Below are 54,885 nucleotides of genomic sequence, written 5' to 3'. Positions count from 1 at the left end.
TCGGATATTCAAAAATAATTAAATAAAAAAAGAACCACTATAAAAGTGGCTCTTGTTTATGGAGTTGTTGTCTGGTTTGGATATTCTCCAGTAGAGTCGCCTGGTTCTTCGAAGCCATATTGCGCAAACTCAATGATGTCTGCAGGTAAAGCGTCAAGCACACCTTTTTGAGAGTTCGCGATAACAGGTAACGTCACATTCACTTCTACGAATCCATCAGTAGGTTCGGATGATTCAATATTTTCAATGATTGTGAATGCAAATACTGCGTTATGTTTACCTAACTCATTAAGTCTTACATTCACCTTCCACACTTTAATTTGTTCTTCATTGTCATATGCATCTTCTAATGCTGTTTGTCCATTATTCCCAATTTCAGAGTAAAACGTAATTTCCATATTCTCAGACTTTGGACCATACCCGACGATACGACCGAACTTCGTTTGTTCATCAATCATGTCTTGTTCTTTTGCGTGATTACCTTCAGTTTGGTGTCCAACAGCAAGTGGTGGAGAACCTAAAGGTGCATCAACTTTTTGTACTAAATATATAACGTCTTTACCTAAAATCGGCATTAGTCATTCCTCCTAGTTGTTTTGAATCGTGTAATTCATTCTTAAAATACCGTGACGTATGCGTGGATCTGCATCCTTAAAAACACGTATCTCGTCCACATCTACTTTGATAATTTTGAAGCCTGTAAGGTTCATTCTTACAGCTAACGCATCTAAGCAAAGGTTTAATATCTTCACGGCTTCTAAATCCCCGTCATAGAGTGACCACGCGCTGATTACTACCGAAAACTCTTCACCGAACTTCGACTTTGTTGTAAATGGGACGGAAATCGGCTCTGAAATCGTCAAGTACGGATGTACCAGGTCTTCTTCTATTGAAGAATAAACGCCTGTCACCTTTGCCGAAAGTGTCGGGTCAGATGATAGGCGCGAGTACAAACCTGTATATAATTCTGCCATGGCAGTTTGAATCGTCATATCATAGACCCAACTTTCTCGTTTCCTTCTTAAAGTATTTTTGACCTACCTTAATTGCAGGGAACCAAAATGGTTGAGGCTGCATCCCTTCGGTGGTTACGAATCTGCCTAATTTATTAGAGTAATATGTCCATGGAGTTTTACGTCCATTTCCTTCAACAGCGTAAATGCCCGTGCCAAATTCAACATACACGGCATAAGATGCGGTCACTCTCACAATGGCAGTTAATCCACCGTTTTTGAATTCAACCTCAATAGAATCTTTTAAATTGCCATCATCGAAAGCAGCTAACGATTTCGCATTAGCTTGAATGAGGTAAGCGGTCTGAGTAATGATGTATTTCATTTCATTCTCTATGCCTTCACCATACTGTTTCAACGCCTTTGATAACTTCCCACTGCCGAAACTGATATGTCCACTACGAGCCATGGGGAACCAACTTCAAAGCCACTTTCATGACTTCATGTTGACCGCCTTGGTCTTGTGGACGTCCAACTAATTCATAAGTGTCACCTTCACACGTGCACCGCAATTTAGGGTCAACGTCTGTTCGATAAGGGTAGTATAAGTTTCTGTCTAAAGGGTTATTTAGCTGATGAGCCTTGAATATCTCCCGGCTTGAAGGTGTGTCTAGGAATCCGTTAAACTCTAATACATTTTTCCATGCTTTTATGTGACCAGCTGCACCATCTGGAACTTTAGTGAATGTTTGAAAGACTACTACATGAGGATACTCATCTTGATCCATGGAACTTCACCTTCCGATACGGACGTAGATACGTCATGATTGATGAAGGGAATTCTAAGTCATATGAGTAAGATACGGATCCCATTGTTCTAGACTTCAAACCTGCCTTCAACTTATTGTGCTCAATTGCTTTCGCAATGAATATAAGAACACCACCAGGTAACCGTGCAGGCGGTGTCTGATTTTGTCCTAACGGATTATTGCAATATGTGGTTACATGTTCAATGAGCAATGGAATCATCGTAGCCACGTAATCATCATGCTCAGTCCATCCGTTAATGGCTTTAATTTGATCAATTACTTCTTGTGAAGGTACATTCTCCATACCGACACCTACTCTCTTAGGATTAGCTTAATTAAATCCTTTTTAATAGCTTTTGGGTCGTATTCGATTTCTTCTTTATCCAAGAAAGCTTTTAACTCATCGTTTTTGATTGTCTTAAGCTTTTCTTCGGACAAGACGAAATAATTCACTTGATCGTCATCTGCTTCGACAATTGGTGCATCGGCTAATTGATAACCTTGATTACGATATAAAATATCATAAGCACGTTGTGTAACACGTTGAGGTTTCCCTTGTGCGTCTACCACATTAATCGTACTGTTTGATGATTTTACATAGAATGTCATGCCTCTTCACCAAGAATCACGTTAATCAATTGTGGCTTCGTGAAGTTATCTTCGTAAACCAAGCTCTCTTTATCAAGGAAAGCTTTTAAGTCATCGTTCTTTACCTTGCCTAACTGTTCACGGGAAAACGTTAAGTAATCTACATCTTCTGGTTCATCGCCTGGTACGTCATCCACTTCACCAACAACACCTGATTTGAATAATGCCTCGTATTCTTCTTTAGAGACTGATAACTTAGCGTTTTCCACATAGCGCTCGTTTCCGTATTTTACATTTCGATTAAATGTTACTTTAACTTGTGGCATTTACTCGTCCTCCTTCAAAGATGGATAAGGGGAAATTAATCCCCTCTATTAGTTAACTTTTGCAGCAAAGATGTTATTCAAATTCTCGAAACTTGGTAATACAATCTCAGAAACAATTGTTTTCACATTCACTGGATCTGCTTCTTTGATAGTCGTAATAGCAATACCCGTATTTACGATGCTTACATCAGCTGTTGATTGGCCAGTCATTAAGTCGGATTCTTCAGGAGTTGTACCAAAGTACGTGTTCCCAAGACCTCCTTCTGGAATCAATGTGATGTAGTCATCCGGATAGAAGTTCTTCGACGTGCCGTCTTCAGCAGTGTATTTTTTGTTATAAACCGCAACAGATAGACCTAATTTATTAAGCAAATATTGTTTAACCATAGAGTCAGTCATGATGATGTTCTGAGAGCCTACAGGATTTAAGTCTTTTCGGATGCTATCGTGTGCTGATAAGTAACCGAATGTCTTACGAGTCAGAATAGCTCTAGTAGGACGTGAGCCTGTATTATCTTCAACAAGGTCCTGCCAAGAGATGATGTCCTGGATAGGTGTAGAAGCAGGATCGCTCCAACGCGCTGTAGTAAGTAACTCTTCTTTGTGTTCAGCCTTCATTTTGTAATCGTAATCATAGTTGATGCGATTAGCAGTGATAGCAATTTTACCCGTAGATAATAGTTGCATGATCATTCGTTCCGGTTGCACTAAAGCACCTTTAACTAAATCAGCAACATCGTCGTAGATGTTTGCAATTAGTGAATCAACCACCCCATCAAGATTAGAAGCAAGTAAACGGTTTAATTCTTGACGATCCTTTTCACCAACACGTTTGCCTTCACGGAAGAAAGGCATTTCTGTTTGAACTTTACTAAATCCAATACGATCACGAACAGTTGCTTTTGCGTCGAACTCAGAAGGCATTAACGCAACAGGAAGACCGTTTGCGCCTTTAATCCAACTAAGGTCTAAGCCTAATTGTTTCTTAGCAGGGAAAAGCGTAGCCCCTAAATATGGAATGCTGTTTGATGGGTTGTTTTGGTAGTATGTCGCAACATTTTGTGCGTTTACTAAATCAAAGATTGTTGGCATTTATCGTCATCCTCTCTTATTTCACAAATTTAATCATGTTTAATGCTGTTACTGCTGCGGCAACCGGTGCCTCTGGTAATTTATCTAAATCAACGAAACCGTGAATCATAGCAGCTCCAGAAGCAGGGCCATAAGTTACATCAGTATCGTTAAATAGAACGCCCTCTGCACCTGCACCATTCGACTTAACTGCTGGAACTGTTTCACTAGCTAAAAAGCCACCGCCCAAAATCGTTCCTGCAGGGACAATCTTTTTACCGTCTACATTGGCTACAACACCAACATCCGATACAGTCACCGCTAAATTTACGTAATGATCCGGGAATTTTACAATACTTTTTCTGTTCGTATAAGTTGTTTCAACAAATTTACTCATCCAATGTTTCCTCCTTATTCAAAATAAGATTTTTGAGCTTCTTCAAGCCCTGTATTTGTTCCTGCTGCATTAGCTGCAATCTTCTTGCCATAAGCACCTGCATCGGCTTTATTGTTGCTGCCGTCGTTGTTGAAGTTACGACCACCTTGTTTGAATTTACTTTCGACTGCTGCCTGAACAGCTTTAGTGAACGAATCTTCTAATCTGCCATAGTTAGCAGTCGAACTTTCTTCATCGTGGCTCACGAATATGTCTAAGATATCTACTGGCAACCCTTTTGCAGTCGCTTGTTTGATAGCTGTGTTCATATTCTTTTCTTTCTTCGTTGCCTTCTCTGAATCATCAAATTTCTTTTGTAATTCAGCAAGGGCGATTTCAGCAGGGGTTTTAGATGGATTCCGTTTAGCCAATTCTTGCTCCACTAAAGTAGAAATATTTTTCTCTTTCCAAGTGTTCAGACCTTTTGTAAAGTTTTGATCTAAACGAGGTTGAAGCACTTTCTTTCCTGCATCCGTGTCTAAGAAGCCTTCCACTCCCTCAACTGTTGGCGTTGAAAGTTCTCCAAGATACGTTTTTACATCGGCATTATCTTTGTTGGCTAAAAGCCAAGCTTTGATTTCTTCTAAAGTCATTACTGTTTCCTCCTTGTGCCCTTATAGTCAGTTTTAAAAAGCCTATGAGTGCAAAATAAATAAGCCTTTTAAAGTCATGCTCATGACCAGTTAGATAACGCACTAACTAAGCGAGATGGTGGAGATCACACTCTCTTTCATTTCGTATTTGTAATACAAAGCAAAATTCACCACCACCTTTACGATTCAGCTTTTTTAATCGAACATTTTCACGCTATTTTTGAATATTTGTTCAAGGTCGTCCGAGTAATTGAACCGATTTTTATTGAATTCAATCGACTTAGTAATATTTCCATCAGTATGTCTCATTGTTGCTGCTTTCCAATCACAAATCATTTCGACAATATCAGCCAAATCCATACCTCTTACACCGTTTTCGTAATGTTCGGGATGATGTGAGTTATTTTCGTAATGATGATTTAAAGCTACTCCCATGCCTTTTAAGAAGGATTTATATTCATCCGAACCGTAAGTACTATGTTTTAATTTAGGTGTGTACTCAGTAAATATTTCTACTTCTGGACTTTCCAATTTTGACTGGTCATGAACTAATGCTCGTTGAATTAATTCTTGAGCAAACATGAGTATAAATTCCCTAACTTGACCGATATGTTCCTTGGTATCGCTGATGCAATCCTCTTTTGTATAGTTCATGCTTCCACCACCTTTACAGAAATATGGTTATACGGGTTTACAGGTATTCAGAAAAAAGGGAACGAGGTGATTGTTGAATCATACGTTCCATACTTTGCTCTCTTTTCAGAGATGAAGCTACGATTAAGCCTGACTCTTTGCCGTCCACCATTACTTTAATATCTGGCTCAGTACGCCCTTGACGTTTCAATTCTTTCAAAATATCACTAAGCGTATTGTCGATGGATTTTAAATACTTTTCGTTTTTATCAATCATTGTGAAGGCTCCTTTTTATCGGATTTGAATTCAATATGTACCACGTGATTAAAATTAACCATGTGTCCAGCTGCACCGACCCACCCTAAAGGAGTTGAATGTCCAGACGTCTCAAAGTATTTTTTCACCGATTGAACTACATCGCCCTCAAATGTAAACGTTTTGTCATTGATAGTAGTAACCACCATTTTCTCCACAATTGACACTCCTATTCGTATACATAAATTATTCATCGTAGCTTCCCATAACATATCTTATGGAATACTAACTGTTTTCAAAAGGCTGTTAACTCAACGTTTTATTAGTTCCGTAAATTTAGTTGGATGTATATCAAATTCAACCACACCAAAACCCAATAATCACTCATACTTACTTTTTATAAGCGGACACTTTAAATTGTTGTAAATGTATATGATACTCACTCGTTTTTTGATGATTGGATAGTAGTGAACATTAACGTTCATACTAAATAAAACAAGAATCGAGGTGGATTTCATGTATGATACATGGATTTATAGTCACTTCATTAATACTCAGTACTTTGTTGCTTTGCTGATTGGTGGACCGATGATATTTGTAGCGATTTATAGTTATATTGTAATAAGAAAGCAAAACAAAAAGTGAATTCCTATTACACAGTTTCTGTCTACATAGTTTTACCTTTCGCCCAATCTTCATAAGACAGATAAGGAATCACACGACTAGGTGCCTGTATTTCTTTTTGTGCTTTCTTCAACGCTTGAATGTAGGTTAATCCTTCATCAAACATATATTTATCGATACGATCAGCCATTTTCTGTTGGTATTTATCATCCATGTAATCACGTTCACGACGATTCTCAGGAAGTTTCCCATTCACCTGCATAATGACTACGCATCTGCACTGGATATCCATTTCAGCTACGCCCCACAATCGAGGTGCTTTAGCTTTCCATGTCTTGTAATGAAAATATCCATCCTTATCAGCCTGTTTTGAATCAAGCACTCTATGACTACTTCTAACTCGTAAATCAAGCATCGAAGCCCATACCTTTGTCATTGTTGCGTGTCCAGCAGCTTGATCAAATACCTTCTCAGCTGCAATGCTTCGAGAACGTCCTGCCTCAGTCCTAGCAACCAATCTAGCTTTCTTCGATGCAAAGCCTAATTGATTCTCTAATCGTTTAGCGATATCAGCATAGCCTTCACCAGCAATCAATCCTTGAGCAATCTCGATGTTAATCTTTCGAACTACCTCATTACGGTGTGACTCCATAACTTTAGGCAAGGTTAGTTCAGCTATCGGATTTAAAAGAATCTGTTTGATTGTTGCAGCAGATGGGATATCGAATCCCATGTCTGGTGCAGGTGTTATGCTTTGTTCGACTATGTAAGCTGTCATTAAGTACTTCGTTACGTATTGATAACTGGCTTGCTCTTGAATGTCTTTGACAATTTTGCGGTAGTCTTTAGTCAATTCGTCGCTAACCAACTTCATTTCTTTTTGATACCTGTTGTATTTATTTAAATCGGTGAACGTTAACTCTTGACCTTTTGAATACTTACGGAACATCTCGGACACTTGGAACAGAATCGTTTTCAATCGTCTTGCGAATACAATCTCTAAAGCGCTTTCGGCTACAGCAAGTGCCTTGTCTAAGGCTTCTTCGATATCGAGGTGATTCACGACTTCCTCACGCCCTTTCCTTTACATGTCGGACATTGAATCATATCAGCTGTTTTGGTACTTTGTATTTTCCCGGTACCAGCGCATACGTTACATGGTCCAGATTCATCAGGTTTCTCAGAACCGTCTTTAGATCCATTTCCCACATTGCCAAAGTCAACCAACTCTTCATCAACTAAAGGTTCTAGGCCTGTACCGTAAAGCCAAGCGTCCTTCTGCATCTCTTCTAGTTCATACTCCACATCATCCACCTGAGAAAGCATTCCTAATCTAGTTCTTTCACTGATGTGACCTTTGAATGCTGCAGTCGTTTGTGCTTCATCTAGTAAGTTAGCAGGTAGATTACGTTTCCAACTAAAGAAGACTTTCAGATAATCATCTTTTAGGAAACCTTTACGTTTATACCAGGCACTGAAAAGCACTTTAAATTGGTACCGTAACGTCGAGGTGAACTTTCGTTCCATCGTTATACACTTGGACTCTAACGCTAATAGCTTGAAACGCATTGCAACTCCTGAAATGGTACCTGCGAAAGATTCATCTGCAAAATTCACTGATTTAGCAAAACGAAGAATGCTATCATCTAGTCGATCAAGGTGATTCTCAATCATCGTGTCATTAATTTCTTTTGTTAAATACTTCACGTCATCATGTTCTCCAAGTAATTCAAAGATACCTGACTTCTTCAGTTCTTTCAGCGTGTCCTCATCTGCGCCCATACCTTTTAAGATTAAGTAAGCTAGTCGATATTGTTCAATCTCATTAGAAGCATCTGATAACGTTCTGTCGTATGCATCGATTAATGCTAAAACCTTTTCTACATCAGCTTTTAACTCTTTGTTGTTGGCTATCCCGAAGAACGGATTATACTCGAATAAATGTGGCTGGATGTCTACCAGTTCAGCATCAACGAAAAAGTAAGTGTAAGTGTCGTCGTAAAATTCAGCATACTGCTTACCATCAGATTTGTAATAGTACAGCGAGTAATCTGGCTCATGGACTTCCTGGCCAATAAATATTGCTTCCCAAGGTTCGATGTTTTTAATACGTTCCTTGCCATCTAAATCGAAGTAAGCAAGTCGCCCGGAATACCCACAGATGGCTGCCATCTTCCCGCATTCCGAATCCGCATCCTCTGCATTATTTCGGAGTAAAAACTCTTCTATTTCTTTTTTCATCTCTTCATTGGACTTATCCACGTCATAACTGATGGGATGTCCAAACATATAGCCGACTTTCGTATCAACTATTTCTGCATCGAAAGCATTGTTCAAACGGTTATTTACCTTATCATCCAACCTTTGGACACTTTTGCTTTCGTCGAAGCCGTCAAATGCTGCAGCTCCTCTTTTAAAAATAGCAGGGCCATCTTCTTCAGCTTTGTATCGTTCATATAGTTTCGTCATACGATCTGCATCTTTTTTATGTGCTGAAATGATTTCTTGTAATATCTCTTCATCGATTCCTTTTTCATCAAGTCTTCGTTTAAATCTCAACAATCGGTTCACCTCTTTTCTTACCTAGTTTAAGGTTCTTCATTTCCACATCGTCAAGGCCATACCAGACAGCTGAGAATGTATGTGGGTCAATGTTGAATTCGTCTTCGATAATTTCACCGGCTTTATCTACTTTGAACGTTAAGTCCTTCAATTCACGTATAACGTCAGGACATTGGTCTGAACAAATGATTCGCTTAAACCTCTTAATCTTCTTGGTGTACTGAATACGTGAACCAGGGAACTTCCGAGTGGCCATCATTCGAAAACCATTCTGTCTAAAGAATTGAATCGTCTTAGGTTCCGCACTATCGGCTTTGATTAAGACTTTCTTTAATTCCTGTAGTTCTTCAGCTGTACGATCATCAGTCATATTGTTCTTGTAATACTGCCAGTAGATGTAGAGAGTCAGTGTGCTTAAATCAACAGCCATTCTCACAACTGCGTTATAGGAGTTAACAAACCCAAAGTCCATTCCGTTTTTAAGTAATGGCTTTTGAATCTTCCCTATAGCAGTCATTACCTGTTCGTGTGACTGCACTTCGAACTGAGGTAATACCAAAATACCGTTAACACCAAAACGCCCCTTACGCGCAATGCGATAGAGGTCTGGGTCATGCGTTTTTAAGTCTTCTAGCTGTTCGATATAACTTTCGGGCAAAAATAAATTATCATCAGCTGTTGAATGATGATAATACGTGTTGTTAACTATAATGGTTCTCTTTTCATACAGCTCTTCAGCATCCAGAACAAAGAATTTGGTTAATGGGTTTTTGAAGAAATGTTTGTAGCTCCAATTCCCTTCGCTAACTGGGTTTGTCGAGAGAATCATATATAGATTTAATTTCGGATGACGTAACCGGCCAATTAACTCTTTAAAACCTGCGTATTTGACTTCCGAACATTCCTCTAACCAAACAATTGAAATGTTATTAATGGACTTCAACTTCTGCGGTTTATCCATTCCTTTAAAAATAATCTTGCTGCCGTTAGGGAAACGCAATTGCATAGGAGAAGAGAGGCATTTGATTCGTCCTTCAAGGCCTAAATCATTTACTATTTCCTCTAGCAATGAAAACGTTGAATCACGGTGTGTGTCGTAAACCTCACGCACTACCAAGGCTGTTCGTTTCTCTTCTAAGAGTTTAAGAATTATTTTTAGGGCAACATGATAACTTTTACTAGATCCGTAACCACCGACTAGGAATTGAAACTTCTGATTCCAGTCAAACAAAAAATCCTCAAAATGAGGATTCACTTCTTTCTCTATTTGAGCGGAAACCATTAGCGACCACCCTTCCGGCTAATCATGATTTCTATTGGACCTTCATCGTTATTCCCATTCAACTTCTCGATTTCGGCTTTCGTCTTATCAATGCCTAAACGCATCTGTTCAATTTTCAACAGTCGCTCATCATCATCGTGAGCCATTTCATTAAACTGCTTGATGGAACTTCGAAGTTCTCCAATCGCTTTTGATTGAGCATTTAAGAAAGTTGCTTGACGATCCCAAGAGAACTGGAACTCATATTCGACTTTATCGCCAAGTTCAGAGCTCTCAACCTTTTTGATTTCCTTAATCATTTCATCCTTCGATTCAACGAACATAATTTTTTGTGCTCGTATAATTGCAGCATATTGGATTTGTATTTGAATCCACAATAAATCAGCAGGTTCACTATCCTCGACCATTCCCATGATGTCCAGTGTCTCTTGTGGCATATAGCGCGAAAACAGACCGTGCTTTAATGACCTGGTGTTCCGTTGTGAAAACTGATTCTTTGGTTTCGGGTTTCCACTTCGCTTCTTGCGAGCCACCTCTTTTTTTGAAGACTTACTTCCATCAAGTGTGTCATTATTTGCAGGTGCGCTAAGTGAGCCATTTCTTTTAGTAACGTTACCTATTTCATTAGTTACGTTACCATTCATTTGATCGTCCCACTTATCTTGATTCTTCCACTTACGAATTTGAGAATCAGAGACGTCTAATTCTGTAGCAATGTCTTTTAGTAATTTCTTGCCTTCTGACAGTTTGTAGATCTCATATGCCGTATCACGGGCTGGACTTCTCGCTCTTGCCATTTGATTATTCACCCGCCTCCTTTATGCTAATCGCTCATTTTGACATAGAAAAAGCACCCCGAAGGATGCTTAACTTAAACCAAAAACATTTTTAATTTGCATAGTTGCATACTCTTTTATTACAGCTAACGGAACAGAACCGAGTTCGAACCCTTTCTTCTTAATACCTTCTTTGGTTTTATCCCAAATGGTATCGTTTTTTATTGAATCCAAAAACTCATGCCCCTCCCACGTTAAAGAAGCGTAAATCCAAAACGGCCTGTCTCCTGCCCACTTCGTGTTGTTATTAATGTAACCAGCTTGATCCATAATTTTGAGATGGTAGGCCACATTTTCTCTATCCCACTCAACAGGAAGTTTAAGTTCTGAATTACCGTCGTTACTTTCAATAATAAGAAACAATTCTCTGACTAAGTTTAAATCTCTCTTCAATATTTGCACCCCCACTGACAATATACCTCATGTAAGTGGGAATTTCTTTATAATTCGCTCGACAAAAACCGACAGGTTTGACACCCGAACTAATCAATCTTGTATCCGGGTGTGTCGCTCGAACCACCTGCCTAGCCGACCTCCCTTCCAGTTTACACATGTGTTTTTTCTTTGTGCAAATTAGCAGTAATCTGTCGCATTTGTCTCGTTTGTCGCATCTGTCTTATAATTTCTGCCTTTTGCCTTTGAACCTGGTCCTTTGAGATATTGAGATGCAAGGCAATCTGACGGTATGTCATGTTGTCCAGTAGACAATCGTAAATGATTTTCAATATTTCACTGTCCAGTTCGTCTGCTGCTGATTCTAGAGCATAAACGTTCCACCTATAGGCTTCCAGCCGTTCGATTTGTCGAATCTCCCGGATATCCATCTTTTCCAGTTCCTTTGCACTTCGAATTGAAGAGCCTTTTGGCATGGCAGCATCTATCCCGTATTGAGCCACTCCCCACGAACCCATTGGAATATTTTTCCCGAAAAGAATTGTTTCCAACCGTAGAATTTCTTTTTTCATCCAGTAATAATCACGAATTAATTGAGTAATTTCATCCATTGTTTATCCCCCTATAATCCGTTTAATCCAGAAGGCCGCCCCTTGATAATCCCTAACTCTGCACGATCCATGATAAGTAACACGATTTCCATTTGTTTTCTTTTCATTTTCGTCGCGATATTCTCAGCGCTTATATCGCCATTCCATAGTTCAGTGAAATCATTTAATTCTTCATCGGTGAAATCAAATTTCAAGTCGAACTTTTTATCTTCAAAAACGTGATAGTTCATTTTCTTTTAACCTTAACAACTTTCACGACAGTACTAAGGACTTTGGCGACATCAGCAGCTGTTGCTTTTGGGATGTTCATTTGGTTCACTCTCCGAGTTGAATATTTTTGTCATTTTTTGTTCTTAATTGAAGGAATTACCGTATCTATGTCGAATTTATTGTTTGATGGAGGTGAAAAATATGGCAGTATATTCGGTTACTTATGATTTAAAAAAACAAGGACAAGATTATAGTGGATTAATTACTAAGCTAGAATCTCTAAATTCATTTAAATATCAACAATCAGCATGGTTGATTAAATCTACATTGACTGGTACTGGCGTTTCAGACTTACTTAAACCATTTATTGATACAAATGATTGGTTGTTAGTGATTGAAGTTATCAATAACAAAGCAGGTTGGTTACCAAAAAATAGCTGGTTAGAAATCAATAAACTATTTAACTAAATAAAAATATGGCCGTCTATTTTGGCGGCTGTCTGTCATTGATATTTTTACTACTACATTGGTCTAGCCATCCATCTGACTAATTTCCGACAGCTACTTTATACCTCGAATTCTCTACACTCATTTCTGGTAGATTCGCTCTCACCAATGCATCTGCAAATGGTGGTGGAACTGCATTCCCACATCGTGCTACTTGTTTTGCTTTTGAATAGTTTTTGCCATCTGCGTCTTGGTCAATAATGTAGTTCTCAGGAAAACCTTGAGCTGCAAATAACTCATGTGGTTGTAACATTCGCATACCAATATCAACAATTTGATAATCTTGACCTTTTATAGTTACTAGACCAAAACGGTCCCTAGTGGTCACGGTATGAAGAGGATTATCAATTGCCTGTCCTATATCAGAACCATAATATTTTGTTAAGAATGCCGTTACTAAGCTAGCTTTATTAACCGTCGTTATGGTGTTTAATGGTTTATCTAAAATGTGCCCTGTTGATGTTCCAAAGTGTTGAGCATTGAATGCCGATATGAGAGCAAAACGATTTCCACCTGCAGTAATTGTGTGAAGTGGCTCTTTAACCGTTAACCCTCTAACACCGTTTTCAGTTGTTTCCGTGTAGTAACTAGAAATAAATGGTGTAACTAGCAAATGTTCAGCCTTAGTCGTGATAGTTGTTAAAGGTTTATCCAGTTTATATTGCAATCGATCGCCACCGAAACCCGTTTGACCAATACGAACGACAAATGGATTTGGTTTTTCTATTACGAATCTTTGTATACCTCTTGCGATTCGTCTCATTGTGTTATCCGACAAGTCCTTTTTTCTCCCGAAAATTGATGGAGTACCAATTGACCAATCAATAACTTCTGATGCAGTTCTCCAAGATTTAAGCTTTCCTGCTTGTACTTCTAAACTTAAGGGATCTCCATGAGTTGATTTTGGCCATTCGATAGGTTTTCCACCACAACGTGCAACCATAAAGAATCTTTTTCGAATGGTTGGAGCCCCGTAATCACATGCCCGCAGCTCTTTGAACTCCACTTTATAACCAAGTGATTCTAATGCTTTCACGAATGAAACAAACGTTTTTCCTTTTTGAGTTATATCAGGATATCCTTCATCATTTAAAGGTCCCCAAGTTTTGAATTCTTCTACGTTTTCAAGCATGATAACCCGTGGTTTTACTGCAATAGCCCATTTAACTGCAATCCAAGCAAGACCTCTTATTTTCTTTTCAACGGGCTTCCCGCCTTTTGCTTTGCTAAAGTGCTTACAATCCGGACTAAACCAGGCTAATCCAACTTTGCGACCCTTCACTGCTTTTACTGGATCAACGTCCCAAACTGATTCGCAATAATGTTCTGTGTCAGGATGATTCACTTTGTGCATGGCTATAGCATCTGGATCATGATTAATGGCTATATCTACTGAAAGACCTGTTGCCATTTCAATTCCTGTACTTGCACCGCCGCCCCCCGCGAAGTTATCTACGATTATTTCACGAAATAAATCTAGTTGTTTCACTTTCTTCCCCCTCACTACTGGAACCGTATGGACGGACTTCAAACTAGCTATTTGTGTCAAAACTTCACACATTTTTAATTGTTATGGGATTTTTTCCTAATAAAACCTTTCTTTTTACAAATAAATATTACATAATTAAATAATAAATATGATAAAAGCACTAATTATAAGGAGATTTTACCTATGAGTCTAATCTATTATGAACTTAAACGATTAGTAGATGATTATTACAAATGTGAGAATTTTACAATTAAAGAACAGATACTTTTTGATATCAAATTCTTAACAGAAGCTTTGATTTTTAATGAACAACATAACCCTTCGATTAAAGAGTTGATAAATCCAATCTCTTAAGTTTATCCTCGTTTCTTCCAAACCTCTTCAACATGCCAACCATCACTTTTCAGCTTCTTAACCTCAGCCTTGATAAATGGCTGCACTAACCAGACAGGAGTAAATTCCTCCCTACTATAAAGATTGATTAAGAGGGTATGTGGATTTTGGTTTAGTATTTGATACAAACCACTACGCGAGGTGATAGACTGTAAAACTTCCTTACAGTTAGATCCACAACCTGGCTATCGTCTTGCCACATTATTTTGTTCAAACCATCTTTTACACCTTTTACATAGTTGTCCACATCTGGCTTACTCGTCGGTCTTAGTTCACCTGATTCAATGAGAGCTTGTTTAGGTCTCGTTTGATACTTCTTCGGGGTCGCTCGATAAACATCTACAAACAAATTAATTGGTCCAGTAATTAGTTCTTTTGGTGCGTATTGTGCAGCGACTAATTTTACATACTGTTTAAAGTCGCGTGATTTCAATGGATCGTATAAGACGGTTTTACCTGTGAATGTTTTACCAGCACGTGGTCGACCTTGCGCGACAGGTTCGCCCGTAATTTCAAATAAAATGGTCTTCATAAAATCAATCCCGTCCATAAGTCGTTTTTTTTAAAGAAAGGGCGAGAGCTTTCACTCTCAACCCTCTTTTATTAATCGATGATGACTACTTTCTTTCCTAAAATTTCATTGTGTAATTCTTTCTCTAAGTACTCCGCGATGTTCGACATGGCATTTAACTCCCATGCACCGCCATCAGCTTCAAACAATCCCACACGCCCACCCTCTTTTAGACGTAGTACAAATTCTGATTCAGGTTGTGATACTTCTGCGAATGTTCGGAATGGTTTAAGGTTCACTGGATTAGGAAGTTCTACATTTCCGACAGTCGCAATTCCTGTTTTAGCCGTTACTCGTTGGCTAATCCCATCGTCAGTAGTCGTTACACCGCTGTCTTCGACAATCGAGCTGATAACCTTAATTACAGTAGCTTTATGTTCATTTGTAACAAAGCAAGCTTGCAGCATGATTTGGAATTCTTCACGGTCGATGTATCGTTCAAATGTGATGCTAGGCAACATTGCACTAGCTTTTATATAGACACGACGATCATTCGATTCGTTTAATGCATCAAATACATTTACCTTTGTAGGCGATTCAACGTGAATCATCAAATGGCGTTCGTGGTCAAAGTTAGATTTCACATAATCCACAAGGCCAGATAAACTACGAACATTGATTGCGCCCACTTCTTGCTCTTTATCCAAACGGTATAATTGGTTTGTAGAATAAACCTTTCCAGCAGATTCGATTGTTTCCGGACGTTTTAACTCCAATAAGTACGATACGAATTCTTTTAACATGTGATTTCCTCTTTTCGGTTTTTAGTTTTGTTTGATAGATTGATAGATTTTATTTAAACTGAACGATTTTTTGATTTTTCGGTTTTTCTGCAGGAAGTGGCTTCCCTTTGTCGTCCAGTATTTCACCATCGTCACTAATGAATGCTTGTCCAGGGATACCGCTTTTTAATTCAGCACCAGTGATATCGCCTTCTGGAGTGAAATCAATGATTAATTCAGATTCGACACCAACAGCAGGGACTAGAGTGGATTTTGTATCGACAATTACATTTGCTAGGTTACGTCTTTCGTTCGCTTTTAACGTAATGCTTACAGTTACCTTTCTAGCTTTTTTGTGGTCAGTATTTGGATCCGCGATATTTTCAAGAGCTTTCTGCATTTCAATGTTTACCTTTTCCGCTAGAGCTCCGCCTGCAAATGTATTTAAATCAATGATTTTTTTCATATTATTTCCTCCTAGGTTTTTGGATGTGAACAGGAATACCGATTTTATTTACATTTGGTTGCTTATATCTCCAACCATCACGTTTGAAACTAGCAATCTCTTGCTTTGATAAATGTCCGTGAATAGTAAGTGTTTGGCGGTCCACGTCTTTGTATAGCGTTGTGATTGTCAATGCGAGTCACTTCCTAGCAACCGTAGTTTCAATCTTCTTTCTCCCCACAAATATCATTTGGCACCAGTGATATTGACCGTCCCACTGAATCTCGCCTTCTTGCTTAAAACCACTATCGATGAAACGGTCATACATGATTTTGAATGCTTTTTTCGATATTCCGAAAGCTTGTTTTCTAATAGGTCCGCCTTTTACTGACTTGTAAGCATTGAACCTCACTGGATTCATGTGACATGCCACTCTTTAAAGCAGGAATCTAGCAGACTGTTTAAATACGCTAAATCATCCACTCGTTTTTTTGCTGCTTGTACTGGTTTTGATAACCCATGATGTGTTTCGCTTAAGATTTCAACATTTCGTCTCGCTTTAATTAACGATTGTCGAATTTCGTTCCCATTGGAACATTGCTCCTTGACCGAAAGGAGAGCACCTCTCCCTCTCGATTTTGAAACGATAAACGCAAATTCATGTCTAAACCCAGTTCCTTTTCCATTAGCACTTACAGACAACGTACTGACGATATAAGCATCTCGTTCGATTTGTTCTACTGTTTTAGATCCACTGTTTTTATAATTTTCGCTATAACGACTCATAACTAGCCTCCTACTCGTAATCTCTTTTAATGCGTTCGATTGTTACTAGATTTAATACCGAATGGTAATCCAGTGAACTTAACGATTCACCGTTACGACCTTCATCAATACCGAAACTATTCAATTCTTTAATGAATGCTTGGCGCATTGCTTCTACAGACATTGGATGAGCTTTACGGTTCATGAAATTCCTCTTCTCCTTTTATTCTTTGACACCCAGCCTTTCAAGAAGTAATCGTTTTTGTTCTTCATATTCTAGGGATACGGTATCTTCAACTACAGAATTAGCTGCACGATCTGCTTTTTGTTTAGCAACCCAATCAGGAACTTTTTCTTCCTTTATTGGCTTTCGTAGATATGGTTGTTGTTGCTGTTTACGTTTAATCTCAATGGCATTAACTTCTTCAATCGTTTTAATCTTGCGGTTTGACCAGTCTTTTAATATGGACTCAACATAATTCCATTTAAGTACGCCATTCTCAACTGCTATTTTCATTCCATGAACGATTAACTCTTCTGATAAATCATCAATCCACGAATTTACTTTTTGGCCTACATACGGAGTTAATGCTCCAAATCCATTTTTTTCATAAAAGCTAAAAGGCGAGATTTCCTCAGCAATTTGCTCTTCTTTTGTATACTGTTCTCTACTATTCTCTTCTTTACTATTCTTTACTATTCTTTGGGGATTAATGTTGTCATTAATCGAGTTAATGTTTGCATTAATACTCTTAGTTGTTAGGTTTTTGTATACATTAATGTCTTCATAGCCTAAAAGAAGGTATTCTTGCACCATTTCGACCTTTTGCCTACGTCCTACAGCTTCTAAAAACCTCTTTTGAATACCATTAGAGGTAAGCACAGCGTGGCTTTCGAATAGTTCTTTATCGAAAAGATCCCATTTTACACAGTCGTTAATGCATACATTAATCGAGTTAATGTCGACATTAACTCTCTTGGAGAAGAGTAATTGTTCAGTTTCTGTCCACTTCGAGTAATATCCGTCTTTATAAATCCGCATTAATAATTTAATTACTATCGCGAATCCAACTGGACCATGTACGGCTTCGACCAACTGGATTTTGTCATCTTGGTCGATATCTACATCAAGTGGAAAGTAATCCAGCCCCTGCTTTCTTGGTCTTGCCATTACACTTCCTCCTCATGGAATGTGAATCATTTTTCCAGTGACTTTAGCAACTTCATCTCGAATTAATTGTTCATCACTATTCGAGTCTGAAAGATGCAGCAACCAAATTTCCTGTAGTTTTGATAGATCGTTTGCTTTAAAGAAGTCCAAAACGTTTTCTAAACTGAAATGTGACTTCATGACACGTCTTTTCATAGATTTGTGTAACCCATTTGCTACATTCCGATTTAATACGTCCGTGCAATAGTTACACTCCAACATCAGATGTGTAAGCCCTTGGAATCGATACTTGATGTAGTAAGTGTCTGTTGCGAATAAGAGCTTTTCGTTACCACTGACTAGCAAGAAACCGAATGGTTCTGAAACATCATGTTGAACATCAAACGGTAATATGGTCCAGGTTCCGATTTTGAATTGTTGTTTAACGGTAACGCCATGTACACGATGATGAGTAATGCCGATAGCTTCTTTTGTTCCTGGTGACATATAGCAATCGATACCGGCTTTTAGTACTTCATTTATTCCATTACAGTGATCCTTGTGTTCATGTGTGATTAAACAAGCAGCAATATCTGTTGTTTTGAAATTCAGTTTGCGTTGAATATCTTTGAACCGTATACCGCATTCAAGCAGCAAAGGCGTGTGACCATCTGTAATGTAATAACAGTTACCTTTGCTACCAGTAGCGAGTGTTTGAATCGTAATCATTACCAACCTGGACCATTATTATCGGCAGGTTCAGTTGTCTCTTCTTTTTGCTCAGGAGGGTTTTCTCCCCCTAGAATTTCACCTGTTTCTTCAACCACCTCAACGCCTTCGACATCAATAATTTCTTGATTCGCGTTACCTTGAATTTCTTCTGCAAGTTGAGCTTCTTCAAATGCTTCATCACTTGCATGGATGTGCTTCATAACTAGTGAGTTATCGTCAGATGCATTCAATAATTTCTTGCAAGCACGATTGATTACTGTGCGTTTTGCCATCTCTTGTGGAAATTTCTTGTGTGTTGAGCTCTCGCCTTTTGGATTCATTTTCGACTGTCCCCAAGCTTTTTCTATTTCGGCTATTGTCATCAATTCGATGTAAATTGAGCCATCTTTTTCTATGATGGTGCAATAAGCACCGATAATCGGCTTGTCTTGATTACCGAATTTTTGTTTATGTTTTAAATCTGTGACTCGACCGTTCATCATTTCATAATCAACGTCATCACCTTCATAAATAACTGCAGCATCGATGGACTTCGCGCCAGTTGTTCTTAATGTGACAGCCATCGTCCCGAAGTAAGAACGTTGGAATGATAACGTTTTTCCGTATGCAATAAAGTAACCTTGTTTCTTCGCTGGGTTCAAACCTTGAACCACCATGTCGAGAAGACTGTTTGCAATACTATCTTTAGAGCAAGCTTGTAATGCTGGTGTGTTACTTTTATCTTTTACATCCTGTAGTAACAACCAAGCTGATTTCATAGCATTTTCAGGGCTGTAGTTAGCAGGAAAATGAAGTTCTCCACTTTCTTGAAATTGCTTTACTTTATTTGCTACGATGTCCACCGTATCTTTCTTGATCATTGCTAATTGGTTTTGATTACTCATTATTATTTCCTCCTTCGATTTCCACTCGTAATGCTTTATCTTTCTCCGAAACTACTAAACTAATTAACTGTGAATCTGAATCAATCAATTTCGTAACTGCTTCGGCATTATCGACGAATATTGGTGCTCTTATCCCGTAATGTTTTGATAACGTGTTGATAATATCGATTCCAGTGTTGATTCGAGCTGCATTGTTAAGTGAACTGAATGGAACTCCTTTGTAAGTCGTATCGCATACTTCCTGAAGGCCACCATTGATTTGTTCAGCGAACATTTTGAAACGCGCAAATTCGAATTTAGCGTTAATTCGCTCTTCTAGTAGCTCCACTTTTGCTCGAATAAATTGTTCTGTTAGATACAACTGGTGCTCGAGTTTTTCAAACTCACCTGCAAGCAAACTCTCTTGATCCGTTAATTCCGTAATTCGATTATTAAGAGAATCAACATTCGCAAAACGAGCAAGTTCCACTTGAATAGTTGTTTTTTGAGCTTTTAAATCGTTTAATTCTTGTTCGACCGAACGGGTGGATTCTAGCGCTCGTTCTTTTAACTCTTGAATCTCTGAAACTACTTTTTGTTTTTCAACAAGTTTCGCTTGATAGTCTGCACTCTCAGAAACATCTTTTATAGATCCTTCTTGCTTTTTTAATTGCTCCGCTATCTTTGATACCAATTGCTCTTTTTCACTCGCTTGTGCAGTGAACTTACCAAGCTCCGGTTGATGCTTATCAATGTCGTTTTGAATACTGATTTTCTTTTCCTTGATGCCCTTACCTTGTGTGTCGATTGTTAGTAGCTTTTCAGATTTGTCTTTATTGAATTGTTCAAGTGCTTTTGTTCTAACTGCATTTACCTGTTCTTCTGGTAATGCTTGTCCACAAGCTGGGCATTCACATTTGTCTTGATGAGTAAATGACAAAGCATTTAGTCGGTTCCATTCTTCCAATAAACGAGAACGGTCTTTGTCATGCGCTGCCATGCTATTATTTGCGTAATCAATTGCTTGTTTGTGTTCGCTTGCTTTTCGTTTAAAATGTTGAGCATTCGATTGTTCTTCTTGGAGTTTCGCTCTCAATTGATAAACCTTTTCTTTTGAATCCGATTCGTATGCACGTTGCAGGTTCAAAAGATCGTTCTCCACTTGTTGGAGATCTCTTTCTTTTTCAAGAAGCGATTTACCGTTTTTAATATTGGAAATGAGCGTTACGTTTGAATCAATGGATTCATCTATCTTGGCCACTTGATTTTTCAACGACTCCACATCTATGTCCATCTCAGGAATAGACTTCTGAATTTCATCAATCCTTACTGGAATGCGTTCTAATTCGTCGTTAATTTCTTTGCGACGAGCTGCAATGATTTTTCGGTAATCTTCAATTTTTTTGCCTTTTAAAATGAGTGGTAAGGCCTTTAATTCATCTTTTTGTTGAAACACTTCATCATCGGAAATGTCACCGCATATTTGAAGTAACGTAGCTCGACGGTCCTGCCATTTCATTTGTTCATTAAAGAATGTTGGGGAAGTCAAAAGCTTGAACACATCTTCCTGGACAATTGAATCAACATGGTCTGTGTACTCTTTTTTCTTGCTAGGCACACCATCAACAAAGTAATCAGTTTCATGTCCAGTGAATTCTTGTGCTGCTGATCCACGCTTACGAGTCCATTTTTCCTTGTAGACTTTTCGTAATGTCACCGATGATCCATCAATTAAAAATGATGCTTCCACTTCGTGATTTAAGTTGTTAACTTCCTTGCCTTTAATAAGCGTTTTTAAAGAAAAATCCGTCTTATTTTGGCTATCTTTATTGAATAAAAGCCATATAAAGCCATCAAACAGTGAGGTCTTTCCAGTCTCGTTATCCCCGAATACCCGAACATTATTGCCACCGGGTTCGAACGTGAAATTCTTGATACCTTTAAAGTTTGTAAGTGTTAATGAGAGTAATTTTACTTCTTTCATGATTTGCCTCCTCTTGATTTTTTGGAGTGTTCTGGATTACACTGTAGGTAGAATCTGTGTAAGAACCTCGAAAGTCCGTTGCTCCAACAACGGGCTTTTATTTTTGTTCTTCTTGTTTCCATGAGACCTTAAACTCCCAATTCGAATCAGAAACTTTTAGCATTCCGAACCTTGTTTTCGATTTAATTGAACTAGAATATCCAGCCAGTATTAATGCATTTACAAACACCTCATACATTCGTACTGCATCGTCGTTTCGAAGTAATTGACTTAAGTCAGTCCGACCCTTCATCGCATTTTCTTCAATTCCACTAATCAGACTCTTAAACTCAGTACTTTCAAATGCATCTTTTTCAAATTGCTTTTTTCCTTTTTCAGAAAGCTTTGCAACTTCATTTGCTTGCATGATTTCCATCTCAAATTCTTCCTCCTCGATTTTTATTACTAGCTATTTTTGTTCTACAACTTTAAAACCAGCCAAGAAACTGCATGTTCTCCCAAGCCATCCATCCACACATAGCGAATACTGCAAATATGAGTATGACTAAGCTACCTAAGATGAACGCTTCTTTCGGATTGAGCTTTTCGATGTTGAAAAAGTATTTCAGTGGTTTTTTCATTGAGCTACTAGCTTTTTCACGTTAGAAATTTCAAGATTGAGCGTAGAAAACAACGAAGTTATTGGCATTCTTCTTTCTCCCCAAATTCTCATGTATTTAATTGCCTTTGTTTCATCATGATAAGAAAGTTCGGCAATCAACCCTGGGATAGCAGCACGCTTTTCTAAAATAATTGGGTCAATAGGTAGTTTGTTCATGCCAACTTCCCACCCTTTCTCGGAATCCATGATTCTACATATTTAATTGCTAACTGAAGCTCGTGCCGCTTAACATCTTTATAGGATGCAACTCCAAATCGGTCTTTGATTTCGCGATATAATTCTGGATAAAGAAATCGTCGATGATCATCCGATTTTGCAAATTCAAACACCTTACTGCTAATCAGTTTTTGAAGGCGACGTTGTTCCCCGTGGTCTAAAGTAATTTGGTTCTCAACCATTCCTCGAATTTCAACGACCTCACCTTTCAATTCTTTTACATCCTCCGAAGTCATTAATGAGAGTTTCATGGAGGCTTCTAATTGCTCACGTCCTGTAAGAGCTCTTGGTTGATTAACCGTTTTTTCCATAACCTCAAATTGTGTTACGTAAGCTGCAGTAAAGAGAACACCCTTTTCACCAGTCATTTTGTTTGCAACCATATCGCATCCTTTTTTGGTTAATAAGAAGCAATCGTAAGTTTTGTTGTTTCCTTCCGTTTTATAAGTGTTAGGGATGAAAAAATCCTGAGAACGCAATTTTGCGTTTTCTAATGTTTCGACATAACCGCTAATTGTCCGCATTAAATCTGTATGGCGTTTTTCAACCATCTCCGCAACATCTCGACTATCTGTGATTAATTGACCGTTGATTGAAATTACTTTTAATTGATTCATTTTCTTTACCTCCACTTCTTATTGTTATCACTAACGTTAAACGGTAGTGTGTTCTAAAATTTTTTCTTCTTCGTCATACTTTCCATCATTTACATTGGATAACCGAATATAATCTGAGGGAATTTTGTATATCTTAGCTGCTTTTTGTAGCACGGGACCTGGTATTGAGGATTGCCCACGTTCATATCCACCTAAAGTTTTCTCCGAAACCCCAATTAACAACGCTGCTTGTTTTTGTCTCAAACCTACGTTTACACGAGCTGCTGCTAATGATATTTGAAGCATATTATCAACTCCTTTCAGTTGTATACACTTAATATAATACCGTTAAAAGGTACTGTCAAGGACTATTGTCGAAACTAGTACTTTTAAAAGGTATTTTGTTTGTTTACAACCATACCGAAAAACGGTATCATAATATCAGAAAGCGAGGTGATAATTATGACTAATGCTCAAGATCTTAAAAATATTATGGCAAAGAATTTAAAATACTACATTGATAAAAAAGGGTTGAATCAAACAGATATTGCTCAAATTCTGGATATTCCAGAAATGACAATGTCAAATTGGATGAAAGCGAAAACCTATCCACGTATTGATAAAATTCAATTATTAGCTGACTACTTCCATATATTAAGATCAGACCTCACAGAAGAAAAACCAACCAACTTAATAGAAGTATCTTCACAAACTAAGAGAATCCCTATTTTAGGAATAATTGCATGTGGAGACCCAATATTGGCAGAAGAGAATGTGGAAGGTTATATGTATGAATCCTCAGATAATCTACCGAGTGGAAATTTGTTCGGTTTAATTGTAAAAGGAAGCTCGATGGAACCTACTATCCCAAACGGGTCTAAAGTTTTGATTCGTGAGCAGAGTGAAGTTGAAACTGGGGAGATAGCTGCAGTGCTTGTAAACGGAAATACAGAAGCCACATTGAAGCGTATTAAAAAGCAAGGGGATTTAATCATTTTAATGCCTGACAATGCTTCACACGAGCCTTACATAGTGACTGAAAGCAACCCAGCGAGAATTATTGGAAAAGCAATAAGATTTACAAGAGATTTATAAATTAATTCCTAACGTTAGCAATTAATAGATGAAGAGCAGACTCATTCGTTTGCTCTTTTCTTATAGAAAGGAAAATCTTATGAAAAAGTCAGTAGGTACTATAAAAAGAGTCATCATATATATCCGTGTATCCACTAAGCTTCAAGAAACCAAATTCTCTCTTGAGGGCCAGCGTGATGATTTAACCAGATATGCGAAAGATCAAGGGTGGAAAATTGTTAATACGATACTTGATGTTGATAGTGGCGGAAAATTAGATAAACCAGGATTAAATAAACTACTTGATGATGTGGAGGAAGGTTTGACTGATATTGTGTTAGTGGTTGATCAAGACCGTCTCTCTAGATTAGATACGGTAGAGTGGGAATTATTAAAGAGCATCCTCCGTTCCAATAAAGTTAAAATTGCTGAACCCGGTAATATCGTCGACTTGGACAATGAAGATGATGAATTCATGTCTGATTTAAAAAATCTGTTAGCCAAACGCGAAAAGAAAAAAATCGTTAGAAGAATGATGCGTGGAAAGCGAAGAAGAATGCGTGAAGGAAAAGGATTCGGTAAAGCTCCTCTCGGTTATTCATTTAATAAAGAAACAAAAACATATGAAGTTGATGAGGAATGGTCATGGGTTATACCTTTCATAGATGATCTATATTTAAACAAACAGTTTGGAATGATGTCTATTGCCAAGAAGTTAAACGATATCTGTAGAACCCCTTCTGGACGTTTCTGGAATGAGCGGTTAATACAATTGCGTCTTACCTCAAAAGCTTTCCATGGAGTAATGGAAAAATCATTTGCAAACGGTGAAACGATTAGTATTGATGATATGTACCCCGCCTTACGTAACGAAGAAACCTTTAATAAAATTCAGACAGAACGACAAAAAAGAGGTAATCAATTTAACGCCTATTCCAGAGAAACAGATGATCTTCACCTGTTCCGAAGAACGCTTTTTGAATGCGGGGAATGTGGAAGAAAGATAGCCCTTACTCAACACGGTACAAAAAAGTCACCACGTTTCTATTTGAAACACAACCGTAGTAGACGTGTGTCAGACCAATACGTTTGTGATATCTCCATTAACACTGTCCGTATCGAGCCACAAGTAAGAAAAGCCCTTGCTGATATGTTGAAAGGTAAGCATTTCGCAGAACAATACGTGACATTAGATTTGCATGCAAATGACTTAATAGAGCATGAGAAAACAATTAAATCATTAGAAAAAAAGATTAATGATCTTGAAATGAAAAAGGGTCGTCTTTTAGATTTGTTTTTAGATGGAAATTTCGATAAGACGATGTTAACAAAAAAACAAGATGAAATCGATGTTTCATTAAAACAATTAATGAACCAAAAAATTGAATTATCATCGAAAATAAAACTTCTACAATCTAATTCATGGGGATACAAGAAAATATATGAATACTTGCAAGTCGTGGATAGATTTGAAGAAGAATTAAGTCCTCTTGAGCAAGCTCAAATGTTTGGAGAACTTTTTCCAACCGGAAAGTTATTTCGAGATAAATTAGTTCTCTACACTATGATTGAAGGCGTACTTATTGATTTTTCGGTCCCAATCAGCGAAGACCCAAACCCCAATCATTCCTCTAAAAATAGAGGGTAATACCCCCTCTTCATTTCGATTAAAGTAAATCCTTTTTGGCACGTGATTTTTTTCAAATTCAACTTCCTCCTTTAATTTGAATAGGTTATTAAATAAAATCAATCATTCCATAAACCGGCAATAAAATGGAAAGGTAAGCAGCTAAAATACAAATGGCTAGAATCGCAAATAGTATTGGTTGAACAAAAGATAACCACTTTGTTAAAGAATTTTCAGTTTGCTCATTTAATAAATCACCGTATATTAATAGTTCCTTGGCTAAGTGACCACTACTTTCCCCATGTGAAATATAAGTAGGAAAATCGTCTATAAAACATTCAGATAACTGTACCGCTTTTTTTAAAGATTCACCCAATAATACTGAGGAGTAAATATTCTCTGAAATCACTTTTAAATATGGTTGGAAATTTTGTTCTCTTAGTACATTTAGCGAAAGTTGTAAAGATAATCCACTCACAAGTAGCGTTCCTAATTCTTGTGAAAAACTTTTTGTCCAAAACAATTTCATCCAATTAGACAATAGTGGAATCTTTTGCAACTTGATAACTTGTTGCTCAAATGAATAGCGTCGAATATTCCAGCGGAAAGCAACAGCTACGAAAATGAAAAATAAACATATGCTTAATAAAACATCTGGTAAATGAAGTAAAACACTCGTTACACTCATGGAGTCGGTAGAAGAAATCCCTTGCCTAGATGAAGCAAGTAACTTCATATTAGGTAAGAAATAGGTACGAAAAGCAACAAACAGACCAGCAAGCATCGTAAATAGAAATAATGGATACATCAAAACTTTTTTTAAACTAGCTTTTGCTCGTTCCACCATGGCGACATGTGAATGAAGGACAAGTAGTGCTTGATGCAACTTCCCATGTGCTTCAGCCATTTGAATGGACAATAAATAACTTCTTGGAATGCCTAAAGACTGCAAAACGGAAGTCACTCCATCCCCATTCTTCATTTGTATTGACAGATTGTCCTGTGCATCGGCACTCCTTTTCACGTGATGAGGCAGCAACATAATGAGTGATGCATAAAAGGTATATCCTTCCTGTATCAAGGATGAAAGTCGCTTCAAAAACTGTGCTTGTTTTTTCTTAGGTATTTGATAATCCTTATGATCAATACGTGGTTGGAGATACTTGAATAGCACCCATCTCAACCCCTCTTTCATATTGATTGTAAAGTGTAGATTCAATCGGCATATTAAACGTTGTACCTGCTTTAATCGCTTCAAATGCTTCTTCAAGTGTGTTTCCGTATAAAATTTCGTATAAAGATGATCGATTTGGACTGAGTCGATCTTCTTCTCGATCAAAAGACGTGATGACTAATTGTTGACTCGTTATTCCAAGAATGGCTTGTTTTAAATCATCTATCGGAATCCCCAAGTCCATTAATCGGTATAAACACCCTACTGGATTTTTAGCATGCACAGTTGTAATTACTAAATGTCCTGTTAAAGAAGCTTGAACTGCTGCTTGCGCAGTTTCTAAATCACGAATTTCACCAATCATTATGACATCTGGAGAATGACGTAAAATAGCTTTTAGGCCTGATGCATACGTTATCCCTGAACGTTCATTCACTTGAATTTGAAGTAAATGAGATTGGCTGTTTTCTACTGGATCTTCTAATGAAATAACATGTCGATTTAATTGATGCGCACTGTAACTCGTCAAGGAATACATAGTGGTTGTCTTACCGCAACCAGTGGGTCCAGTTATACATAAAAGTCCTTGTCGAGCCATCATTAAATCATGTAGGACCTGAGCAGTTTCTTTGTTAAACGATAGCTCGTGTAACGGTTTGGAATCGTCATGTAACTGAACTCTAATCACAAGACTTTCTTTATTTTGGACAGAAGGTAACGTAGAAACTCTTAATGAACATGTTTGAGAATTGAAAGATTGTTGAAATGAACCGCTTTGAGGTTTTCGTTTTTCACTTATATCGAGAGAGGATAAAAATTTGAAGTATGAAATCATGCGATCCCCGATGTCCAGGTGAAGCTTACCTGCAGGGATAAGTTTAGTGTGTAGTCGAAAATAAATAGAGTAAAATTCTAAAGATGGAATTAAATGAATATCTGAGGCACGGGCCAAGACCGCTCGATTTATTAGCTCATCACTTTTTTGTTCAATGACATTCAATAAATCGTTCATGAAAATTACCATTCACCCTTTACAGGTCAGGACCGCTCTTAACCTGTAACGAATACTATAAACTTAGATTTTGTATTTGTGAATATTTTCTCTCAAAATTAAAATTTCCCACCATTTTCTGCAGGAAATTTCAATTTTGCTCCCTAAATTGCAGGGAATAATTTTCTTTTGCGGCAAAAGGAACTCAGAATTCTGGTTGGTATCCCACAACTATCTGCTTTCCATCGGTTAATATTGGTCGTCTCAATAATTTGGGATTTCCAACAATTAATTCGACTACTTTTGATAATGGCAAATCGTCAATCTCTAAATTCAAATCTTTAAATGATTGGCTACGTTGCTAATATTTCATCTAGTCCTTCTGATGTTAATGTTAATAATAATTTTAGTTCTTCTACAGTGGGTGTTTGACGGAATAGATGTCTTTCTTCAAAAATGACTTGATTATCTATTAACCATTTTTTAGTTTTACGACAAGATGTACAAGAGGGATACGTATAAAACTCTACTTTAGACATTTAAACTCCTCCGATTCTCATTGCGTTTAATTATACACATTGCACAATATTTGTATAATATTTGTCGCCTATCGTGAAAAATCTTTTTAAATAGCACTATTCCTCCCGTTTTCGGGTTAAACTTAAAGGAACAATAAATTTTTTTCTTATATTTGGACTAGAATTAAGAACTTCCACTGTTCTGTCACATTCTAAAGACATTCTAGAGTTTACATCTAGGAACCGAATCATCTATAATGAGGTAGAGATTATTGTATAGTTGTAAAAGGAGGGGACTACTCATGAACAATATGTATAAAGTGATGGGTTTCTGGACAGGCATTTTCGCAGTTATGTTTTATTTAGGTGATATGTATTCGGCATCATTATTATTTCTTGCAAACACAGGCTTATTTATTCTTTTAGGTTTCTTAAACCTTTCAGAGCGTATGTACATTTACATCTTCGGAGCATATTTAACGGTGTTTTTTGCTGGCTTCACTTACTATACGACATTTATCCAAGTACCTGGTGCAGGACACTAAAAACAATTATGAAAATAAAAAGACAGTCAATTTTACTATTGACTGTCTTTTTATATGGACTTATAAACCGTTTAGAAATGGATTGCGATCCATCTCCTCTTCTGGTGTTGTGGGTTCACCGTGACCAGGATAACAGATTGTGTGCTCCGGCAATGTAAGAAGCTTATTGTGAATGGATTGAATTAACTCTTTATGGTTACCATAAGGTAAATCTGTTCTGCCAATACTGCCTTTAAACAAAGTATCCCCAACTATCGCAAACCCATCTTCTTCAAACCAGTAGGAAATGCTCCCTGGAGAATGACCCGGTGTATGGAACATGGTACAAGTAAACGGTCCAATTTCTAACTGACCTTCTTTTTCGATCAGTACATCTGCAGCTTTACCTTCAATTAAAGGTAACTCTCGGTATCGAGCTGAACCATTTTTTGTTGAATCTGTTAACCAATTTTTTTCTGCTTGATGGATATATACAGGAACTTTAAATAATTCTCTGATGATATCAACGGCACCAATATGGTCAAAATGAGCATGTGTTAATAGTATGGCTAATGGTTTCAATTTTAATTTACGAATTTCTTTAGCTAATGCTTCCCCTTGTTCACCTGGATCGATAATCAAACATTGTTTATCTTTATTTGATATCACATAACAATTTGTTTGTAATGGTCCTAAAGGAAACGTACGTATATTCAACATGTGCTTCACCTCTAGTTTATTGTAGCAGAAAGTCAGGTGGCATACATCTCCGTTCATATATCCGACACTTTTTAATCCTCGACAAACCCCTAATATAAATTTATAATAAGGTAGAAAACTTGTATTCGATATCCCATTCAAGATATCAAAAGGAGTGTCTTTCATGAACTTATTAATGGTTATTTTTGGCCTTGTTGCAATTTTAGCAGCAATTGGTACTTATCAAGCTTTTAAAGAGAAAAACCTTTTAAGCATACTCTTTAATTTTGGTACTTTTGCTGTTTTCGGATTCTTCACAGTCATGACAATTGTGGAGCATGGCTATCCACCAAGCTTACACTAGTATTTAAAAAAGCTAATGTTCAAACTGAACATTAGCTTTTTTATTTATTCTTTTATTTCAATCCAAGGTTTCACTTCGCCACTCTCTACAATTAACATTTCCTCTAATTGCACACCTATCAAACAATGTGCTCCTGAAGGAGAACATGCAAATGCTCCGTATGGTCCTTCCCAAATTGATTGTTTAACAGTAGATTCTAAAGTAAGTTGAACGAGTTCATAATCAGTTGGGATCGAATCCATTAGTCCTGATTCTGTAGCTTGATATGTAATCATTCTTCCGTCAGCAAGCCATTCCACTTCTGGAACAAACCACTGTGAATAATTACTAACAGCCGGTACTTCATACATAGCATTCTTTCCATCCTTATTGTCGGTTAATGTATATAAAAAATTTTGCTGATTTTCAGAAATTCGAACAACCAAACTTATCTCTTTAAAAGATTCCATATATATTATGTTGGAGTCTTTAGAGTCTTCGAAAGTCTTTGTATGAATATTCATGTCACGCAATGCCCCCCCGCTTAAAGCATCATTTGGTGGCCAATTAATCGTTTGTATTGTTGAATCATGTCCCCATTTCCCGAAAGGATCCCTCGTTTCAATTCGGCTTACCTCTTTTTTTTCACTTGAATAAACAAATGAATCAAACTTCCAATCTTCGTAAAAAGCACTGAAAAACAATTGTTCGTTATGATTTGAATCCCAATCCCAATACATTTCTGATGATTCTATCATTAACTCGTCAATTTCTTCACCTATACCAGAAAATATATGTATGGTGGCACTTAATGAATTTTTTGAAGTAACAACAGCAAATCTAGTAAGATCAGGATGAATTCTAACTTCTATTATCGGATCTGAGATTTTAATGATTTCTTTACTTACACCAGTTTCTATATGATACGTAAGGAGAGAAAAATCCAAACCATGACGTGTTACATAAAGAATTTCTTCATTCGTCAACCATCCCACCACTCGCTCAAAGCTTTCATTTTGAATTGATAAACGTCTACCTTCTTCTGATTCTATCTGGTCTGGTTTCACAGTCTGAGCTTCTTTTGGTGGTTTAGATATTTCAGAGGTCATCGGTTGACAACCTGAAATGAAAATGAATATTATCAATAAGGCTGTAAACCCACGTGTCATTCCGATCCCCTTCTTTCTATACTTAGTAGTACGTTTAATTCACCATTGTGTTTCATAAAAACAAAAAAATCGTCTAAAAGTGAATGAACACTTTTAGACGATTAGTTTTCATGACAATTACTTTTTATCTTTGGCTTGATCAATTAAGAGATTTCCTGTTTTTTCATCATAAAAACGAAGTAAATCTCCATTTATGATTTTATCAGAATACCCCAGTTCTTCAGCTGCACGTTCAATATAAGGAGCACATGCTGCGGCTTCTGTTTCTTCACCAGTTTCCTTGTCATAACAAACATTTCCTGCGTAAACCACTTTATCGGTTACAAAACGTCCATCACGGAAAATGACAAACTCTTCATGATCTTTAGAGAAAACATCAGCACCTAATTGCATATCCTTACTTGTCTCAACACCAAGTAAATGTAGTAACGTTGGACGAATATCAATTTGTCCAGATACTTCTTCCACTACTTCACCTTGATCTGAACCAGGCATATGAATAAACAATGGTACACGTTGTAATTGAGCACTTTCAAACGGCGTAATTTCTTTTCCTAAATACTGCGACATTGCTTCATTATGATTTTCTGAAATACCATAATGATCACCATACATCACAATAATAGAATCTTCATATAACCCTTTTGCTTTTAATTCATCAAACAAAATTTTAACTGATTCATCCATGTAACGAGCCGTTTGGAAGTAACGATTCAATGTACCAGAATTTGAATCATATTCAGAAATAAATTGATCTTCTTTTTCCAAATGGAATGGATAGTGATTTGTTAAAGTAATTAAACGAGAATAGAATGGTTGTTGCATTTCTGTCATGTGATTAACTGATTGTTTAAAGAATGGTATATCTTTTAATCCCCAGTTAACTGCATCGCCTTCTGCAACTTCATAACTATCTACGTCATAAAATTTATCTACATCTAACGCATCATACATAATGTCACGGTTCCAGAAACTCTTGTTATTTGAGTGCATAACATTTGTAAAATAACCTTTTTCATTTAACTTTTCAGACATTGAATTGTAAGTGTTTCCGCTGTTTGTGAAGAACACAGCTCCTCCACCTAAAGGATATAATCCGTTTTCCACAATAAACTCAGAGTCAGAAGTTTTACCTAGACCTGTTTGATGGTAGAGATTAGGGAAATAGTAGGTATCTTTATCTTTAGTTAAGCTATTCAAGAATGGTGTAACCACTTGGCCGTTCATTTCCTCATTTACTACAAACGTTTGAAGTGACTCTAAAGAAACGACTATCACATTTTTACCTTCTGCAGTTCCAAACACTTCATAATTTGGTTCTGCTTGGTTTGAACGAACATAGTTATTAACTTCAACTAATTCACTGCCATCAGCTAATGCGCGTTGTGCATGTGATTTAGATTGAATGTAAATATCGTAAATATGATAGTTATATGTTCCGATATTTTTCACTAGTAATTCACGATCAAAGCTGCGTGTAAGAAGCTGTGGACGTTCCGTTTCAGCAAGTCCTAAATTTAAGAACAGAACAGCTGCAGAAATCACAAAATACGCTCGACGAATTGCTGGTTTAACAATTGTCGCCTCTTTTGCGTTTGGCAACCATTTGATAGCTGCAAATAATAAAAGAACATCAATAAAGTAAAACACGTCTGACACGTAAATAGTTTCTGCTGCCGAAGCACCTAAATCACTAAAGTTGCTCGTTTGGAACAACACAGGCAATGTAATGAAATCACTAAAGAAGCGATAAAATGCAACGTTTGCATATAAAATTATGGCTAATATTGAACTCGTAATTAATAAATATCGATTTCTAGCTTTAGCGGATTTGAAGAATAATGAAATACCATATACAGCAAGCAAAAAGCTTAATGGGTTAATAAACAAGATAAACTGTTGCATGACATTTTCAATTTTCATATCAAAACTCGTATGGTATACCACATATGTTTTAATCCATGTTAGCAAAATGGCTACCGCCAAAATCGAATGTTTAGGGTAATTTGTTTTCTTCATTCCTAACATCCTCCTCATCACTTTCAAACTCCGAATTTTTCTCCGCAAAAAGCAATCATACAATCTCTGATGTCACAGAGTCAAACGACAGCTTTCTGTCTGAATGTTACCTTCTATAATAAAGCAATGCTAAACACCTTATTGGCTTGAGCAACATTTTATTCAGCGAAAGAAAGAAACATTAGTATATCTTAATCCTTTTTTAACAATGACGCAACTTTAGCTTAATAAATTCCAAGTATAATTGAATACTGTTGCCTCTTCATTACTCACCCCATATAAGACGAGTGAAAACAATATAAGTTTCACTTTTTCAAAAAAAAATTAATAGAGACTTCTTCCACTATTTGAAATTCCAAATAAAAAACAACCTAAACCTCCTTTCGGCTTAGGTTACCACGGGAAAATTTATTTTATTTTTTTATCAATTAAACGTGACATTTCCTGCCTTAGTAAAAGAATAGCCATTTGATAATCTTGTATATCCATTATCTGTGATTTATAGAGCTCCCTTATTTCATCTTCCATTAACAGGATATCTGCCTGGCGTTCCGTTGTATAAATGTATGTTCCATTTCTTTTTAAATATTGCATGACATCATATAGCGATTTCATCTATTCACTCCACTTTCGAACTCCGGATTCGTTGCGTCTCGGTTATAATGCATTGTACTGGTAAATCAAATCGCTCAATCGGTATTTCATTCACGATTTGGCTATCAAATGCAAGCGCGAACGTGGCTCCATTATAGCCACTTAAAAACCGGTCATAATAACCTCCACCATAGCCTATTCGATATCCTTGCTTATTAAAGACTACACCAGGCACAATCAACACGTCAATTTGAGTCGGCTCTAACCTTTTTGTCAAAGAAGGAATGGGTTCTTTTAATTTCATATATACCACTTCAAGTTGATCAAAAGAGTTAATTTCATAAAAAGTCATTCCTCGTGTCGCAGGTTCGCACTTAGGAACGGCAACTTGCTTTCCCATTGCCCAAAGTTTCTTAATTAAGTGCCATGTATCAACTTCGGGAAAGGATGATAACGTAATGCCTATCACTTGAGCATTCTGTATTTTCTCTTCAACTAATACTTTCTTATGTATATGATTAGAAAACCCATTGTGCACATTTACATCTAAATTATTTAACTTGTGTAATATGCTTTTCCGTAACGTGGACTTATCCATTTCAATTCCTCCATGAAAAAAACCAAAACCTCGTAAGGTTTTGGTTAAATGGTATTATTTTGTTTCACGGTGTGTAGTCATTTTCTTTTCACGTGAGCAATATTTTTTCATTTCAAGACGTTCCGGGTTGTTACGCTTGTTTTTCTTAGAAATGTAGTTGCGCTCGCCGCAATCTGTGCAAGCTAGTGTGATGTTAACGCGCATCTTTATCCCTCCCACTTTATCAGGATTCAAGTTTAATTATTGAGCATAATTTATACGACTAACTTATTATAGCATAAGCCATAGAAAAATCTACTATTAAGTTGCAAATATTTATCTACATAGAAAGAGATATATTTCTCTTCCAAATAAAATCTACTTATTTAATTCGGCATGACGCCCTTTAACCAAATAAAATAATTGTTCCGCAATATTTGTTGCATGGTCAGCAGATCGTTCTAAATATCTACAGACAAAAGATAATTGTGTTACTTGGCTTAATAATTTCGGGTTTTCAGATCCTACTAATAAAAGCTGTTGAATGGTTTGACCATACAAATTATCCACTTTATCATCTAGTTCTGCAATTTTACGTGCCTCTTCAATGTTTTCATCAATAAAGGCCTTCATCACATCAGTTAACATACCGATAGTTATTGTACGCATTTCTTCAATATTTTTTATTGTTGGAACAAACTCTGCTTTTCCAATACGAATGGCCTCTTTTGCAATGTTTACTGCATAGTCGCCAACTCGTTCCATATCATGTGCTGCTTTAATTAAAACGATTAACCTTCTTAAATCAGTAGCAACCGGTTGTTGTTTCGCTAATAATAATATGACACGATCGTTAATTTCTTCTTCCAACCGATTAATATGAATGTCGTTTTCAATAATTGATAATGCAATGTCCACGTCTTGATTTAACAACGCATCAATCGATTTATTCAATGTAGAAATTGATAAATTACTAAGCAATAAAAATTGTTCATGAACACCATTAAGCTCCAGTTCAAATTTTTCTCTAACTACCATCTTTGTTTACCCCCTTCTTTATCAACCAAAGCGTCCTGAAATGTAATCTTCTGTTCGTTTGTCAGAAGGTGTAGAAAAAATGGTATCCGTTTTATCATATTCCACAACTTCTCCATTTAAGAAGAATGCCGTTCGATCAGAAATACGTGCTGCTTGTTGCATATTATGAGTCACAATGATGATTGAGTAATTTTGTTTTAGCTCTTGAACTAATTCCTCAACTTTTAGTGTCGAAATAGGATCAAGTGCAGATGTAGGTTCGTCCATTAATATAACGTCAGGCTCGATTGCAAGTGCACGTGCAATACAAATACGTTGTTGCTGTCCACCTGACAGACTGTAGGCATTCTCATTTAAACGATCTTTAACTTCATCCCAGATAGCTGCTCCACGTAAGCTTTGTTCAACAATTCCATCTAATATCTTCTTGTTTTTAATCCCATGAATACGGGGACCATAAGCAATATTGTCGTAAATTGATTTTGGGAATGGATTTGGTTTTTGGAAAACCATGCCCACTTTCGTACGCAATTCTTCTACACCATAACTTGCATCTAAAATATTGCGATCACGATATATAATTTGTCCCGATGTTTTGACAGATGGTACTAACTCCACCATCCGATTTAAGGTTTTAATATATGTCGATTTCCCACAACCCGAAGGTCCAATAATTGCGGTCACTTCATTTTCTTTAATAGCTAAATCAATATTCTTTAACGCATGGTGGTTGCCATACCATAAATTTAATTGACGTGTATCATACACAATCTTGTTTTCAGTTGACTCTTGATTGCTTTTAAACGGTGCTAATGGAGATGCTGTTTGTTTGTTTACTTTCAGTTGAACCATTTTGAAACCCTCCCATGCCACATTGGCTTAATAACGTCTTTGGAACTTATTTCGAATGAACACTGCAATTGAATTCATCAACAACAAGAACATCATCAAAACGATGATTCCAGCTGCTGCTACACTCTGAAACGCTTCCTGTGGCCGTTTTGCCCAGTCAAAAATCTGCATTGGCATGGCAGTAAATTGACTAAGTAAATTTTCCGGTAAAAATTGTATAATAACTGGAATTCCAATTACAACAAGTGGTGCTGTTTCTCCTATTGCTCGAGAAAGGGCTAAAATTCCGCCTGTTAAAATCCCAGGTATTGCTGAAGGCAATACGACTCTTGCAATAGTCTGCCACTTGGTAGCACCCATCCCATAAGATGCTTCACGTAAATCTTTAGGGACAGCGCGAATTGCTTCTTGAGAAGAAACGATGATAACGGGCAATATTAACAAACTCATTGTAAATCCTGCCGCTAAAATACTATTACCTAGTGCTAGTGCTCTTACAAAAATCGTTAAACCGAGTAAACCAAACACAACTGAAGGAACACCGGCTAAATTAGAGATATTCATACGAATGAAATCATTAATTTTACCTTTCTTGGCATATTCCTCAAGATAAATTGCAGATCCTACACCTAATATTAATGAGACTGGTGCCACAACGGCCATCATCCATAGCGACCCAATAAGGGCGGCCTTAATCCCTGCTTTTTCAGGGAAACGTGATCCGAAATTTGAAAAGAAGTCGAGCGATAAGTAACCGATACCTTGGATGAAAATTCGATAAAACAACAAACCTAAAGCTAATAATGCAAATAATGTAGCCAAGAAGAATAACGCTTTAAAGATTTTATTTACAATCATTCTACTGCCCATTCGTTTGACAACAGATGCATGATCGACATATTTCATTTTAATATTCCTCCCTAAAACGTTTTGAAATCACATGAGCTAATAAGTTCATGAGAAGCGTAAAGAGGAATAACGTAAATCCGACCGAATAAATCGAATAATAGATAGTTGTGCCGTAACCAGCATCTCCTGTTGAAACTTGAACAATATAAGCAGTCATGGTTTGAATTGAATCCGTCATATCTAAATCAAATCGAGGCGTGGAACCACCTGCGAGTGACACAATCATTGTCTCTCCAATTGCACGTGAAACCGCAAGAACGATTGAAGCCATAATCCCAGATAATGCTGCTGGTAACACAACTTTAACGGCCACTTCCAGTTTGGTTGCACCTAAGGCTAGTGCACCATCCCGAATTGAATTTGGAACCGATGACATCGCATCTTCTGACAAGGAAGCAATCATGGGTAATATCATAATCCCTACCACTATACCCGGGCTTAATGCATTAAAAATCTTTAACTCCGGAATAAATTGTTGTAATAATGGTGTCACAAATGTTAATGCAAAAAAACCGTAAACTATTGTAGGTACACCCGCTAATACTTCGAGAACAGGTTTAATGACACGTCGCATATTATCACTTGCATATTCACTTAAGTAAACTGCTGATGCTAATCCAAATGGTACCGCAACCACGACTGCAATCAACGTTACTTTAAATGTACCCGCAATTAAAGGCAATATGCCAAAGAGCGGTTCATTATTTGAAAATGGTAACCACTCTGTACCGAGTAAAAAATCAAAAAACGGTACACGCTGGAAAAACTCAAATGTTTCAAAAATTAATGTAAAAACAATCCCGAAAGTTGTTAATACTGATATGGACGCAATAATGAAAAGAATGACTGGAATTGATTTTTCAATTCGCTTTTTGCCCTTCTTTCCTTTCTGCTTCGCAATCATGTCTTGAACGGACACGTTTGCTTGATGGTCATTTGAAGCCAAGTGAAATCCCCCTTTACCTAAAAAGAGAAGAGAGTAGCACCGCTGCTACTCACCTCTCAAGCCGCATTTAATTTGGTTAATTTATTTCAAACCTTCTAATGCGTCAAGATCTTCTGTATATTTTTCTTCCGGCAAGCTTACATAGCCAACTGCTTCAGCCATTTCACCAGCATTCTCAAGTGAATATTTCATGAAGTCATAAACCGCTTCATTTTCATTGACTGAAGAATTTTTCACGTATACGAATAGTGAACGTGATAGTGGTGTATATTCACCAGATTCGATCGTTTCGTTTGTTGGTTCTACACCATCAATTTTGACATCATTTAATGAATCTTTATTAGCTAAATAGTATGCATAACCGAAATATCCGATTGCGTTTTTGTCGCCTTGTACACCTTGTACTAATACGTTGTCATCTTCAGAGAGAGTCGCAGATTTCACGATATCTTCATCTTCAAGAACGACTTCATTAAAGTAGTCAAAAGTACCTGAATCTGTACCTGGTGAGTAGAATACAACTTCTTCATCCGGCCATTCCGGATTAATATCAGACCATTTTTTTGTTGTACCATCTTCTACCCATAATTTCTTAAGATCTTCTATAGTTAAATCCTTTGCCCAATCGTTTTCAGAGTTCACAACAATTGTAAGTCCGTCTTTAGCAATTTCTAATTCGGTATAATCAATGCCTTCTTCTTTTAGTTTAGAGGCTTCTTCATCTTTAATTGGACGGGAGGCATTCGAGAAATCAGTTTCACCCGCGATAAATTTTTCAAAACCACCACCGGTTCCAGATGCTCCGGCTGTCACTTTTACATCTGGTTGAACTTGTTGGTATTCTTCAACTAATGCTTCCGTAATAGGAGCAACTGTAGATGAACCATCACCTGATACTGAGCCAGATAAAGTTTTTGTAGCTTCTTCGTTTCCATTACCTGCTTTATCTCCATTACCACAAGCACCTAATACTAGTGCTGAGCCTATCATGGTTGACAACATAAAGAATTTAACTTTTTTCATCTGTGTAGTTCCCCCTAAGGTTGGTTGTTTTTGCCTTACAAACATTACTATATAGCTTTATTGTTAAGTCCATATAAACGGCATGTAAAGAGATTGTAAATACAGAAAAGCCATGATATGTATTTATATCATGGCTTGTTATTGAAAAATTATTCATTTGTCGCTTCTTCTGTATCTTCTTCAATCAACGTTTCCGAAAACGCTGGTTTAATCGTTTGTAAAGTTGAAGACTCTGATTCTTCTGCTTTTTTCTTGTTTTTGATTTCATAGTAAGCATCGACTACTTCACGAGCAAGTATTGTACCAGTGCTTTCATATTGACCATTATAAAATGGTGCCCATGGCATGATTACAGCATAAGCAATTTCTGGTTTATCAAATGGAGCAAAGCCAATATGTGTGGAGTTGATTGTTTGATCTCCCCAGTTTTCTTTTTTCGTATCATAATAAACCACTTGGGCTGTTCCAGTTTTTCCGGCTGCTTGATAAGGTGCATCACCAAAATACGATCTTGCTGACCCATTACTACCGTAATAAACGCGAGACATTCCTTTTTTAATTTGATCTATTTGTTCTTGTGTATTATGGATTCGATTTAATACAGTCGGCCCAATTTCAGTAACTAAGGGACCCATTGTTGTTCCATCTGTGGAAGGCTCTCTAATTTCTTTCACCACGTGTGGCTGAATTCGACTCCCACCATTTGCGATGGTTGCTACATATTGCGCCATTTGAAGTGGTGTATAAGTATCAAATTGTCCTATCGTTAAATCCAATAGTTTTTCAGTTGCCATTCCACCATTAATCCCTGAGGTTTCACCTGGTAAATCGATTCCTGTTGGCACTCCTAATCCAAATTGTGCATATGAATTACGTAATATTCCAAAAGCATCATCATCTAAGTCTATTGACTCGTCGAATTTATATACTGCATTGGCTAATCTGAAACCAATTTTAAACATATATACGTTGGAAGATCGTTCAATCGCTTCTAAGTCACTCAATAGAATCTTGGAAGAGCGGTTAAAAACCGAACTTTTAACTTTAGATCCTTTGATTTTTATCGGTTCATCAATCATTCTTTCATTTAATTGAATTACGCCTTGATCATAACCTGTCAAAACTGTTGCTGGTTTAATGGTAGATCCTATTTCGTAGGCAGAAGTAAAAGTTCCATAAGCATAGTCTTGAACAATTCGTTTATTAGTCTCTTTATCTATCGCTAATTTTTTCCCTACCATAGAAACAATTTCACCTGAATTTGGATCCATTATAACTACAAATGCACGATCTAATAAATGTGAACCGTTCTTTTGTTTCATTGCAAGAAGTTTTGCTTCGACTAGACTTTCAATTTTGGCATTAATCTCGCTGTCAATTGTTAACACCAAATCTTTACCTGGCTGACCTTCAAAGACTGTTTCAGTCTCTGTCACCGTACCTTTGCCATCGGTAATATTCTTAACTACACTTTTTTGACCTTGAAGTACTTCTTCATATTGCAGTTCAAGATAACTTCTTCCCACACGATCATTTCGAGTGTAGTCACGAGACATATAGTAGTCAAGACTAGATTTTGGTATGCCTTCTTTTGGTGAAGTGGTTCTCCCTAATATTGAGAGTGTAGACTTAGGTACTCGAACCCAGTCTGTCGTAGTGTTAACGCCTTTCATTTCAGTTAAACGTTCAGAAACACGAGCAAATTCTTCAGGTGTTACTTCATTACTTTTAATGATTTGAGGCGATAAGGCATAACCAGAAGACATTTCTCGATAAATCGCAAGTACTTCCAGATCTTCATCTGTAAGGCTTGCAAGATCTTGTTCTGTTATTCTTTCTCTTACTAATTTATCAATCTGTTGTTGCATATCTGTTGTCGTAAGTGTTTCATCAGACAACATTTTAGCTTCTTCTTTTTTTGTTACTCTCTCATAAGCTTTGTCTCTATTTAACATAATCCAATAATCCTGCTTGTCTCGCAAGGTTACGTCATCTGTTTCCTTTTTAATGATTGACGCTAACATTTCTGCGATTTTCAGCATTTCTTCTTGAGTGGTCGTTTGTAACTTCGTATAAGTTATCGCATTTTGAGGTTCATTATCTACCAAAATCCGACCTTCACTATCATAAATACGTCCTCTTGGAACACTTGTATTTATTGGTACTTCTTCCGTTCTTTCCAATTCACGAACAAATTCTTCCCCCTGAACAATCTGTAAAAACCCGAGGCGAAAAATGAGGATTGAGAATAACAAAAAAATGGAGAAAAAGAGGATATTCATACGAAAAGTGATGTTTGCGCGCTGTTTAGCTTTAGCACTCGCAGCTCTTTTTTTAGATATTTTGCGCATGGCAACAGTCCTCCTTCTAGCTTTCTATCTGTAAAGTATTATATCATTTCGCACAAAAAAAACACACACTCAATTAACGAAATGAGTGTGTGATTTGTTTCGTCATGTAAATGATTTGTCTACCTTCAAACGCCAGATCGATCCTCCGCTTCAGAAACTCGGAATCGAGCTAGAGTGGCGCTTTAAGCTTTTCTTCATTATTTTGCAGTTTCGAAACGTTTTGTAACTGCATCCCAGTTTACTACATTCCAGAAAGCAGCGATGTAGTCAGGACGACGGTTTTGATAGTTTAAATAATAAGCATGCTCCCAAACGTCTAAACCAAGTAAAGGAGTGTTACCTTCCATAATTGGTGAGTCTTGATTTGGAGTTGAAGTTAATTCTAATTCACCATTTTTAAGTGATAACCAAGCCCAGCCTGATCCAAAGCGTGTTGTTGCAGCTTTAGCAAACTCTTCTTTGAAAGCATCAAAGCTTCCAAATTTAGCATCAATTGCTTCAGCTAATGCACCTGAAGGATTTCCGCCACCATTTGCAGATAATAATTCCCAGAATAATGAATGGTTGGCATGACCGCCACCGTTGTTGCGAACTGCTGGACGAGCAGATTCTGGAACTGCGTCTAAGTTTGCAATTAACTCTTCAACTGATTTACTTAAAAGATCGTCATAACCTGCAAGTGCGTTATTCAAGTTCGTTACATAAGCATTGTGATGTTTTGTGTGATGGATGTTCATTGTTTCTTTGTCAATGTGTGGTTCTAGTGCGTCATACGCGTATGGTAATTGTGGTAATTCATAAGCCATGTGTCATTTCCTCCTAAAGGATCTTATTATTAGATTTACAATTAATAGCGTAACAAACTTAGTTCTTTCATTCAAATATTAACAACGCAATTTTATGAATTCAGTCTTTTGCCCGAAAGCTAGACTACTAGTACGAAAATCACAATCATGACAATTTGAACAATTCCTTTTGTAAGGACTGAAGTTAAAAAGCCGATTACTGAGCCAACACCCGTTTTAAATGCTTGTTTAATCGATGTTCGTTCAAATATTAATTCAGCAAGAATGGCACCTAAAAACGGCCCAAGAATGATACCTGCAAAAGGTAATACAATAGGACCTATTAACAAGCCAATTGTACTTCCCCAAATCCCCGCTTTACTCCCACCGTATTTTTTTACACCAAAGGCATTTGCCATCATATCCGCACCAAACAGTAAGACGACAAATAAAACTTCAATTAACCAGAACCACCAAGGCAGTTCTGCAAAAGAGAAAAACACTCCGTATAACAAGAAGCCCCCTAATATAAAGATAACGGACGGAATGATTGGGTAGACGAGTCCGATGAATCCAATGATAAAGCACACCACAATTAAACTCCAACCAATAATTTCCATGGTACACCTCCAAAAAAAAATCTCCTCTTTATCGTGCCTTACATCCATTAAGATGTAAAGCGCCAGAGGAGAAGATTGTTATGCTCTTTTTCCTAATACTGCTTCAGCTATATTAACCGCGTGATCACCGATACGTTCTAAGTTACTGACGATATCAACAAAAACAATACCTGCTTGAGGAGAACATGAGCCTTCAGTAAGTCGCAAAATGTGTTTCTTACGGAATTTACGTTCCATTTTATCGATTAAATCTTCTTGTTGTGCTACTTCATGTGCTAGTACTTGACTACTTATGTCTAAAGACTCTAAAGCTTTTTGCACAGTTTCAATTGTTAATGTAAACATATCTGTTAAATCATCCATGGCATCATTGGTTAATTTAAGACGGTTTACAAGTTGGTAGTCAATAAGTTCTATGATATTTTCGAAGTGGTCTCCTACACGCTCGATATCGCGAACTGTTTCCATTAACATAATGTGACGAGTTGAATCTGCTTTAGAAATTGATTCAGCAGCTATTTTAACTAAATAATCTGTGATTTTATTGTCTAAATTATTAATTGCATCTTCTATTTGATAACCTGTTTCTGCGTGTTTTTTATTATGTGTTTTCAAATATTCAAATGTCTCTTGCAATCCTTGTACACTAAAGCGACCCATTCGTAGAATTTCTTCTTTTGCTTGTCCAATCGCAATCGAAGGAGCTGTGTCAATGAAATGAATATCTAAATGTTTCGGTTTATATTCAATGGTTACTTCTTCACCTGGGATTAATTTCGTAACCACATATGCCCAAGCACCGATTAGTGGAAATTGAATAATCGCATTAGTCACATTGAATGTCCCATGAGCAAATGCAATTTGCATTTTGGGTTCTAAACCTAAAACTCCGGATAACCATTCCACATACATCGTGAATGGTTCTAAAATAATCATAAATAGTAAGGTTCCAACCACATTAAATAGAACATGTGTTGCAGCAGCACGGCGAGCTGCAACAGATGCCCCGATTGAGGCAAGAACTGCTGTAATGGTTGTACCAATATTATCGCCGAAAAGAACTGGCAATGCAGCCTTTAGGTTCAAAATATCTTCAGCATATAGTCCTTGAAGTATCCCAACCGTTGCACTTGAGCTTTGTACAATTAGCGTAAATACCGTACCGACCACTACACCGAATAAAGAATGGTCACTCATACTTACAGTTAAATCAATAAAAGACGGTAAGTCTCGGAGTGGTTTCATACCACCACTCATTAATTCCATTCCTAAGAATAAACCACCAAAACCGAAGATTACTTCTCCTAGGTTTTGAATTTGATTTTTCTTAAAAAAGAAAATCAAGAAAGCACCAACAGCCATTACCGGCAATGCATATTCACCTACATCAAACCCAATGATGAATGCTGTAACGGTGGTCCCAATATTAGCTCCCATTATTACACCAATAGCTTGTCTTAAAGTCATAAATCCTGCACTAACAAGTCCTACGGTAATAACGGTGGTTCCTGAACTAGATTGAATAAGAACCGTGACGGCAATACCTACTAGCACGCCCATAAACGGATTTGTTGTAAAACGATCTAAAATATCTCGTAAACGATCACCCGCTGCTTTTTGCAGACCGTCACCCATATATTTAATGGCGAACAAGAAGATTCCTAGACCCCCAAGGAATTGAAACAGCATTTCCTGCCAATTAAGTTCCACGATTCATTTTTCAACTCCTAATTCGACACTATTCAACAGTCCTAATTATGAATAGTTCGATACACTGATGTAAACAGCCTTTATATAAACTTTACAATAACTTAACAATCGGTAAGCTTTGTACTAATTTCGCCCAATATTCCTTAAACCTCTCCTTGAATTAATAGTATGATAAAGATATAAGGAGTGATTTCATGTCTATAAGTCAATTATTACTTGCTTCTATTTCCAATCCTAAAAAAATAGCAGCTTTTCGTCTTTTACCAATTGGCAAAGTCATTCAATATGTCTTTTTCTTTGTAGTCATTTTATCTCTGCTCTCATTCGTCCACTTTATAACTGGGTTCAAAACTGATTCCACTTCTATTGATGGCTTGCTTGATTATGTTGAAAATATGGAATGGATCTTATATCCTTTCGCCTTTATCATTCAATTTATTATGACCACTCTATTACTATTTGTCCGAATAAGCTTAATGGCTTTTGGTGGAATGCTGATATTAAAGCTCCTTAAGCGTCGTGGCGATTACAGACATGTTTGGCGGACTACTGCATTTGCCTATACTTCACCAACAATCCTATCTATTTTCCTCTTATATATAGGAGTTAGTGATGGATGGATTTTTATTGTGACAACCGTTATATGTATGATCTATTTGGCTCTTGCTCTAAAATATTATCCTCAGAAAAAGGCATAGTCTCTCTTTTTTCAGCATATGTTGAAAAAAGGGAGGTTTTTTTATGCGCATAATTGGACTAGCAGTCTTCATTTTAATTATTTCTTATATCATTAAAATCGATTTACTTGATGGCACAATCTCTCTTGCGGCATTCTCTAAAACTGAAACGGAGTGTGTAGAACAAGTACAATATGAAATATTCCCTGTTCAAACTGTTGAAGGTGATACTTTGTTATCCTTGTTTGGGGTGTATCCATCAGAAGTATGGATTAGCTTCCCTGAACGATTAGAAACTTTTTATAAAGAGAACCCGCATCTACGTAATCAAAATATTCAACCAGGTGAATTTGTGAAGATTCCTATATATAAAGATACAAATTTATCGTGTTCTTAAACAAAAGTAACGTTTCTTCCTTGGCATTTCCTTTTCATCACTGCTAAAATAAAGAGTAGTGAAGGCTATGAGCCCGAAAAAGGAGAGAATTTTCATGAGTGAAATTATTCACCGTTCCAAAACTCGTCCGGTTCGTGTCGGCGATTTAACTATAGGTGGTAGCAATGAATTATTCATACAAAGCATGACCACAACAAAAACACATGATGTTGAAGCAACTGTCGCAGAAATTTTGCGTTTAGAAGAAGCAGGTTGTCAAATTGTTCGTGTTGCTTGCCCAGATGATCGAGCAGCTGACGCAATCGCTGAAATAAAAAAACGTATTAATATCCCATTAGTTGTGGATATTCACTTTGATTATAAGTTGGCTTTGAAAGCCATCGAAAATGGTGCAGATAAAATACGTATTAATCCCGGTAACATTGGTCGCCGTGAAAAAGTAGAAGCTGTTGTCAACGCTGCAAAAGCAAAAGGTATTCCGATTCGCATTGGAGTAAATGCAGGTTCACTTGAACGTAAAATCATCGAAAAATATGGATATCCTACTGCAGATGGGATGGTCGAAAGTGCATTACATCATATTAAAATACTAGAAGATTTAGATTTTCACGATATCATCGTATCTTTAAAAGCCTCTGATGTTAGTTTGGCTATCGAAGCATACGTAAAAGCGTCTCAAGCATTCGATTACCCACTTCACCTTGGAATAACCGAGTCTGGTACCTTGGTAAACGGCTCAATAAAAAGTGCTGCAGGACTTGGTGCTTTGTTAAGTCATGGTATTGGTAACACCCTTCGCGTGTCGTTGAGTGCAGACCCAGTTGAAGAAGTGAAAGTTGCAAGAGAAATGTTGAAAGTATTCGGGCTATCGTCAAATGCAGCTACTTTAATTTCTTGTCCAACATGCGGACGTATTGAAATTGATTTAATTACGATTGCAAACGAAGTGGAAGACTACATTTCAACGATTAAAGCACCGATTAAAGTTGCTGTTCTTGGTTGTGCAGTAAACGGCCCTGGCGAAGCACGTGAAGCCGATATTGGTATTGCTGGTGCTCGCGGAGAAGGACTGCTCTTTATGAAAGGGAAAACCGTTCGTAAAGTCCCTGAAGCAACAATGGTTCAAGAACTGAAGATTGAAATTGATAAAATTGCTCAAGAATACTATGATAAACAAGAATTAGAAAAACAAAACTCTTAAGGGGCTGTTCATTTGTCAAACTACCGATTCGGAATTGATATTGATGGTACAGTCACTTGCCCTACTTCGTTACTGCCACATATCAATAAGGCTTTTTCGTGTAACTTAGTACTAGATGATATTAAAGAATATGATTTAACAAAAGCATTCCCAGTGTCATCTGAAGATTTTTACAAATGGTTTAAACAAGCAGAACCAGAAATTTACGCTACTTCCCCTATCCAAGTTAATGCGCATGCGATATTGACTGAATGGAAAAAGGAACATGAGTTATACTTCATTTCAGCTCGTGGCACAAATGTCCGTGATGTAACGTTGCAATGGTTTGTTGAACAAAATCTTGCATACGATCACATTGAATTAATTGGTACCCATAATAAAATTCAAACTGTTAAAAACCATGCAATTGATGTGTTTTTTGAAGACAAGCACGATAATGCAGTTGGCATTGCCGAAGATTGTAATATTCCAGTGTTGTTATTTAATACTCCCTATAACCAACAAGCTGTCCCAGATGGCGTTATACGTGTGAATAACTGGCTTGAAGCAGATGCATGGATACAACATTCATTTCTAACACAAAAAGCGTGAGGCATATGCCTCACGCTTTTCTTTTGGTTCCTATTAGAAGTTCATTTCACTCATTTAAAGACACTTCGGACATTTGCCGTAAATTTCAAACTTATGACTATCAATTTGATATGTTGGTAACTTTTCCTCAAGCATATCCATTGGGCATAAATGAATTTCTTTAATTTTCCCACAATCCATACAAATGAAGTGATGATGGTGATGATCCGCTTCACATTGCATTCGGAAATGGCGTTCTCCTGATAACTCAGTCTCTTCTAATATGCCAATTTCAACAAACGTACTTAAGTTGCGATATATCGTGTCATAACTCATTCCAGGATAGTCTTTTTTCATTACATTAAGTAAATCTCGAGCCGTTATATAACGTTCATTATCCTCAAACAAATCTAGAATTTGTTGTCTTTTATCCGTTTTTTTGTAGCCTTTTTCTTTTAAAAGGTCCCAAGCCTTCGAGATATTCATGCAAGACGTCCCCTTTCATCACGTGTTACGAACGTTAACCAAATCTTTTTCCCAAATATCACGAGTAATAATATGATGATTGAAGTTACAACGATTGTCCCTCCGGGTGCAATATTTAAATAAAATGCACACACAAGACCAATTATCACTGCAGCTTCTCCAAATATTACCGCATAGAGAATCGCTTGTTTAAAGCCCTTAGCCATGCGCATGCTAGCTGCTACGGGTAATGTCATTAATGAAGAAACAAGGAGTATCCCCACGATTCGCATACTTGCAGCTATTACAAGTGCCGTTACGATCATAAATAAAAGGTGTATCCATCTCGATGGAAGTCCAGACGCTTTAGAGTACTCCTCGTCGAAAGACATGAGGAATAGTTCTTTATAAAACAATCCTAAAAAGATAACAACAATACATGCAATCGAAAGGACAATCCATAAATCTTGTCTACTGACTGCTGATACAGAACCAAATAAGTAACCAAATAAATCTGAGCTAAATCCATTAGCCAATGAAATAAATATGGCACTAAATCCAATTCCTGCAGACATTATGATAGGAATAGCTAGCTCTTCATAATGTTTATATAAACGTCGTAATCGCTCAATAAGCACCGAGCCAGTAACGGCTGCTACAATTCCTAAATATAAAGGATTTAACAGTGCAAATACTGCTGTAGTTTGACTTAAATATAAACTCCCTGCAATCCCCGCTAAAGTAACGTGACTCAAAGCATCTGCAATAAGAGAAAGTCTCCTAACAACAATAAATACTCCTAATAGTGGAGCTATCAGACCAATAATAATACCAGAAGCAAAAGCATTTTGTAAAAACTCATAGTTTAATAACGCTTCAATCATCGCGTTCCCCCACTTTTAGCATGGTGAATTTTACGAACGGAATGACCATACCATGCTTGACGATCTACATCACTTAATTGATTAAATTCATTTTTAAAACCATGGAAATGGATGGTTTGATTCAAACATGCGACATGACTGATTTTACTGGATACAGTATCAACATCATGCGTGACGAGAATCAGCGTAAGATTCTGTTCACGATTTAACTCAGCGAGCATATTATAAAACGATTGTACGTGCTGATGATCAATTCCGACAGTAGGTTCATCTAATATTAAACACTTCGGTTCAGCTACAAGTGCACGAGCAATAAATACACGTTGTTGTTGACCTCCTGACAGTTCTCCAATTGATTGGTTCATAAAATCAATCATTCCTACAGAGTTCAATGCCTTCTCAACACGTTGATGTGAATCATTTGGATAGTTTTTAAATAATCCTGTTTTTTTCACAAGACCGCTTTGAACGACTTCATACACGGTTGCGGGAAAACCCGTATTGAACGCATTGGACTTTTGCGAGACATAGCCTAGCCATTCTCTTTTTTTGAAATCTCGACTTTTTTCACCGAATAACTCAATGGTTCCTGAAGTTGGTTTTAACAATCCCAATATTATTTTTAATAAAGTGGACTTCCCTGAACCATTAGGACCTAAAACTGCCAAGAAATCCCCTTGTTTTACTTGTAGCGAAATATTTTTTAATACGACGTTGTGGTCGTATTGGAATGACACATTGTTAAGTTCAATATCATATGGCGTTTTCATCAAGCTCGCCTCTTTCTAATTCATAATCATTACGATTTACAATTAGTTAGTATAACGGAGAAATTGTAAGAAGTAAACTCTATAATCTTGAAAGGATGAAGTTTTGGATATTTGGGAACTAGTTCAAGCAACGAAAGAAAAATCAGATGATGAAATTGCAAAAATGACAAGTTCGCTTCCCGTTCAATTATCTCCCCAGGAAGTAAAATTAGTTCGACCTATTTTCGATAAAGCTTCCATTCAATGGATATTGTTTGGCCCTCCAGCACACATTCAAAAACAAATTGCTGAGATTTTAGGAAAAAATCGCACCAAAAAGCTATTTGAGTATTTTAATCTATAAAAAAAAGACTCAAACAGGTAACTGCTTGAGTCTCTTGAAGTTTATGAACGTAAATTGTCAATGCTTTCCGGCATAAATGTTTGTGCTTTAAACATTTCAATTTCATAAAAATAGGGTGGCTTTTTATTTTTTGCATCTAGTCCTACATAAGGTGTTTCTAAGATTTTAGGAACATTTACTAGTTGTGGATGATGCACGATTTGATTAAGTGTTCTAAAACCAATCTCACCAAAACCAATATTTTCATGACGATCTTTACCAGCGCCACGAATATTTTTGCTGTCATTTATATGTAGCACTTTTAAACGATCGACGCCAATCAATTGATTAAATTGATTAAGTACATTGTCAAAATCATCGACGATATTATAACCTGCATCATGAACATGACATGTATCTAAACAAACAGAAAGTCGTTCATTATGCGTCACGCCATTTATTATTTGTGCAAGTTCTTCAAATGAGCGACCGCATTCAGTCCCTTTACCTGCCATTGTTTCCAAAGCAATTTGTACGGGAAAGTCTTGCGATAAAACTTCATTTAAGCCTTCGATTATTTTTTCAATGCCTTTATCCGTCCCAGCACCAACATGAGCACCAGGGTGTAAAACGATTTGTTTTGCACCTAATGCTGCAGTTCGTTCAATTTCTTTTTGTAAGAATTCGACTCCGAGTGCAAATGTTTCAGGTTTGAGTGAATTACCGATGTTAATTATATATGGAGCATGAACAACGATATTCGACATTCCATGCGTATTCATATGTGCTTGTCCTGCTTCAATGTTCAACTCTTCAATCGGTTTACGTCGTGTATTTTGTGGTGCTCCTGTATAAATCATAAAAGTAGTCGCTCCATAAGAAGCAGCTTCTTCACTCGCAGCAAGCAACATGTTTTTTCCACTCATTGAAACATGTGAACCTAATAACATATCGAAAAACCCCTTACTTTTTACGGTTTTTAATACGACGTTCTCTCTTTTTAACTTTGTCCATTTCCCAACGCATATTACGTTTATAGCCAGGTTTTACTTTTTTAGGTTTACGAACTAATGATTTTGCTTTTTGATCAATCTCACTAATTTCTGTCTTTTTACGATTTTTACGTTCGTGGCGTTCTTTTAGTTCAGACCACTCACCATCTTTAATATCTACATGAACAAAAGGAATTCCCATTTTTTCAATACGAATAATCGCGTCTTCATCGGTCGGTTCATATAATGTTATAGCTGTACCTTTTAATCCAGCACGAGCAGTACGTCCAACACGATGAATAAAGAATTCCAAGTCTTCAGGGAGCTCAAAGTTAATTACATGACTAACACCTTGGATATCAATTCCACGTGCAGCCAGATCTGTTGCTACAATATATTGATACTCAAGTTCGCGAACTTGTCTCATCATACGAGTACGTTCCCGTGGTGCTAAATCTCCATGAATACGTCCTACGCGGTAACCTGCTTCAGCTAAATAATTAGCAACATCATCAGCATTCTTACGCGTGTTCGCAAAAATAATGGCTAAGTAAGGATTTATTCCTTCCATAACTTCTACTAAACGTTTCTTTTTAGATTTACTACGAACCGGTACTAGATTGAAAACAATACCTTCCGCTGCAGGACGCTTATCTCCGATATGAATATGTGCAGGAGCTTCCATATACTTTTTCAAGAATGGTTGCAATCGTTCCGGAATAGTCGCAGAAAAGACGTACATTTCCAAACTAGCTGGCATTTTCCCTGCAAATGTATCAATATCTTCAATAAAGCCTAAGTCAAAAGCAAGATCGGCTTCATCTACTACTAATATCGGAGCAGTATGAACGAGCAATGCATTTTCTTTTACTAAGTCACGAATACGTCCAGGAGTTCCTACCACGATATGTGGTTGTGTTTTTAGTTTATCAATCGAACGTTGCTTATCAGTTCCACCAATAAACAATTTTGATTGAATTTCTGTACCTTCAGTTAACTTACTTAGTTCTTCGAAAATCTGCGAAGCAAGTTCACGTGTTGGGGATGTAATAATAGCTTGTAATTCTGTTTTGTTTGATTGAATGCGCTCAACAATCGGAATTAAAAAACTATGTGTTTTCCCTGTACCCGTATGTGCTTGGCCAATCGCACTTTTCCCTTTTAAAATCAAAGGAATTATTTCTTTTTGAATGGGTGTTGGTTCTGTGAAACCTAATTTACTAATGGCATCCTGTAAAAAAGGCTGGAAATCATAATCAGTATATTTGGACATTTTTGCCCCTCCTAACGTACTTTCATTGTAGCATGTTCTGTCGTCTGTTTTAAAGACCATCAGTTTATCATAGTTGTATTATAGCCATTGAGTCAAATAACTATTTATTTAGAAAGGAGGATTTTATGCGATATCAATCTTTTTACCCTTTTTCTCAACAACAACAACAACAACAATCCTCACCTATTCCACAGCAATTTCAACCACCACGGAATAACTTCTTAAGAGGACTTTCTCAATCATTTGGGGCTGGAAATACGGGTGCACCACAAGGACCTAATAGCTTCCCTGGTGGCGCACCTTCTCAATCACCCACTGGAATGAGTAGTGCAGGGACTCCTCAATTATCAAATCGAATGGAACAATATTTACAAACCGCTGATCAATTTTTATCCACAGCACAAAGATTAACACCTATGGTTCAGCAAGTAGCCCCTATGGTTCAAAACATTCCTGCGCTTTGGAAAATTTATCGTGGCTTCCAAAGCATGCCAGACGCTACGTCTACTGCAAGCGCAGTAACCCGCAGTGCCGGTGCTGTGGCGTCTTCTGTTCCTCGACCAACTGGATCATCTATTCCAAGAATTTTTCAACCACCTCTTTGATTTTTTGAATTAAGTACTTCTCTCCGTTATAATAGTGATTAACAACTTCTGAGAGGAGTGCTACATATGCAAGTACTCAAAATTACCCCACGTGGTTATTGTTACGGTGTAGTGGATGCAATGGTTATTGCTCGTAATGCAGCGATGGACACATCCCTACCACGTCCGATATATATATTAGGTATGATTGTGCACAACAAACACGTAACTGACGCTTTTGAGAGTGACGGAATTATTACGTTAGATGGCGAAAACAGAAAAGAAATTTTAGATAAGGTGGATGGCGGGACTGTTATTTTTACTGCTCATGGCGTGTCACCTGAAGTGCGAGAATTAGCCAAGCAAAAAGGCCTAGTGTCGATAGACGCTACATGCCCTGACGTTACAGTTACTCATGACCTTATTCGAGAAAAAACGTCCGAAGGTTATCAAATAATCTATATTGGTAAAAAGGGACACCCTGAACCTGAAGGTGCTATCGGTGTAGCTCCACACGCTGTACATCTTGTGCAAACTGTCGAAGATGTAGAGCAACTAACTATAGAGGCTGAAAAACTAATCGTGACGAACCAGACAACCATGAGTCAATGGGATGTTGCGGCATTAATGAAAAAACTAGAACAAAAGTTTCCGCATATTGAAGTGCATAAAGAAATTTGTCTAGCTACACAAGTTCGTCAAGAAGCGGTAGCTGATCAAGCTGGGGCAGCCCAGTTGTTAATTGTCGTTGGAGATCCAATGAGTAATAATTCCAATCGTCTGACTCAAGTGTCTGAAGAAATTGCTGAAACCCCTTCTTATCGTATTTCAGATTTATCTGAACTCAAATTAGAGTGGCTAGAAGGAATTGAAATAATTGCGGTAACTGCTGGTGCTTCAACTCCAACACCTATCGTAAAAGAGGTCGTTAAATTCTTAGAAAAATATGATCCACTAGATCCACAAACGCATCAACTTGTAAGAACTGTAACGATCGACAAAATTTTACCTAAAATTAAAAATCCACAACCTGTACAACGAATTGAACCCTATCCAATTTCTTAAAAAAAACAAGAGGCTATCCAGAAAATGGATAGCCTCTTTTCTATTTAACTCGGAAAGGTTCTGTGGAAATACTTGAAGGAATAAATCGACAATCGTACTTATTCTCTTCACACAACCTATTCATTTTGACTGAAACGCCGGATTTCATAATTGATTCTACATGGTGACCTGGATCGATTACAGATAAACCAAGTGTTTGTGCTTCTTGTGCCACGTGGAAATATAAATCGCCTGTAACCAAGACATCTGCACCTGCCCGTTTCGCCGTTTGAATATATTTATTACCATCCCCACCTAGCACCGCCACTTTGCGAATGCTTTTCGTAGCATCACCTACAATGCGCACAAACGGTACCTTTAACTGCTCTTTTACCTTTTCAGCAAAGGCATCTAGTGACAGTGGTTGTTGAAGCAGTCCAATTCGCCCAATTCCTTGCTGACTTGTTTTAGATTCAAGAGGCCATAAATCAAAAGCCACTTCCTCATACGGATGATTTTCATACATAGCTTTCAAGATTTTCGACTTTTTAGAAGATGCAAACACTACTTCTACTTTTTCTTCTTCGACTTGTTCTACTTTATTCAATTGGCCAATGACAGGTTTTGAACCATCTAGTGGTTGAAATCTTCCCGTTCCAAGTGAAGAAAAACTACAGCTATCATAATTACCGATTTGACCTGCACCAACGAAAGCTAATTGTTTACGCAAAACTTCCGAATGAGTAATTGGTACATATACAGCCAATTTCATTAATGATTCGGCATACGTCTCATCTAATATGCTAATTTTTTGTAACTCGAGGGCCTCGGCAAGTAAATCATTAACCCCACCCGGTGCAACATCCAAGTTTGTATGTGCTGCGTA

The 54,885-nt window shown here is 37.2% G+C and carries 73 protein-coding genes and 1 pseudogene (1 of these 74 cut by a window edge); 13 read left to right on the top strand and 61 right to left on the bottom strand.

Annotation, left to right across the window (positions count from 1 at the left end):
• Window positions 1–56: 56 nt before the first annotated feature.
• From C8K15_RS10130 to C8K15_RS10035, 20 genes are all read right to left on the bottom strand, one after another.
• On the bottom strand, window positions 57–575 hold the full coding sequence (locus tag C8K15_RS10130; RefSeq protein WP_108586288.1) for a phage major tail protein, TP901-1 family: 519 nt from the start codon (window positions 573–575) through the stop codon (window positions 57–59).
• Window positions 576–587: 12 nt separating this feature from the next.
• Window positions 588–992: a DUF3168 domain-containing protein gene (locus C8K15_RS10125; RefSeq protein ID WP_108586287.1), complete on the bottom strand. Its 405-nt coding sequence runs from the start codon at window positions 990–992 to the stop codon at window positions 588–590.
• 1 nt (window position 993) lies between these two features.
• Entirely contained in the window at window positions 994–1,422 is a 429-nt protein-coding gene (locus tag C8K15_RS10120; RefSeq protein ID WP_108586286.1) for an HK97-gp10 family putative phage morphogenesis protein, read from the bottom strand.
• Window positions 1,412–1,741: a phage head closure protein gene (locus C8K15_RS10115; RefSeq protein ID WP_108586285.1), complete on the bottom strand. Its 330-nt coding sequence runs from the start codon at window positions 1,739–1,741 to the stop codon at window positions 1,412–1,414. The genes C8K15_RS10120 and C8K15_RS10115 overlap by 11 nt, the downstream gene beginning before the upstream one ends.
• Window positions 1,728–2,066 carry a phage head-tail connector protein gene (locus tag C8K15_RS10110; protein ID WP_108586284.1) on the bottom strand — a complete coding sequence of 113 codons (339 nt, stop codon included), beginning with the start codon at window positions 2,064–2,066 and terminating at the stop codon, window positions 1,728–1,730. The genes C8K15_RS10115 and C8K15_RS10110 overlap by 14 nt, the downstream gene beginning before the upstream one ends.
• 8 nt (window positions 2,067–2,074) lie before the next feature.
• Complete coding sequence (locus tag C8K15_RS10105) at window positions 2,075–2,371, bottom strand: hypothetical protein (protein WP_108586283.1); 297 nt, start codon at window positions 2,369–2,371, stop codon at window positions 2,075–2,077.
• The gene (locus C8K15_RS10100; RefSeq protein ID WP_108586282.1) at window positions 2,368–2,676 is read right to left on the bottom strand and encodes a hypothetical protein; all 309 of its coding nucleotides are present in this window, start codon (window positions 2,674–2,676) and stop codon (window positions 2,368–2,370) included. Before C8K15_RS10100 ends, C8K15_RS10105 begins: the two co-directional genes overlap by 4 nt.
• Before the next feature lie 48 nt (window positions 2,677–2,724).
• A complete protein-coding gene (locus C8K15_RS10095) occupies window positions 2,725–3,768 on the bottom strand; it encodes a major capsid protein (protein ID WP_108586281.1) in 1,044 nt (347 codons plus the stop codon).
• 16 nt (window positions 3,769–3,784) lie between these two features.
• Complete coding sequence (locus C8K15_RS10090) at window positions 3,785–4,144, bottom strand: hypothetical protein (RefSeq protein ID WP_108586280.1); 360 nt, start codon at window positions 4,142–4,144, stop codon at window positions 3,785–3,787.
• A gap of 14 nt (window positions 4,145–4,158) precedes the next feature.
• Complete coding sequence (locus C8K15_RS10085; protein WP_108586279.1) at window positions 4,159–4,776, bottom strand: DUF4355 domain-containing protein; 618 nt, start codon at window positions 4,774–4,776, stop codon at window positions 4,159–4,161.
• A 195-nt stretch (window positions 4,777–4,971) separates the two neighbouring features.
• Entirely contained in the window at window positions 4,972–5,430 is a 459-nt protein-coding gene (locus tag C8K15_RS10080; protein WP_108586278.1) for a DUF5662 family protein, read from the bottom strand.
• Between the two features lie 37 nt (window positions 5,431–5,467).
• Window positions 5,468–5,686: a hypothetical protein gene (locus C8K15_RS10075; RefSeq protein ID WP_108586277.1), complete on the bottom strand. Its 219-nt coding sequence runs from the start codon at window positions 5,684–5,686 to the stop codon at window positions 5,468–5,470.
• Window positions 5,683–5,883, bottom strand: a complete 201-nt coding sequence (locus tag C8K15_RS10070; protein ID WP_108586276.1) for a hypothetical protein — start codon at window positions 5,881–5,883, stop codon at window positions 5,683–5,685. Before C8K15_RS10070 ends, C8K15_RS10075 begins: the two co-directional genes overlap by 4 nt.
• A gap of 449 nt (window positions 5,884–6,332) precedes the next feature.
• Entirely contained in the window at window positions 6,333–7,352 is a 1,020-nt protein-coding gene (locus C8K15_RS10065; protein ID WP_108586275.1) for a phage head morphogenesis protein, read from the bottom strand.
• Window positions 7,349–8,851: a phage portal protein gene (locus C8K15_RS10060; protein WP_108586274.1), complete on the bottom strand. Its 1,503-nt coding sequence runs from the start codon at window positions 8,849–8,851 to the stop codon at window positions 7,349–7,351. The genes C8K15_RS10065 and C8K15_RS10060 overlap by 4 nt, the downstream gene beginning before the upstream one ends.
• Window positions 8,838–10,133 carry a PBSX family phage terminase large subunit gene (locus C8K15_RS10055; RefSeq protein WP_108586273.1) on the bottom strand — a complete coding sequence of 432 codons (1,296 nt, stop codon included), beginning with the start codon at window positions 10,131–10,133 and terminating at the stop codon, window positions 8,838–8,840. Before C8K15_RS10055 ends, C8K15_RS10060 begins: the two co-directional genes overlap by 14 nt.
• Window positions 10,133–10,942, bottom strand: a complete 810-nt coding sequence (gene terS, locus C8K15_RS10050; RefSeq protein ID WP_369973723.1) for a phage terminase small subunit — start codon at window positions 10,940–10,942, stop codon at window positions 10,133–10,135. The genes C8K15_RS10055 and terS overlap by 1 nt, the downstream gene beginning before the upstream one ends.
• Window positions 10,943–10,999: 57 nt before the next feature.
• Window positions 11,000–11,362 carry a DUF2513 domain-containing protein gene (locus C8K15_RS10045; protein WP_158268286.1) on the bottom strand — a complete coding sequence of 121 codons (363 nt, stop codon included), beginning with the start codon at window positions 11,360–11,362 and terminating at the stop codon, window positions 11,000–11,002.
• Between the two features lie 152 nt (window positions 11,363–11,514).
• Window positions 11,515–11,973 (bottom strand): sigma-70 RNA polymerase sigma factor region 4 domain-containing protein, encoded by a 459-nt coding sequence (locus C8K15_RS10040; protein WP_108586270.1) that lies wholly within the window; start codon window positions 11,971–11,973, stop codon window positions 11,515–11,517.
• 11 nt (window positions 11,974–11,984) lie between these two features.
• Window positions 11,985–12,203, bottom strand: a complete 219-nt coding sequence (locus tag C8K15_RS10035; protein WP_108586269.1) for a hypothetical protein — start codon at window positions 12,201–12,203, stop codon at window positions 11,985–11,987.
• A gap of 181 nt (window positions 12,204–12,384) precedes the next feature.
• On the opposite strand from C8K15_RS10035, the gene C8K15_RS10030 reads away from it, so the two are divergent.
• Complete coding sequence (locus tag C8K15_RS10030) at window positions 12,385–12,651, top strand: hypothetical protein (protein ID WP_108586268.1); 267 nt, start codon at window positions 12,385–12,387, stop codon at window positions 12,649–12,651.
• 79 nt (window positions 12,652–12,730) lie between these two features.
• Here the strand turns inward: C8K15_RS10030 and C8K15_RS10025 are convergent, their stop codons facing one another.
• Window positions 12,731–14,179 (bottom strand): DNA cytosine methyltransferase, encoded by a 1,449-nt coding sequence (locus C8K15_RS10025; protein ID WP_233260432.1) that lies wholly within the window; start codon window positions 14,177–14,179, stop codon window positions 12,731–12,733.
• Between the two features lie 183 nt (window positions 14,180–14,362).
• On the opposite strand from C8K15_RS10025, the gene C8K15_RS20595 reads away from it, so the two are divergent.
• Window positions 14,363–14,533 (top strand): hypothetical protein, encoded by a 171-nt coding sequence (locus C8K15_RS20595; RefSeq protein ID WP_199224093.1) that lies wholly within the window; start codon window positions 14,363–14,365, stop codon window positions 14,531–14,533.
• Window positions 14,534–14,684: 151 nt separating this feature from the next.
• Here the strand turns inward: C8K15_RS20595 and C8K15_RS10020 are convergent, their stop codons facing one another.
• From C8K15_RS10020 to C8K15_RS09960, 16 genes are all read right to left on the bottom strand, one after another.
• Entirely contained in the window at window positions 14,685–15,104 is a 420-nt protein-coding gene (locus C8K15_RS10020) for a RusA family crossover junction endodeoxyribonuclease (RefSeq protein ID WP_108586266.1), read from the bottom strand.
• Window positions 15,105–15,175: 71 nt separating this feature from the next.
• Entirely contained in the window at window positions 15,176–15,886 is a 711-nt protein-coding gene (locus tag C8K15_RS10015; protein ID WP_108586265.1) for a hypothetical protein, read from the bottom strand.
• A 49-nt stretch (window positions 15,887–15,935) separates the two neighbouring features.
• Window positions 15,936–16,331, bottom strand: a complete 396-nt coding sequence (locus tag C8K15_RS10010; protein WP_108586264.1) for a replication terminator protein — start codon at window positions 16,329–16,331, stop codon at window positions 15,936–15,938.
• Window position 16,332: 1 nt separating this feature from the next.
• On the bottom strand, window positions 16,333–16,503 hold the full coding sequence (locus C8K15_RS20275) for a hypothetical protein (RefSeq protein WP_158268285.1): 171 nt from the start codon (window positions 16,501–16,503) through the stop codon (window positions 16,333–16,335).
• Between the two features lie 6 nt (window positions 16,504–16,509).
• Complete coding sequence (locus C8K15_RS10005; protein WP_108586263.1) at window positions 16,510–16,731, bottom strand: hypothetical protein; 222 nt, start codon at window positions 16,729–16,731, stop codon at window positions 16,510–16,512.
• Entirely contained in the window at window positions 16,728–17,096 is a 369-nt protein-coding gene (locus C8K15_RS10000) for a hypothetical protein (RefSeq protein ID WP_108586262.1), read from the bottom strand. The genes C8K15_RS10005 and C8K15_RS10000 overlap by 4 nt, the downstream gene beginning before the upstream one ends.
• 10 nt (window positions 17,097–17,106) lie before the next feature.
• The gene (locus C8K15_RS20270) at window positions 17,107–17,280 is read right to left on the bottom strand and encodes a hypothetical protein (RefSeq protein ID WP_158268284.1); all 174 of its coding nucleotides are present in this window, start codon (window positions 17,278–17,280) and stop codon (window positions 17,107–17,109) included.
• Between the two features lie 18 nt (window positions 17,281–17,298).
• Complete coding sequence (locus C8K15_RS20590) at window positions 17,299–18,246, bottom strand: Lin1244/Lin1753 domain-containing protein (RefSeq protein WP_199224092.1); 948 nt, start codon at window positions 18,244–18,246, stop codon at window positions 17,299–17,301.
• A gap of 12 nt (window positions 18,247–18,258) precedes the next feature.
• The gene (locus tag C8K15_RS09990) at window positions 18,259–18,954 is read right to left on the bottom strand and encodes an MBL fold metallo-hydrolase (protein ID WP_108586261.1); all 696 of its coding nucleotides are present in this window, start codon (window positions 18,952–18,954) and stop codon (window positions 18,259–18,261) included.
• On the bottom strand, window positions 18,954–19,841 hold the full coding sequence (locus C8K15_RS09985; RefSeq protein ID WP_108586260.1) for a recombinase RecT: 888 nt from the start codon (window positions 19,839–19,841) through the stop codon (window positions 18,954–18,956). Before C8K15_RS09985 ends, C8K15_RS09990 begins: the two co-directional genes overlap by 1 nt.
• Window positions 19,834–21,804: an ATP-binding protein gene (locus tag C8K15_RS09980; protein WP_108586259.1), complete on the bottom strand. Its 1,971-nt coding sequence runs from the start codon at window positions 21,802–21,804 to the stop codon at window positions 19,834–19,836. Before C8K15_RS09980 ends, C8K15_RS09985 begins: the two co-directional genes overlap by 8 nt.
• Before the next feature lie 97 nt (window positions 21,805–21,901).
• A complete protein-coding gene (locus C8K15_RS09975) occupies window positions 21,902–22,219 on the bottom strand; it encodes a hypothetical protein (protein WP_108586258.1) in 318 nt (105 codons plus the stop codon).
• A 52-nt stretch (window positions 22,220–22,271) separates the two neighbouring features.
• Window positions 22,272–22,424, bottom strand: coding sequence for a hypothetical protein (locus tag C8K15_RS20765; protein ID WP_233260431.1), 153 nt, complete (start codon window positions 22,422–22,424; stop codon window positions 22,272–22,274).
• Complete coding sequence (locus C8K15_RS09970) at window positions 22,421–22,621, bottom strand: hypothetical protein (RefSeq protein WP_108586257.1); 201 nt, start codon at window positions 22,619–22,621, stop codon at window positions 22,421–22,423. The genes C8K15_RS20765 and C8K15_RS09970 overlap by 4 nt, the downstream gene beginning before the upstream one ends.
• Window positions 22,618–23,298, bottom strand: coding sequence for a Rha family transcriptional regulator (locus C8K15_RS09965; RefSeq protein ID WP_108586256.1), 681 nt, complete (start codon window positions 23,296–23,298; stop codon window positions 22,618–22,620). Before C8K15_RS09965 ends, C8K15_RS09970 begins: the two co-directional genes overlap by 4 nt.
• A gap of 36 nt (window positions 23,299–23,334) precedes the next feature.
• The gene (locus C8K15_RS09960; RefSeq protein ID WP_108586255.1) at window positions 23,335–23,583 is read right to left on the bottom strand and encodes a helix-turn-helix domain-containing protein; all 249 of its coding nucleotides are present in this window, start codon (window positions 23,581–23,583) and stop codon (window positions 23,335–23,337) included.
• Between the two features lie 156 nt (window positions 23,584–23,739).
• Here C8K15_RS09960 and C8K15_RS09955 point away from each other — a divergent pair, with 156 nt between their 5' ends.
• Window positions 23,740–24,372 (top strand): LexA family protein, encoded by a 633-nt coding sequence (locus C8K15_RS09955; RefSeq protein WP_108586254.1) that lies wholly within the window; start codon window positions 23,740–23,742, stop codon window positions 24,370–24,372.
• Window positions 24,373–24,451: 79 nt separating this feature from the next.
• Window positions 24,452–25,999, top strand: a complete 1,548-nt coding sequence (locus C8K15_RS09950; RefSeq protein ID WP_158268283.1) for a recombinase family protein — start codon at window positions 24,452–24,454, stop codon at window positions 25,997–25,999.
• 88 nt (window positions 26,000–26,087) lie between these two features.
• Here C8K15_RS09950 and comGB read toward each other — a convergent pair whose 3' ends face one another.
• The 3 genes and pseudogenes from comGB to C8K15_RS09935 form a co-directional block, all read right to left on the bottom strand.
• Window positions 26,088–27,152 (bottom strand): competence type IV pilus assembly protein ComGB, encoded by a 1,065-nt coding sequence (gene comGB / locus C8K15_RS09945; protein WP_108586252.1) that lies wholly within the window; start codon window positions 27,150–27,152, stop codon window positions 26,088–26,090.
• Entirely contained in the window at window positions 27,121–28,164 is a 1,044-nt protein-coding gene (gene comGA / locus C8K15_RS09940; protein ID WP_233260430.1) for a competence type IV pilus ATPase ComGA, read from the bottom strand. The genes comGB and comGA overlap by 32 nt, the downstream gene beginning before the upstream one ends.
• Before the next feature lie 184 nt (window positions 28,165–28,348).
• Window positions 28,349–28,682, bottom strand: a pseudogene (locus C8K15_RS09935) (Spx/MgsR family RNA polymerase-binding regulatory protein).
• Window positions 28,683–28,963: 281 nt separating this feature from the next.
• Here C8K15_RS09935 and C8K15_RS09930 point away from each other — a divergent pair.
• Complete coding sequence (locus C8K15_RS09930) at window positions 28,964–29,206, top strand: DUF2626 domain-containing protein (RefSeq protein WP_108586250.1); 243 nt, start codon at window positions 28,964–28,966, stop codon at window positions 29,204–29,206.
• A gap of 60 nt (window positions 29,207–29,266) precedes the next feature.
• Here the strand turns inward: C8K15_RS09930 and C8K15_RS09925 are convergent, their stop codons facing one another.
• Window positions 29,267–29,905 carry an MBL fold metallo-hydrolase gene (locus tag C8K15_RS09925; protein ID WP_108586249.1) on the bottom strand — a complete coding sequence of 213 codons (639 nt, stop codon included), beginning with the start codon at window positions 29,903–29,905 and terminating at the stop codon, window positions 29,267–29,269.
• Window positions 29,906–30,068: 163 nt separating this feature from the next.
• Between C8K15_RS09925 and C8K15_RS09920 the strand changes: the two genes are divergently transcribed.
• Window positions 30,069–30,248 carry a DUF2759 domain-containing protein gene (locus C8K15_RS09920; protein WP_108586248.1) on the top strand — a complete coding sequence of 60 codons (180 nt, stop codon included), beginning with the start codon at window positions 30,069–30,071 and terminating at the stop codon, window positions 30,246–30,248.
• Window positions 30,249–30,292: 44 nt separating this feature from the next.
• On the opposite strand, the gene C8K15_RS09915 is transcribed toward C8K15_RS09920, so the two are convergent.
• The 14 genes from C8K15_RS09915 to C8K15_RS09850 all read right to left on the bottom strand — a co-directional run bounded on the left by C8K15_RS09915 (window position 30,293) and on the right by C8K15_RS09850 (window position 44,820).
• Window positions 30,293–31,396 (bottom strand): YqgU-like beta propeller domain-containing protein, encoded by a 1,104-nt coding sequence (locus tag C8K15_RS09915; protein ID WP_108586247.1) that lies wholly within the window; start codon window positions 31,394–31,396, stop codon window positions 30,293–30,295.
• A gap of 117 nt (window positions 31,397–31,513) precedes the next feature.
• Window positions 31,514–33,415, bottom strand: coding sequence for an LTA synthase family protein (locus C8K15_RS09910; RefSeq protein ID WP_108586246.1), 1,902 nt, complete (start codon window positions 33,413–33,415; stop codon window positions 31,514–31,516).
• 408 nt (window positions 33,416–33,823) lie between these two features.
• A complete protein-coding gene (locus tag C8K15_RS09905; protein WP_108586245.1) occupies window positions 33,824–34,030 on the bottom strand; it encodes a YqgQ family protein in 207 nt (68 codons plus the stop codon).
• Between the two features lie 4 nt (window positions 34,031–34,034).
• On the bottom strand, window positions 34,035–34,607 hold the full coding sequence (locus C8K15_RS09900; protein ID WP_108586244.1) for a 5-formyltetrahydrofolate cyclo-ligase: 573 nt from the start codon (window positions 34,605–34,607) through the stop codon (window positions 34,035–34,037).
• A 54-nt stretch (window positions 34,608–34,661) separates the two neighbouring features.
• A complete protein-coding gene (gene rpmG, locus C8K15_RS09895) occupies window positions 34,662–34,811 on the bottom strand; it encodes a 50S ribosomal protein L33 (RefSeq protein WP_017380101.1) in 150 nt (49 codons plus the stop codon).
• Window positions 34,812–34,964: 153 nt separating this feature from the next.
• The gene (gene phoU, locus C8K15_RS09890; RefSeq protein ID WP_108586243.1) at window positions 34,965–35,624 is read right to left on the bottom strand and encodes a phosphate signaling complex protein PhoU; all 660 of its coding nucleotides are present in this window, start codon (window positions 35,622–35,624) and stop codon (window positions 34,965–34,967) included.
• A 21-nt stretch (window positions 35,625–35,645) separates the two neighbouring features.
• Window positions 35,646–36,476 carry a phosphate ABC transporter ATP-binding protein PstB gene (gene pstB, locus C8K15_RS09885; RefSeq protein WP_108586242.1) on the bottom strand — a complete coding sequence of 277 codons (831 nt, stop codon included), beginning with the start codon at window positions 36,474–36,476 and terminating at the stop codon, window positions 35,646–35,648.
• Window positions 36,477–36,503: 27 nt separating this feature from the next.
• A complete protein-coding gene (gene pstA / locus C8K15_RS09880) occupies window positions 36,504–37,382 on the bottom strand; it encodes a phosphate ABC transporter permease PstA (RefSeq protein ID WP_108586241.1) in 879 nt (292 codons plus the stop codon).
• Window position 37,383: 1 nt separating this feature from the next.
• Window positions 37,384–38,289 (bottom strand): phosphate ABC transporter permease subunit PstC, encoded by a 906-nt coding sequence (gene pstC, locus C8K15_RS09875; protein WP_108586328.1) that lies wholly within the window; start codon window positions 38,287–38,289, stop codon window positions 37,384–37,386.
• 123 nt (window positions 38,290–38,412) lie between these two features.
• On the bottom strand, window positions 38,413–39,354 hold the full coding sequence (locus C8K15_RS09870; RefSeq protein ID WP_108586240.1) for a PstS family phosphate ABC transporter substrate-binding protein: 942 nt from the start codon (window positions 39,352–39,354) through the stop codon (window positions 38,413–38,415).
• Window positions 39,355–39,503: 149 nt separating this feature from the next.
• On the bottom strand, window positions 39,504–41,705 hold the full coding sequence (locus C8K15_RS09865) for a peptidoglycan D,D-transpeptidase FtsI family protein (protein WP_108586239.1): 2,202 nt from the start codon (window positions 41,703–41,705) through the stop codon (window positions 39,504–39,506).
• Between the two features lie 197 nt (window positions 41,706–41,902).
• On the bottom strand, window positions 41,903–42,511 hold the full coding sequence (locus tag C8K15_RS09860; protein ID WP_108586238.1) for a superoxide dismutase: 609 nt from the start codon (window positions 42,509–42,511) through the stop codon (window positions 41,903–41,905).
• Between the two features lie 119 nt (window positions 42,512–42,630).
• Window positions 42,631–43,110 (bottom strand): DUF456 domain-containing protein, encoded by a 480-nt coding sequence (locus C8K15_RS09855; RefSeq protein ID WP_108586237.1) that lies wholly within the window; start codon window positions 43,108–43,110, stop codon window positions 42,631–42,633.
• Window positions 43,111–43,188: 78 nt separating this feature from the next.
• Window positions 43,189–44,820, bottom strand: coding sequence for a Na/Pi cotransporter family protein (locus tag C8K15_RS09850; RefSeq protein WP_108586236.1), 1,632 nt, complete (start codon window positions 44,818–44,820; stop codon window positions 43,189–43,191).
• 194 nt (window positions 44,821–45,014) lie between these two features.
• Between C8K15_RS09850 and C8K15_RS09845 the strand changes: the two genes are divergently transcribed.
• From C8K15_RS09845 to C8K15_RS09830, 4 genes are all read left to right on the top strand, one after another.
• Window positions 45,015–45,518 (top strand): DUF1189 family protein, encoded by a 504-nt coding sequence (locus C8K15_RS09845; RefSeq protein ID WP_108586235.1) that lies wholly within the window; start codon window positions 45,015–45,017, stop codon window positions 45,516–45,518.
• Between the two features lie 43 nt (window positions 45,519–45,561).
• A complete protein-coding gene (locus tag C8K15_RS09840; RefSeq protein ID WP_108586234.1) occupies window positions 45,562–45,894 on the top strand; it encodes a hypothetical protein in 333 nt (110 codons plus the stop codon).
• Between the two features lie 94 nt (window positions 45,895–45,988).
• A complete protein-coding gene (gene ispG, locus C8K15_RS09835; RefSeq protein WP_108586233.1) occupies window positions 45,989–47,095 on the top strand; it encodes a flavodoxin-dependent (E)-4-hydroxy-3-methylbut-2-enyl-diphosphate synthase in 1,107 nt (368 codons plus the stop codon).
• Window positions 47,096–47,107: 12 nt separating this feature from the next.
• Entirely contained in the window at window positions 47,108–47,686 is a 579-nt protein-coding gene (locus tag C8K15_RS09830; RefSeq protein ID WP_108586232.1) for a hypothetical protein, read from the top strand.
• Window positions 47,687–47,740: 54 nt separating this feature from the next.
• Here the strand turns inward: C8K15_RS09830 and C8K15_RS09825 are convergent, their stop codons facing one another.
• From C8K15_RS09825 to C8K15_RS09815, 3 genes are read right to left on the bottom strand one after another with little or no spacing between them, the layout of a single operon-like run.
• Complete coding sequence (locus tag C8K15_RS09825; RefSeq protein ID WP_108586231.1) at window positions 47,741–48,151, bottom strand: Fur family transcriptional regulator; 411 nt, start codon at window positions 48,149–48,151, stop codon at window positions 47,741–47,743.
• Window positions 48,148–49,014 (bottom strand): metal ABC transporter permease, encoded by an 867-nt coding sequence (locus C8K15_RS09820; RefSeq protein ID WP_108586230.1) that lies wholly within the window; start codon window positions 49,012–49,014, stop codon window positions 48,148–48,150. Before C8K15_RS09820 ends, C8K15_RS09825 begins: the two co-directional genes overlap by 4 nt.
• On the bottom strand, window positions 49,011–49,784 hold the full coding sequence (locus tag C8K15_RS09815) for a metal ABC transporter ATP-binding protein (protein ID WP_108586229.1): 774 nt from the start codon (window positions 49,782–49,784) through the stop codon (window positions 49,011–49,013). Before C8K15_RS09815 ends, C8K15_RS09820 begins: the two co-directional genes overlap by 4 nt.
• A 103-nt stretch (window positions 49,785–49,887) precedes the next feature.
• Here C8K15_RS09815 and C8K15_RS09810 point away from each other — a divergent pair, with 103 nt between their 5' ends.
• A complete protein-coding gene (locus tag C8K15_RS09810) occupies window positions 49,888–50,127 on the top strand; it encodes a hypothetical protein (protein ID WP_108586228.1) in 240 nt (79 codons plus the stop codon).
• Between the two features lie 41 nt (window positions 50,128–50,168).
• On the opposite strand, the gene C8K15_RS09805 is transcribed toward C8K15_RS09810, so the two are convergent.
• Complete coding sequence (locus C8K15_RS09805; protein ID WP_108586227.1) at window positions 50,169–51,056, bottom strand: deoxyribonuclease IV; 888 nt, start codon at window positions 51,054–51,056, stop codon at window positions 50,169–50,171.
• Between the two features lie 13 nt (window positions 51,057–51,069).
• Window positions 51,070–52,371: a DEAD/DEAH box helicase gene (locus tag C8K15_RS09800; protein ID WP_108586226.1), complete on the bottom strand. Its 1,302-nt coding sequence runs from the start codon at window positions 52,369–52,371 to the stop codon at window positions 51,070–51,072.
• Between the two features lie 125 nt (window positions 52,372–52,496).
• Between C8K15_RS09800 and vrrA the strand changes: the two genes are divergently transcribed.
• Entirely contained in the window at window positions 52,497–52,976 is a 480-nt protein-coding gene (gene vrrA, locus C8K15_RS09795; protein ID WP_108586225.1) for a VrrA/YqfQ family protein, read from the top strand.
• A gap of 66 nt (window positions 52,977–53,042) precedes the next feature.
• On the top strand, window positions 53,043–54,020 hold the full coding sequence (locus tag C8K15_RS09790; protein ID WP_108586224.1) for a 4-hydroxy-3-methylbut-2-enyl diphosphate reductase: 978 nt from the start codon (window positions 53,043–53,045) through the stop codon (window positions 54,018–54,020).
• A gap of 40 nt (window positions 54,021–54,060) precedes the next feature.
• On the opposite strand, the gene C8K15_RS09785 is transcribed toward C8K15_RS09790, so the two are convergent.
• Window positions 54,061–54,885 carry the 3' portion of a Nif3-like dinuclear metal center hexameric protein gene (locus tag C8K15_RS09785; protein WP_108586223.1) on the bottom strand. 294 nt of this gene lie beyond the right edge of the window, so only the last 825 of its 1,119 coding nucleotides appear in the window; its start codon lies off the right edge, out of view — the gene reads right to left on this strand; the stop codon is at window positions 54,061–54,063.

Source organism: Paenisporosarcina sp. OV554, assembly GCF_003058165.1.
Classification (GTDB): Bacteria; Bacillota; Bacilli; order Bacillales_A; family Planococcaceae; genus Paenisporosarcina.
The sequence above is the reverse complement of the archived record's forward strand: the minus strand, read 5'-3'. Positions and strand labels throughout refer to the sequence as shown.

What these genes read in the sequence shown, in the direction of transcription:
- C8K15_RS10130 (WP_108586288.1), bottom strand. Translation starts at nt 575, where the DNA reads ATGCCGATTTTAGGTAAAGACGTTATATATTTAGTACAAAAAGTTGAT.
- C8K15_RS10125 (WP_108586287.1), bottom strand. Translation starts at nt 992, where the DNA reads ATGACGATTCAAACTGCCATGGCAGAATTATATACAGGTTTGTACTCG.
- C8K15_RS10120 (WP_108586286.1), bottom strand. Translation starts at nt 1,422, where the DNA reads ATGGCTCGTAGTGGACATATCAGTTTCGGCAGTGGGAAGTTATCAAAG.
- C8K15_RS10115 (WP_108586285.1), bottom strand. Translation starts at nt 1,741, where the DNA reads ATGGATCAAGATGAGTATCCTCATGTAGTAGTCTTTCAAACATTCACT.
- C8K15_RS10110 (WP_108586284.1), bottom strand. Translation starts at nt 2,066, where the DNA reads ATGGAGAATGTACCTTCACAAGAAGTAATTGATCAAATTAAAGCCATT.
- C8K15_RS10105 (WP_108586283.1), bottom strand. Translation starts at nt 2,371, where the DNA reads ATGACATTCTATGTAAAATCATCAAACAGTACGATTAATGTGGTAGAC.
- C8K15_RS10100 (WP_108586282.1), bottom strand. Translation starts at nt 2,676, where the DNA reads ATGCCACAAGTTAAAGTAACATTTAATCGAAATGTAAAATACGGAAAC.
- C8K15_RS10095 (WP_108586281.1), bottom strand. Translation starts at nt 3,768, where the DNA reads ATGCCAACAATCTTTGATTTAGTAAACGCACAAAATGTTGCGACATAC.
- C8K15_RS10090 (WP_108586280.1), bottom strand. Translation starts at nt 4,144, where the DNA reads ATGAGTAAATTTGTTGAAACAACTTATACGAACAGAAAAAGTATTGTA.
- C8K15_RS10085 (WP_108586279.1), bottom strand. Translation starts at nt 4,776, where the DNA reads ATGACTTTAGAAGAAATCAAAGCTTGGCTTTTAGCCAACAAAGATAAT.
- C8K15_RS10080 (WP_108586278.1), bottom strand. Translation starts at nt 5,430, where the DNA reads ATGAACTATACAAAAGAGGATTGCATCAGCGATACCAAGGAACATATC.
- C8K15_RS10075 (WP_108586277.1), bottom strand. Translation starts at nt 5,686, where the DNA reads ATGATTGATAAAAACGAAAAGTATTTAAAATCCATCGACAATACGCTT.
- C8K15_RS10055 (WP_108586273.1), bottom strand. Translation starts at nt 10,133, where the DNA reads ATGGTTTCCGCTCAAATAGAGAAAGAAGTGAATCCTCATTTTGAGGAT.
- C8K15_RS10040 (WP_108586270.1), bottom strand. Translation starts at nt 11,973, where the DNA reads ATGGATGAAATTACTCAATTAATTCGTGATTATTACTGGATGAAAAAA.
- C8K15_RS10035 (WP_108586269.1), bottom strand. Translation starts at nt 12,203, where the DNA reads ATGAACTATCACGTTTTTGAAGATAAAAAGTTCGACTTGAAATTTGAT.
- C8K15_RS10030 (WP_108586268.1), top strand. Translation starts at nt 12,385, where the DNA reads ATGGCAGTATATTCGGTTACTTATGATTTAAAAAAACAAGGACAAGAT.
- C8K15_RS20595 (WP_199224093.1), top strand. Translation starts at nt 14,363, where the DNA reads ATGAGTCTAATCTATTATGAACTTAAACGATTAGTAGATGATTATTAC.
- C8K15_RS10020 (WP_108586266.1), bottom strand. Translation starts at nt 15,104, where the DNA reads ATGAAGACCATTTTATTTGAAATTACGGGCGAACCTGTCGCGCAAGGT.
- C8K15_RS10015 (WP_108586265.1), bottom strand. Translation starts at nt 15,886, where the DNA reads ATGTTAAAAGAATTCGTATCGTACTTATTGGAGTTAAAACGTCCGGAA.
- C8K15_RS10010 (WP_108586264.1), bottom strand. Translation starts at nt 16,331, where the DNA reads ATGAAAAAAATCATTGATTTAAATACATTTGCAGGCGGAGCTCTAGCG.
- C8K15_RS10005 (WP_108586263.1), bottom strand. Translation starts at nt 16,731, where the DNA reads ATGAATCCAGTGAGGTTCAATGCTTACAAGTCAGTAAAAGGCGGACCT.
- C8K15_RS10000 (WP_108586262.1), bottom strand. Translation starts at nt 17,096, where the DNA reads ATGAGTCGTTATAGCGAAAATTATAAAAACAGTGGATCTAAAACAGTA.
- C8K15_RS20270 (WP_158268284.1), bottom strand. Translation starts at nt 17,280, where the DNA reads ATGAACCGTAAAGCTCATCCAATGTCTGTAGAAGCAATGCGCCAAGCA.
- C8K15_RS20590 (WP_199224092.1), bottom strand. Translation starts at nt 18,246, where the DNA reads ATGGCAAGACCAAGAAAGCAGGGGCTGGATTACTTTCCACTTGATGTA.
- C8K15_RS09990 (WP_108586261.1), bottom strand. Translation starts at nt 18,954, where the DNA reads ATGATTACGATTCAAACACTCGCTACTGGTAGCAAAGGTAACTGTTAT.
- C8K15_RS09985 (WP_108586260.1), bottom strand. Translation starts at nt 19,841, where the DNA reads ATGAGTAATCAAAACCAATTAGCAATGATCAAGAAAGATACGGTGGAC.
- C8K15_RS09980 (WP_108586259.1), bottom strand. Translation starts at nt 21,804, where the DNA reads ATGAAAGAAGTAAAATTACTCTCATTAACACTTACAAACTTTAAAGGT.
- C8K15_RS09975 (WP_108586258.1), bottom strand. Translation starts at nt 22,219, where the DNA reads ATGGAAATCATGCAAGCAAATGAAGTTGCAAAGCTTTCTGAAAAAGGA.
- C8K15_RS20765 (WP_233260431.1), bottom strand. Translation starts at nt 22,424, where the DNA reads ATGAAAAAACCACTGAAATACTTTTTCAACATCGAAAAGCTCAATCCG.
- C8K15_RS09970 (WP_108586257.1), bottom strand. Translation starts at nt 22,621, where the DNA reads ATGAACAAACTACCTATTGACCCAATTATTTTAGAAAAGCGTGCTGCT.
- C8K15_RS09965 (WP_108586256.1), bottom strand. Translation starts at nt 23,298, where the DNA reads ATGAATCAATTAAAAGTAATTTCAATCAACGGTCAATTAATCACAGAT.
- C8K15_RS09960 (WP_108586255.1), bottom strand. Translation starts at nt 23,583, where the DNA reads ATGCTTCAAATATCATTAGCAGCAGCTCGTGTAAACGTAGGTTTGAGA.
- C8K15_RS09955 (WP_108586254.1), top strand. Translation starts at nt 23,740, where the DNA reads ATGACTAATGCTCAAGATCTTAAAAATATTATGGCAAAGAATTTAAAA.
- C8K15_RS09950 (WP_158268283.1), top strand. Translation starts at nt 24,452, where the DNA reads ATGAAAAAGTCAGTAGGTACTATAAAAAGAGTCATCATATATATCCGT.
- comGA (WP_233260430.1), bottom strand. Translation starts at nt 28,164, where the DNA reads ATGAACGATTTATTGAATGTCATTGAACAAAAAAGTGATGAGCTAATA.
- C8K15_RS09930 (WP_108586250.1), top strand. Translation starts at nt 28,964, where the DNA reads ATGAACAATATGTATAAAGTGATGGGTTTCTGGACAGGCATTTTCGCA.
- C8K15_RS09925 (WP_108586249.1), bottom strand. Translation starts at nt 29,905, where the DNA reads ATGTTGAATATACGTACGTTTCCTTTAGGACCATTACAAACAAATTGT.
- C8K15_RS09920 (WP_108586248.1), top strand. Translation starts at nt 30,069, where the DNA reads ATGAACTTATTAATGGTTATTTTTGGCCTTGTTGCAATTTTAGCAGCA.
- C8K15_RS09915 (WP_108586247.1), bottom strand. Translation starts at nt 31,396, where the DNA reads ATGACACGTGGGTTTACAGCCTTATTGATAATATTCATTTTCATTTCA.
- C8K15_RS09910 (WP_108586246.1), bottom strand. Translation starts at nt 33,415, where the DNA reads ATGAAGAAAACAAATTACCCTAAACATTCGATTTTGGCGGTAGCCATT.
- C8K15_RS09905 (WP_108586245.1), bottom strand. Translation starts at nt 34,030, where the DNA reads ATGAAATCGCTATATGATGTCATGCAATATTTAAAAAGAAATGGAACA.
- C8K15_RS09900 (WP_108586244.1), bottom strand. Translation starts at nt 34,607, where the DNA reads ATGGATAAGTCCACGTTACGGAAAAGCATATTACACAAGTTAAATAAT.
- rpmG (WP_017380101.1), bottom strand. Translation starts at nt 34,811, where the DNA reads ATGCGCGTTAACATCACACTAGCTTGCACAGATTGCGGCGAGCGCAAC.
- phoU (WP_108586243.1), bottom strand. Translation starts at nt 35,624, where the DNA reads ATGGTAGTTAGAGAAAAATTTGAACTGGAGCTTAATGGTGTTCATGAA.
- pstB (WP_108586242.1), bottom strand. Translation starts at nt 36,476, where the DNA reads ATGGTTCAACTGAAAGTAAACAAACAAACAGCATCTCCATTAGCACCG.
- pstA (WP_108586241.1), bottom strand. Translation starts at nt 37,382, where the DNA reads ATGAAATATGTCGATCATGCATCTGTTGTCAAACGAATGGGCAGTAGA.
- pstC (WP_108586328.1), bottom strand. Translation starts at nt 38,289, where the DNA reads ATGATTGCGAAGCAGAAAGGAAAGAAGGGCAAAAAGCGAATTGAAAAA.
- C8K15_RS09870 (WP_108586240.1), bottom strand. Translation starts at nt 39,354, where the DNA reads ATGAAAAAAGTTAAATTCTTTATGTTGTCAACCATGATAGGCTCAGCA.
- C8K15_RS09865 (WP_108586239.1), bottom strand. Translation starts at nt 41,705, where the DNA reads ATGCGCAAAATATCTAAAAAAAGAGCTGCGAGTGCTAAAGCTAAACAG.
- C8K15_RS09860 (WP_108586238.1), bottom strand. Translation starts at nt 42,511, where the DNA reads ATGGCTTATGAATTACCACAATTACCATACGCGTATGACGCACTAGAA.
- C8K15_RS09855 (WP_108586237.1), bottom strand. Translation starts at nt 43,110, where the DNA reads ATGGAAATTATTGGTTGGAGTTTAATTGTGGTGTGCTTTATCATTGGA.
- C8K15_RS09845 (WP_108586235.1), top strand. Translation starts at nt 45,015, where the DNA reads ATGTCTATAAGTCAATTATTACTTGCTTCTATTTCCAATCCTAAAAAA.
- C8K15_RS09840 (WP_108586234.1), top strand. Translation starts at nt 45,562, where the DNA reads ATGCGCATAATTGGACTAGCAGTCTTCATTTTAATTATTTCTTATATC.
- ispG (WP_108586233.1), top strand. Translation starts at nt 45,989, where the DNA reads ATGAGTGAAATTATTCACCGTTCCAAAACTCGTCCGGTTCGTGTCGGC.
- C8K15_RS09825 (WP_108586231.1), bottom strand. Translation starts at nt 48,151, where the DNA reads ATGAATATCTCGAAGGCTTGGGACCTTTTAAAAGAAAAAGGCTACAAA.
- C8K15_RS09820 (WP_108586230.1), bottom strand. Translation starts at nt 49,014, where the DNA reads ATGATTGAAGCGTTATTAAACTATGAGTTTTTACAAAATGCTTTTGCT.
- C8K15_RS09815 (WP_108586229.1), bottom strand. Translation starts at nt 49,784, where the DNA reads ATGAAAACGCCATATGATATTGAACTTAACAATGTGTCATTCCAATAC.
- C8K15_RS09805 (WP_108586227.1), bottom strand. Translation starts at nt 51,056, where the DNA reads ATGTTATTAGGTTCACATGTTTCAATGAGTGGAAAAAACATGTTGCTT.
- C8K15_RS09800 (WP_108586226.1), bottom strand. Translation starts at nt 52,371, where the DNA reads ATGTCCAAATATACTGATTATGATTTCCAGCCTTTTTTACAGGATGCC.
- vrrA (WP_108586225.1), top strand. Translation starts at nt 52,497, where the DNA reads ATGCGATATCAATCTTTTTACCCTTTTTCTCAACAACAACAACAACAA.
- C8K15_RS09790 (WP_108586224.1), top strand. Translation starts at nt 53,043, where the DNA reads ATGCAAGTACTCAAAATTACCCCACGTGGTTATTGTTACGGTGTAGTG.